The sequence below is a fragment of the Candidatus Binatia bacterium genome (assembly GCA_029248525.1).
In the GTDB taxonomy this organism is placed as follows: domain Bacteria; phylum Desulfobacterota; class Binatia; order UBA12015; family UBA12015; genus UBA12015.
This window is the reverse complement of the sequence record JAQWJE010000043.1, coordinates 115,344-173,014: the sequence shown is the minus strand read 5'-3', so window position 1 is coordinate 173,014 and position 57,671 is coordinate 115,344. Positions and strand designations below refer to the sequence as shown.

50 protein-coding genes, 1 tRNA gene and 1 riboswitch (1 of these 52 only partly in view) are annotated in these 57,671 nt (G+C 59.8%); of the genes, 24 read left to right on the top strand and 27 right to left on the bottom strand.

Features of this window, described 5'->3' with window-relative positions:
• Positions 1–366 precede the first annotated feature (366 nt).
• The 3 genes from P8K07_11030 to P8K07_11020 form a co-directional block, all read right to left on the bottom strand.
• A complete protein-coding gene (locus P8K07_11030; protein MDG1959051.1) occupies positions 367–1,941 on the bottom strand; it encodes a hypothetical protein in 1,575 nt (524 codons plus the stop codon).
• Between the two features lie 476 nt (positions 1,942–2,417).
• A tRNA-Arg gene (locus tag P8K07_11025) sits at positions 2,418–2,491 on the bottom strand.
• An 87-nt stretch (positions 2,492–2,578) separates the two neighbouring features.
• Positions 2,579–3,037 carry an SRPBCC family protein gene (locus tag P8K07_11020; GenBank protein MDG1959050.1) on the bottom strand — a complete coding sequence of 153 codons (459 nt, stop codon included), beginning with the start codon at positions 3,035–3,037 and terminating at the stop codon, positions 2,579–2,581.
• A 177-nt stretch (positions 3,038–3,214) separates the two neighbouring features.
• On the opposite strand from P8K07_11020, the gene P8K07_11015 reads away from it, so the two are divergent.
• The 8 genes from P8K07_11015 to P8K07_10980 all read left to right on the top strand — a co-directional run bounded on the left by P8K07_11015 (position 3,215) and on the right by P8K07_10980 (position 12,779).
• Positions 3,215–3,373: a hypothetical protein gene (locus P8K07_11015; protein ID MDG1959049.1), complete on the top strand. Its 159-nt coding sequence runs from the start codon at positions 3,215–3,217 to the stop codon at positions 3,371–3,373.
• Positions 3,374–3,487: 114 nt separating this feature from the next.
• Positions 3,488–4,939: an outer membrane protein transport protein gene (locus tag P8K07_11010; GenBank protein ID MDG1959048.1), complete on the top strand. Its 1,452-nt coding sequence runs from the start codon at positions 3,488–3,490 to the stop codon at positions 4,937–4,939.
• Positions 4,940–4,942: 3 nt separating this feature from the next.
• Positions 4,943–6,229, top strand: coding sequence for an alpha/beta fold hydrolase (locus P8K07_11005; protein MDG1959047.1), 1,287 nt, complete (start codon positions 4,943–4,945; stop codon positions 6,227–6,229).
• A 42-nt stretch (positions 6,230–6,271) separates the two neighbouring features.
• Positions 6,272–6,467, top strand: a riboswitch (cobalamin riboswitch).
• Between the two features lie 113 nt (positions 6,468–6,580).
• Positions 6,581–7,975 (top strand): hypothetical protein, encoded by a 1,395-nt coding sequence (locus tag P8K07_11000; GenBank protein MDG1959046.1) that lies wholly within the window; start codon positions 6,581–6,583, stop codon positions 7,973–7,975.
• Positions 7,976–8,228: 253 nt separating this feature from the next.
• Positions 8,229–9,416 (top strand): phosphotransferase, encoded by a 1,188-nt coding sequence (locus P8K07_10995; protein MDG1959045.1) that lies wholly within the window; start codon positions 8,229–8,231, stop codon positions 9,414–9,416.
• A 130-nt stretch (positions 9,417–9,546) separates the two neighbouring features.
• A complete protein-coding gene (locus P8K07_10990; GenBank protein MDG1959044.1) occupies positions 9,547–10,329 on the top strand; it encodes a sulfite exporter TauE/SafE family protein in 783 nt (260 codons plus the stop codon).
• A 15-nt stretch (positions 10,330–10,344) separates the two neighbouring features.
• Positions 10,345–11,664 carry a hypothetical protein gene (locus P8K07_10985; GenBank protein MDG1959043.1) on the top strand — a complete coding sequence of 440 codons (1,320 nt, stop codon included), beginning with the start codon at positions 10,345–10,347 and terminating at the stop codon, positions 11,662–11,664.
• A 38-nt stretch (positions 11,665–11,702) separates the two neighbouring features.
• A complete protein-coding gene (locus P8K07_10980) occupies positions 11,703–12,779 on the top strand; it encodes a zinc-binding dehydrogenase (protein MDG1959042.1) in 1,077 nt (358 codons plus the stop codon).
• 72 nt (positions 12,780–12,851) lie between these two features.
• On the opposite strand, the gene P8K07_10975 is transcribed toward P8K07_10980, so the two are convergent.
• Both P8K07_10975 and P8K07_10970 read right to left on the bottom strand, forming a co-directional pair.
• Positions 12,852–13,646, bottom strand: a complete 795-nt coding sequence (locus P8K07_10975; GenBank protein MDG1959041.1) for a hypothetical protein — start codon at positions 13,644–13,646, stop codon at positions 12,852–12,854.
• An 80-nt stretch (positions 13,647–13,726) separates the two neighbouring features.
• Positions 13,727–14,374 carry a TetR/AcrR family transcriptional regulator gene (locus P8K07_10970; protein ID MDG1959040.1) on the bottom strand — a complete coding sequence of 216 codons (648 nt, stop codon included), beginning with the start codon at positions 14,372–14,374 and terminating at the stop codon, positions 13,727–13,729.
• 110 nt (positions 14,375–14,484) lie between these two features.
• On the opposite strand from P8K07_10970, the gene P8K07_10965 reads away from it, so the two are divergent.
• A complete protein-coding gene (locus P8K07_10965) occupies positions 14,485–15,303 on the top strand; it encodes a fatty acid desaturase (protein MDG1959039.1) in 819 nt (272 codons plus the stop codon).
• A gap of 27 nt (positions 15,304–15,330) precedes the next feature.
• On the opposite strand, the gene P8K07_10960 is transcribed toward P8K07_10965, so the two are convergent.
• The 3 genes from P8K07_10960 to P8K07_10950 all read right to left on the bottom strand — a co-directional run bounded on the left by P8K07_10960 (position 15,331) and on the right by P8K07_10950 (position 18,592).
• Positions 15,331–16,767: a GntR family transcriptional regulator gene (locus P8K07_10960; protein ID MDG1959038.1), complete on the bottom strand. Its 1,437-nt coding sequence runs from the start codon at positions 16,765–16,767 to the stop codon at positions 15,331–15,333.
• 108 nt (positions 16,768–16,875) lie between these two features.
• Complete coding sequence (locus tag P8K07_10955) at positions 16,876–17,946, bottom strand: MBL fold metallo-hydrolase (protein MDG1959037.1); 1,071 nt, start codon at positions 17,944–17,946, stop codon at positions 16,876–16,878.
• Positions 17,947–17,989: 43 nt separating this feature from the next.
• Entirely contained in the window at positions 17,990–18,592 is a 603-nt protein-coding gene (locus tag P8K07_10950) for a TetR/AcrR family transcriptional regulator (protein MDG1959036.1), read from the bottom strand.
• 178 nt (positions 18,593–18,770) lie between these two features.
• On the opposite strand from P8K07_10950, the gene P8K07_10945 reads away from it, so the two are divergent.
• Entirely contained in the window at positions 18,771–20,426 is a 1,656-nt protein-coding gene (locus tag P8K07_10945; protein MDG1959035.1) for a sulfatase-like hydrolase/transferase, read from the top strand.
• Positions 20,427–20,481: 55 nt separating this feature from the next.
• Here P8K07_10945 and P8K07_10940 read toward each other — a convergent pair whose 3' ends face one another.
• Together P8K07_10940 and P8K07_10935 are read right to left on the bottom strand one after the other, a co-directional pair.
• Positions 20,482–22,638: a sulfatase gene (locus tag P8K07_10940; protein MDG1959034.1), complete on the bottom strand. Its 2,157-nt coding sequence runs from the start codon at positions 22,636–22,638 to the stop codon at positions 20,482–20,484.
• 163 nt (positions 22,639–22,801) lie between these two features.
• A complete protein-coding gene (locus P8K07_10935; GenBank protein MDG1959033.1) occupies positions 22,802–23,692 on the bottom strand; it encodes an aldo/keto reductase in 891 nt (296 codons plus the stop codon).
• A 74-nt stretch (positions 23,693–23,766) separates the two neighbouring features.
• Here P8K07_10935 and P8K07_10930 point away from each other — a divergent pair, with 74 nt between their 5' ends.
• On the top strand, positions 23,767–24,735 hold the full coding sequence (locus tag P8K07_10930; protein ID MDG1959032.1) for an NAD(P)H-quinone oxidoreductase: 969 nt from the start codon (positions 23,767–23,769) through the stop codon (positions 24,733–24,735).
• A 64-nt stretch (positions 24,736–24,799) separates the two neighbouring features.
• Here P8K07_10930 and P8K07_10925 read toward each other — a convergent pair whose 3' ends face one another.
• Entirely contained in the window at positions 24,800–25,387 is a 588-nt protein-coding gene (locus P8K07_10925; protein MDG1959031.1) for a methyltransferase domain-containing protein, read from the bottom strand.
• A gap of 121 nt (positions 25,388–25,508) precedes the next feature.
• On the opposite strand from P8K07_10925, the gene P8K07_10920 reads away from it, so the two are divergent.
• Positions 25,509–26,492, top strand: a complete 984-nt coding sequence (locus P8K07_10920; GenBank protein ID MDG1959030.1) for an NADPH:quinone oxidoreductase family protein — start codon at positions 25,509–25,511, stop codon at positions 26,490–26,492.
• A gap of 38 nt (positions 26,493–26,530) precedes the next feature.
• Here P8K07_10920 and P8K07_10915 read toward each other — a convergent pair whose 3' ends face one another.
• On the bottom strand, positions 26,531–27,352 hold the full coding sequence (locus P8K07_10915) for an aldolase/citrate lyase family protein (protein MDG1959029.1): 822 nt from the start codon (positions 27,350–27,352) through the stop codon (positions 26,531–26,533).
• 139 nt (positions 27,353–27,491) lie between these two features.
• Between P8K07_10915 and P8K07_10910 the strand changes: the two genes are divergently transcribed.
• The 4 genes from P8K07_10910 to P8K07_10895 all read left to right on the top strand — a co-directional run bounded on the left by P8K07_10910 (position 27,492) and on the right by P8K07_10895 (position 35,222).
• Positions 27,492–29,009 (top strand): DUF4856 domain-containing protein, encoded by a 1,518-nt coding sequence (locus tag P8K07_10910; GenBank protein MDG1959028.1) that lies wholly within the window; start codon positions 27,492–27,494, stop codon positions 29,007–29,009.
• A gap of 309 nt (positions 29,010–29,318) precedes the next feature.
• The gene (locus P8K07_10905) at positions 29,319–31,463 is read left to right on the top strand and encodes an imelysin family protein (GenBank protein MDG1959027.1); all 2,145 of its coding nucleotides are present in this window, start codon (positions 29,319–29,321) and stop codon (positions 31,461–31,463) included.
• A gap of 7 nt (positions 31,464–31,470) precedes the next feature.
• Entirely contained in the window at positions 31,471–32,868 is a 1,398-nt protein-coding gene (locus P8K07_10900) for an HTTM domain-containing protein (GenBank protein ID MDG1959026.1), read from the top strand.
• Positions 32,869–32,888: 20 nt separating this feature from the next.
• Positions 32,889–35,222, top strand: a complete 2,334-nt coding sequence (locus P8K07_10895) for a TonB-dependent receptor (GenBank protein MDG1959025.1) — start codon at positions 32,889–32,891, stop codon at positions 35,220–35,222.
• A 241-nt stretch (positions 35,223–35,463) separates the two neighbouring features.
• Here P8K07_10895 and P8K07_10890 read toward each other — a convergent pair whose 3' ends face one another.
• Entirely contained in the window at positions 35,464–36,633 is a 1,170-nt protein-coding gene (locus tag P8K07_10890; protein MDG1959024.1) for a phosphatidylinositol-specific phospholipase C1-like protein, read from the bottom strand.
• Positions 36,634–36,782: 149 nt separating this feature from the next.
• Positions 36,783–37,316 (bottom strand): hypothetical protein, encoded by a 534-nt coding sequence (locus tag P8K07_10885; GenBank protein MDG1959023.1) that lies wholly within the window; start codon positions 37,314–37,316, stop codon positions 36,783–36,785.
• A 350-nt stretch (positions 37,317–37,666) separates the two neighbouring features.
• Between P8K07_10885 and P8K07_10880 the strand changes: the two genes are divergently transcribed.
• A complete protein-coding gene (locus P8K07_10880; protein MDG1959022.1) occupies positions 37,667–37,978 on the top strand; it encodes a hypothetical protein in 312 nt (103 codons plus the stop codon).
• A 96-nt stretch (positions 37,979–38,074) separates the two neighbouring features.
• Here P8K07_10880 and P8K07_10875 read toward each other — a convergent pair whose 3' ends face one another.
• The 4 genes from P8K07_10875 to P8K07_10860 all read right to left on the bottom strand — a co-directional run bounded on the left by P8K07_10875 (position 38,075) and on the right by P8K07_10860 (position 41,079).
• A complete protein-coding gene (locus P8K07_10875) occupies positions 38,075–38,674 on the bottom strand; it encodes a pentapeptide repeat-containing protein (protein ID MDG1959021.1) in 600 nt (199 codons plus the stop codon).
• Positions 38,675–38,826: 152 nt separating this feature from the next.
• Positions 38,827–39,033: a cold shock domain-containing protein gene (locus tag P8K07_10870; protein MDG1959020.1), complete on the bottom strand. Its 207-nt coding sequence runs from the start codon at positions 39,031–39,033 to the stop codon at positions 38,827–38,829.
• A gap of 244 nt (positions 39,034–39,277) precedes the next feature.
• The gene (locus P8K07_10865) at positions 39,278–40,126 is read right to left on the bottom strand and encodes a sugar phosphate isomerase/epimerase (GenBank protein ID MDG1959019.1); all 849 of its coding nucleotides are present in this window, start codon (positions 40,124–40,126) and stop codon (positions 39,278–39,280) included.
• A gap of 8 nt (positions 40,127–40,134) precedes the next feature.
• Complete coding sequence (locus P8K07_10860; protein ID MDG1959018.1) at positions 40,135–41,079, bottom strand: hypothetical protein; 945 nt, start codon at positions 41,077–41,079, stop codon at positions 40,135–40,137.
• A gap of 149 nt (positions 41,080–41,228) precedes the next feature.
• Here P8K07_10860 and P8K07_10855 point away from each other — a divergent pair, with 149 nt between their 5' ends.
• The 6 genes from P8K07_10855 to P8K07_10830 all read left to right on the top strand — a co-directional run bounded on the left by P8K07_10855 (position 41,229) and on the right by P8K07_10830 (position 46,134).
• Positions 41,229–41,786 (top strand): MaoC family dehydratase N-terminal domain-containing protein, encoded by a 558-nt coding sequence (locus P8K07_10855; GenBank protein ID MDG1959017.1) that lies wholly within the window; start codon positions 41,229–41,231, stop codon positions 41,784–41,786.
• Positions 41,786–42,208 (top strand): MaoC/PaaZ C-terminal domain-containing protein, encoded by a 423-nt coding sequence (locus P8K07_10850; protein MDG1959016.1) that lies wholly within the window; start codon positions 41,786–41,788, stop codon positions 42,206–42,208. The genes P8K07_10855 and P8K07_10850 overlap by 1 nt, the downstream gene beginning before the upstream one ends.
• 117 nt (positions 42,209–42,325) lie before the next feature.
• Entirely contained in the window at positions 42,326–43,153 is an 828-nt protein-coding gene (locus tag P8K07_10845) for a DUF2470 domain-containing protein (protein ID MDG1959015.1), read from the top strand.
• Complete coding sequence (locus P8K07_10840) at positions 43,150–44,073, top strand: alpha/beta hydrolase (protein MDG1959014.1); 924 nt, start codon at positions 43,150–43,152, stop codon at positions 44,071–44,073. The genes P8K07_10845 and P8K07_10840 overlap by 4 nt, the downstream gene beginning before the upstream one ends.
• Positions 44,074–44,096: 23 nt before the next feature.
• On the top strand, positions 44,097–45,020 hold the full coding sequence (locus P8K07_10835) for a sterol desaturase family protein (protein ID MDG1959013.1): 924 nt from the start codon (positions 44,097–44,099) through the stop codon (positions 45,018–45,020).
• A gap of 40 nt (positions 45,021–45,060) precedes the next feature.
• The gene (locus P8K07_10830; GenBank protein MDG1959012.1) at positions 45,061–46,134 is read left to right on the top strand and encodes a dihydrodipicolinate reductase; all 1,074 of its coding nucleotides are present in this window, start codon (positions 45,061–45,063) and stop codon (positions 46,132–46,134) included.
• On the opposite strand, the gene P8K07_10825 is transcribed toward P8K07_10830, so the two are convergent.
• The 9 genes from P8K07_10825 to P8K07_10785 all read right to left on the bottom strand — a co-directional run bounded on the left by P8K07_10825 (position 46,129) and on the right by P8K07_10785 (position 57,007).
• Positions 46,129–47,565, bottom strand: coding sequence for a divalent metal cation transporter (locus P8K07_10825; GenBank protein MDG1959011.1), 1,437 nt, complete (start codon positions 47,563–47,565; stop codon positions 46,129–46,131). The genes P8K07_10830 and P8K07_10825 overlap by 6 nt on opposite strands.
• A complete protein-coding gene (locus P8K07_10820) occupies positions 47,558–48,637 on the bottom strand; it encodes a phosphotransferase family protein (GenBank protein ID MDG1959010.1) in 1,080 nt (359 codons plus the stop codon). Before P8K07_10820 ends, P8K07_10825 begins: the two co-directional genes overlap by 8 nt.
• Before the next feature lie 54 nt (positions 48,638–48,691).
• A complete protein-coding gene (locus tag P8K07_10815) occupies positions 48,692–49,822 on the bottom strand; it encodes a hypothetical protein (protein ID MDG1959009.1) in 1,131 nt (376 codons plus the stop codon).
• On the bottom strand, positions 49,822–51,015 hold the full coding sequence (locus P8K07_10810; protein ID MDG1959008.1) for a hypothetical protein: 1,194 nt from the start codon (positions 51,013–51,015) through the stop codon (positions 49,822–49,824). Before P8K07_10810 ends, P8K07_10815 begins: the two co-directional genes overlap by 1 nt.
• Positions 51,015–52,352, bottom strand: a complete 1,338-nt coding sequence (locus P8K07_10805; GenBank protein MDG1959007.1) for a DUF1552 domain-containing protein — start codon at positions 52,350–52,352, stop codon at positions 51,015–51,017. Before P8K07_10805 ends, P8K07_10810 begins: the two co-directional genes overlap by 1 nt.
• On the bottom strand, positions 52,349–54,424 hold the full coding sequence (locus P8K07_10800; GenBank protein MDG1959006.1) for a DUF1588 domain-containing protein: 2,076 nt from the start codon (positions 54,422–54,424) through the stop codon (positions 52,349–52,351). Before P8K07_10800 ends, P8K07_10805 begins: the two co-directional genes overlap by 4 nt.
• Positions 54,425–54,488: 64 nt before the next feature.
• A complete protein-coding gene (locus P8K07_10795) occupies positions 54,489–55,838 on the bottom strand; it encodes an ATP-binding protein (protein ID MDG1959005.1) in 1,350 nt (449 codons plus the stop codon).
• The gene (locus P8K07_10790) at positions 55,835–56,554 is read right to left on the bottom strand and encodes a response regulator transcription factor (protein MDG1959004.1); all 720 of its coding nucleotides are present in this window, start codon (positions 56,552–56,554) and stop codon (positions 55,835–55,837) included. Before P8K07_10790 ends, P8K07_10795 begins: the two co-directional genes overlap by 4 nt.
• The gene (locus P8K07_10785) at positions 56,555–57,007 is read right to left on the bottom strand and encodes a VOC family protein (GenBank protein MDG1959003.1); all 453 of its coding nucleotides are present in this window, start codon (positions 57,005–57,007) and stop codon (positions 56,555–56,557) included.
• Positions 57,008–57,176: 169 nt separating this feature from the next.
• On the opposite strand from P8K07_10785, the gene P8K07_10780 reads away from it, so the two are divergent.
• Positions 57,177–57,671, top strand: partial view of an MFS transporter gene (locus tag P8K07_10780; protein ID MDG1959002.1) — the 5' end (the start) only. 942 nt of this gene lie beyond the right edge of the window; only the first 495 of its 1,437 coding nucleotides appear in the window; it begins with the start codon at positions 57,177–57,179; its stop codon lies off the right edge, out of view.

Below are 57,671 nucleotides of genomic sequence, written 5' to 3'. Positions count from 1 at the left end.
ACAATTTTGGAGGGTAAGAAATCGTGCCGGTTTCCCCTCACCCCCGCGGCCCGATAGGGATCTCCGGCTCAAGATTTTAATCAACACTGCGATCCCAGGTGCAGATCCATCTGGACCTCCACCGTCCGCCTTGACGCAGAAACGCCGCGAACAGACCGCTTGGTGAGCAGGCCGGACGCGGCGTTTAAGGAAACAGATTTGTGTTCGTCTTCGTAACGTTCATCGCTCGGACATCGAGCACTTCTTCGGATCTGAACTCTCGAAGGGTCGATTGCTCCGAGCCGAGTCGCGAAAGCCAGCGTCGAGGCAAAGACCAGCACGACTGGTCCAAGGTAGGTGGCCCCGCTTACGCGGGGCCACAGGCGGTCAGGGTGCGACCGCCGTCCAGCTTCCACCTGGTCCACCGTAGGCCCCGATGTCATTGCGAGAACCATCCGTGTCGTTGAATGACCGAGCGGGGTTGCCCCCGTCGATGGCCGGGCTACGAGGCCCGGGAATGAAACCCGGGCGCGCCAAAAAGCGGGGATCGGCGATGATGCATTTTGCCGAGGAGCCTATGGAGCTATTGTTCCAGCACAGATTGTAGCTCTCCGACATCGGGGCGATGTTCCAGTTCCGCAGCGCCGAACCATGATTCGTGATGATATTGTTCTCCACTCGGATCCAACCCGACTCCGATCCTCGGTCAGGTCGATCAGAATCGGCCCCGGTACGGATACCTGTGGAACTGACGAGGTTGCCCTCGCCGTTATGGAAGCGGGCGCGGGTCTCCGTAACGACGTTGTTGGTAACCAGCGCCGTTGAGCGCCCGTCCCCAATATTTGCATAAATACCGAACCCTTCACCCGTGTCGTTGTGCGCCACCACATTGTTGGCGACCGTCGTGTGAATCACCCCTGTGTAGGCATCCCCATCGGCGCCAAGCCTTGCAAAGGGACTGACGTGGATCGCACCGCCTTTGCAGGCCCAGTTGTAAACGATGTGATTCTGGCGAATGGCGATCCGGGACACGGTTTCCTGATCGGATTCAGGGCGGCGGCCAGAAGCGTAGATAACGCCAACGAAGCAAATATCCGTCGCATGCGCGCCAGTCACTGTGAACCCCTCGAATACAGCCGAGTTGTTGATCTTGACCGGAATTCCCGATCTCAGGCCGGAAACGTCGATGATGGTGCGAGAGGCTCCCCCAAGCGATCGGAGTTCATGGTGCTTCTTGATTTCCACTTTTTCTTCATAGGAACCCGGACAGACGTAAACCCGTGCGCCGTCTGGTGCATCGGCGAGAGCCGATCCGATCGTCTGACGGCGTCGCGCGGCCTCGCTGCGCTCAGGGTCGACGACCCATACCTCCGGCCAGGTTTCGAGTTCAGGCTCGGCCGACAGGGAAAGCGAACGGACCGGAACCCGAAACACCTCGGCGGAATCTTGTCCGTCGACTTGGCTTCCACACCTTATCTCTTGCGTGAATTCCACCACGCCGAAGAAGTTATCCGGTTCTGCTGGCTCGGCATCGCTGTCCCCCAGCATCGACGAGTCGCCCCCATGCACCGCGGCAACGACATCAGATGTCGCCTCACTCAAGAAATCGCGCAGGTCAGTCAGGGAGGGAGCCGGGGTACTCGAACAGTCTTGAGCAACCAACCTCTCCTTCTTTCGCAGAACGCGATCACATTTCTCGTCTTTGATACCAGACCCCACTTTGGCGGCCTTCGACGCGGCCTTGAGGCGACAGGAACTGAAATTTGCCGCCTCGAGAAGACGGCGCGCAGCACAGGCGTCGCCCGAAGCACTCGCCTCCGGCGGAGACAATAGTGCAAACGCCAACGCCACGATCGGTAGCACCATCCACTTCTTGATCCTTTTGGGGAGATCCGCCCGAAATCCTACCGTGCCTCCCGATGCCCACGCCTCAGTGCTGAGTCCCTCTATTGAGTTGATCATTTGATTGTACCTTTCTGCCCAAGCGATCGCTGGGCTGCAGGGCGAACGGCGCGCTCAGCGCTCGTCGGCCAAAGTTCGGATTCTTCATAGGCTCTGCCACTGTGGTCAGTTGCCGGACGTAGCTTGCGCACAAAGCGTGCCACCGAATTGGCAGCGTCGAGCGATCTTCCCGGCTCATGAAAACCCCAAGGCGGAAAGGTTTTCTCAAGGGCGGGCGCCCGTGCGGCCTCGAACGCTGGCTCGCAAAAATGCAAAGTGAAGAACTCGGGCCGCAAACTTCCGTTAGCAGCTGGCAGCAGCGCTACAGCCCTATTTGCGTATCGGTTGCTGGCAAGGCCATGGAGGCGATGGATACCCCGCCAACGTGCAGCGATCCACTACAAAATCCACTACAAATCACCCATCCGAGCAGCCCACTGCTGCAGTAGCCTGACCCGCAACGAGAAAAGCCCCCGCCAAGGCGGAGGCTTTTCAAACGCGCCCGGAGAGACTCGAACTCCCGGCCCTCTGATCCGAAGTCAGATGCTCTATCCAGCTGAGCTACGGGCGCATCAGCCTATACCGTCGCGGACGGGTGGGTAGAAGTCAACGCAGCCCGCCCTTCGGCCACTCTGGCGTTACGGCGTCCGTCCTGGTTTCAGGCCGCCTTCTGGCTGACGTGTGTCTGCAAGGCGGCCAAAATTTCCTGATAGATCATGTTGTGGCCTTTTTCTCCGCCGAGGAGGAAACCGATGTGCATCAGCAGGCGATTCGAGCGCACCTTGCAATAGAACGAGACCCGCGTGCGGTTCTCGCTCAGCGGCTCGAATACCCATCGGCCGTTGCCGACCAGATCGCCGTCATCGTAGGTTTCCTCGATGGAACGGCCCGGATCGATCGCGGTGATGGTGCGGGTGAAGCGGGATTTGACTGGCGATCCCGGAGGCGAAAGCTCGTGGCTCAGGCGGCAGCCTTCCTGCACGGGACCGCCGCCGATCACATCGATTTTGTAGCGGGGGTACCAATCCCTCATTCGAGGGTAGTCCAGAATCACGGCGAAGAGTTCCTCTGCGGAGGCATCAATTTCCATCGAGTCGACTGTATCGAGGTTCGGCATGGGACGGTTTTACGTAAACGGAGCCCGAAGGGAAAGCCCCGCGCGCATCGATCCGGAGGGGTTCTGTGCTTGTTTTTTGGCACGGGGAGGTGCAGGTTGGGCCAATGCAAGGCCATCGTGACATGTTGCGGTGGCGCCACGCGGGCATTGTTTGGCCGCCAATGGGGAGAATGGAAAATGTCACTGGCAAGTCGCAAGAAGAGCATGACATGGATTGCGATCTTTTTGATGATCGCCGCGATGGCGATGTACGTGCTCAGTGATGACGAGAGCCTTCCCCCGCAGGAACTCGAGGAGCGCACGGGAGCGGTGGCCCTGGCTCTGGGTCGGGTGTAGGTCGTCGGACGCCGGCAGGGAGCGTCGCGCCGTGAGCCCGTCCATCGGGATGTTTCGACCACGACTCGTCAGCTCCGGTTTGGCCCGTGGCCGAATCTCGCGATAGCCCACGGAATGCACAAAACTCGATGGAGAGTCTATGTGGCTGTCTCGGCAGGGGTTCTGCTGGGGGGCTTGTCGGCAGGCGAATCGTCCGCGGGTGGTCTGGCCGTGAATGAGGCCAGCGCTCGGCTCACGGGCACGGGTTATGCGGGAACGGCGGCCTTGGCCGAAGATGCTTCCATGGCCTGGTACAACCCGGCGGGTTTGACGAGACTGGAAGGTGGCAGCGCTGTTTTCTCCGGGAGTGCCATTCAGTTGGATACGACCGTAGAGGTCCAGGAGGCGACCACGTGGGGGCAGGGCGGTATTACCGGCGCCTACGGGAGCATGGAAGCCAGTGGCGGCGGACTACTCGGCGTACCTAATTTTCATGTCGCGCAAAAAGTCCACGACAAGGTCGCACTTTACCTCGGGGTGGTGGCGCCTTGGGGGGATCAGACGAATTTCTCTGATGATTCCGCGGTCCGCTATCTCGGTACCCTTTCGCAGCTGCGAACCATCGATATCAACCCTGCAATCGCGATCGGTCCCTGGGAGGGTTTCTCGGTGGGTTTGGGTTTCAACGCACAGAACGCCCGAGGACGCTTTAACCAGCAATTTGCGCTGCCGACCCGGCCGGTCCTAGAACCAGGCGATATCAATGCGCAGATCAAGGTCGATGATTGGGGCTACGGCTGGAACGCGGGCGTTCTCTATGAATACGAAGATGTTTTCCGAATCGGTGTCGGTTACCGCTCCGCAATCAACCACGACCTTGGTGGCGAGGCCAAATTTCGCACACCCGCCTTGCCGGCCGGGCTGATCGGTGGTCTTCCCGAAATCCCTTCGTTGAGCCTCTCTGCGGACGCGGCGGTCAATCTGGCAATTCCGCAGAGTGTCACCGTCAGCGGTGTCTGGAACATAACGGACTGGGTCCAGGTTCTGGGCGATCTTCAGTGGACTGGCTGGTCGAGCTTTCAATCGCTCGACACCAGCCTCGACAACTACACAGTCCGTTTGCCTGGATCGACGGCGGATACGCCGGTGGCCGACCTGCCTCCGGCGCTTCGGCAAATCACGAGTTTGTTGCCAGCGGAAGACCTGATTTACGAGAACTTCCGCGACACCTGGCGAGCAACCGTGGGCTTTCAATTCTTTCCAAGCGACAAGCTCACGTTACGTCTGGGCGGGGGATTCGATCAATCGCCCGTCCACAATGCGAACCGAACTCTCAGGCTCCCCGATGCCAATCGCTGGATTCTGTCGACCGGATTCGGGGTAGAGTTGCTGCCCGGTATCTACGCAGATTTTGGCTACGCACATTATTTCGTTGGAGCGGGCCTGACGCGTATTGACGAAACCAATCAGACTCTGGATGCCAGTTCGCTGACGGCGACCGTCGAGAGTGCGGCGAACGTTTTTGCGCTGCAATTGACCTATAACTGGAAGACGGATCCGTGGTCGGATCTCGAGATTGGGGGCTGAGCAATGTTGCGTACGTCGGGTTCGGTTCGCGGGTTTGTTGCGCTTCTCTTTGTCGCATTACTGACGAGTGGTTGCGGTCAGGAAACGTTTTCAATTCTGGGCTCCTTCTATGATGCCCCGGATCCCTTGCCGGCTGCCGCCCATGGCGATCTGATTCGCAGCGAGTCGGTCGAGAATTCCAAGGACGTGCGGGCATGGCGCTTGCTCTTCCACTCGCAGGATTTCGAGGGCAGGAATATTCAAAGTTCGGGTGTGCTCTTTGTCCCACGGGGCCAGCCGCCCGAGGGGGGCTGGCCGCTGATCAGTCTGGCCCACGGAACATCGGGATTGCCGCGAAATTGTGCGCCTTCGCCACTGCCCTTCACGCCGCTGGCCTGGTCGGGTGGCGCATCGGTCTGGGACCGCGAAGCGAGCCCCTATGTCTATCCCGAGTCCGCAGGGCTGGAGGGCTATGCGGTGGTCATGGCTGACTATCAGGGGACAGGGACCACGGGCCCCTATTCGTATTTACTCGGCGAGCTCACGGGAAAAAATGTTCTGGATGCAGCATTGGCGGCGCATGGACTCCTCGGCGACGCACTCAGTTCGCAGACCTTTCTCTGGGGCCATTCCCAAGGTGGCCAGGCGGCCGGCTGGGCGGCCCAACAGGCGTCCAGCTATGCTCCGGAACTCTCGATCCTCGGAGCCATCCTGCTTGCGCCTGCAGCGGAACTCGGTCAACTGCTCGAGGCGGTTCTGGCGGAGGAGTATAATGTCAATCAGTCCTCAGCGGCGGCCCTCGTCCTGACGGCGGTTCCGGGCTTCGCTCTCAACTACGGCCTCGACACCAAAACGATTCTTTCGGCCGCAGGGGAGGCGACTCAGGAGGGCGTAAAGTCGGTATGCCTGGGAACCAACCTCGCTGTTTTCGAAACGGAAGCGGTGCTGCGCCAATACAAGGCTGCTGATTACCTGCGGTTGCCCGGAGGGGAAGTTCCCCCGCGGTGGTTGGAGGCGATCGAGGCCCAGAACCTTGGACAGGCAGGTGCCTCGCTGGGTGCGCCCACCTTTTTGATCAATGGCGCGACCGATACGGTAGTTCCACCCGAGGTGACCTGCAGCTACTTCGAGAACACGGTCTGCCCGACAGGGGATCGGGTGGAGTTCAAGATTTATCCCGATACGGGTCATCTCGATCTGCCGGTCACGGCCAACGCGGATATTCTGCAATGGATGCAGGACCGGCTCGAGGGACAGGAAGCGCCCACCAATTGCCGCAATCTGCCGGTTGGATGTCGCACGGCGCCATGAGGGGCGCCGTGATGATGTGAAAGGTTGTCTCCGGGACCGCTTGCGGGCTGTCGGCGCTCTGTTAACCAATCGACAGTCCTGGCGGTTTGTAAGGGAAGCTGGTTCAAGTCCAGCACGGCTCCCGCCACTGTAAGTCGGAACGAAAGTGCCAGATAGCGCCACTGTCCATCAGGATGGGAAGGCGGCACGATTAGGATGCTGACAAGTCAGGAAACCTGGCTGCCGGGGAAATCATATCGATAGATCCCGCGGGAGTTCGGGTTCTGGGTTGGGGCGATTTTTTTGTAGCCCACCTGACCAGGCCCTCGTGAGATCCGGACGCTGCGGGAAGCAGCTAAAAGGAACACCCGAATGCCTGGTTTGAAACTTTTTACTCTTGGAGCTCTATCGCTCGTTTTCTCTCTTTTCCCCACGGTTGCTGACGCCGTCACTCTCGAATCCCAGCGATACGTGATCGGCGAAACCGATATCTCCCCGGCGGTACCCACTGGCGATATCGCCTACGCCGGAAACGGATTTTTTGTCGCTATTGGTGATTTTGGCGCCGCTACCCAGCAGATTATTCGCGTTGCCGCCGACGGCACGCAAACCACGGTGGTCACGCAATTGAATTCTGTGGCCGGAATCGTTTTTGATGCCGCCAGTGGCTCGCTATTCTTCGTGGATAACGGCGGCGAGCAAGCCGGTTCGACGACCGGAGACACAGTCTACGAATTGCCGAATGCCCTGTCGGCGACGGCTACGGACGCAAGCACCCTGGAGATTGCGGCGGCAGGATCGATCGTGAATGCTTCGAGATTGGTTTTGGCCGATAGTGATACCTTGCTGGTTACGAATTCCGTCGGATCTCCGGGCACTGTCGAGCTGGTTGATATTGTAACCGGTTCCGTGACCACCGTGATCAATGACCTCGGTTATGCATCGGGCATCCAGATTGGACCTAATGGCAACCTCTTTGTCGGCGATGTCGATGCCACCAGCTTCGCGGGAAGTGTCCGCGAATATTCCATGGACCTTTCCGGGCCCACCTTCGCTTTCGTGGGATATCTGATCGAGGGCGCGGGCTCGGCGGACCATGCCTTTGATGGAACGGGTGCCTTGCTCCTGACGGGTGGATACGGTGGCGATTTCACCTCCATTGTGGATTCGATCGATTCCAATGGGACGTCGACCCCGCTGGCCAGCGGTTTTGGTTTTTCGGGCGGCATCGGGATTGATCCGATTTCGGGTCAGGTCGGTGTTGTCGAAGGATACTGCCAACCAGCCGACGAACCCTGCACCGCGGTCGCCAACCTCACGCCGCTGGCCGGAATGACCGGCCTTGGTCGTGGCCGCCGTGACTGTAACGCGTCACTCTTCGGCGGTGTCGAGACGAAGAATGCCCGCGGCCGTGGCAAGAACCTCTGGGAGTGCACCGAGGGTGATGTGTCCTGTGATCGGGACGGCGCAGCCGACGGCACCTGCACATTTGTTGTTGGTGGCTGTGTCGGGTTGGTGAATCCCGACAATACGGCTTGTCAGGCAGATCTGGATACCATCGAAATTCGTCGGCGCCCGAAGATGACCAGCGACGGTGGCTTCCCGGCATTGCAGGCAAATATGGATCTGATTCTGGGCGGCGGTCCCGCCTGCTCGCAAGCTGTCGAGGTGCAGGTTGCCAAAGCAAAACGCACCACTATTCGCCTCAAGGCGCGGAAAGCCGGCAAGGTCGTCGATCGCGACACCCTCTCCCTGCGCTGTCGTTAATCGCTCGGATGTTTCGGGGACAGGGCCTTCCGGCCCTGTCCCCGTGCTCGAGGGCCCATTCTGGCGCAATTGCCTGGTCGCAGCTTGACCCATTCGGTCCTCTTCGGGCAAGACAAGGGTTGGATGCCACAACGCGACCCAGACCTTTGCGGAATGATCCGGTTGTCAGCCTTGCGGAATTTCCCGAGCCAGTATCTTGCCTGAAACGCCGACAATACCGTGGGAAGGGTCTTTTCAGTTGGGGCAAAGGTCCGTGCGTTCGTTTACGCGGATGGGTCTGGATTCGATCGACGAGGCGCTTGGGCGCGCTTTGCCACGGACGCGAGAACAGATAGCCGAACCGGACAGTTTGAATCGATTGCTCAGTGACTGGGCGCCTGTCGGTGGCGAGCGATTGCCGGAGATTCAGGCTGTGCGTCTGCCTGGTGTCGATTTCGAGAGCAGCAATTGCATCAACTTTTTGCTCGAGGTGGAGTTCGCGGATACGACTGTCTCGCCGGGTCTCCCCCGGACGCTATACGTGAAACTGCCCTGCGCCGAATGGGCTACGCGCATCTTCGGAAACACGCTGGGCTTCTGGGAACTGGAGACTGTTTTTTGCGCCCAAGTCGCCCGTCATGTGCCCATCCGTACCCCGCGCGTTCATGCGGCGGCGCGCCGCGGCGGCCGCTTTGCTCTGGTTCTCGAAAACCTGAGTGAGGCGCCGGACGTCGAGCTCTTTTCGAACCGCGAAATGGCAGCGGGTACTACGCGAGAACGAGCCGCGCGGGTGCTGCGTACGTTCGCCGAATTACACGCGCATTTTTGGGGCTGGTCGCCCACGGCGCGAGAGCAAGTTCTTCCCGCCGCCTTGAATACCTACACGGGAGCCCGTTGGCGTTCCTTGACGCATGCGTTGAATCTCCTGTCGCTCGCCCCCGCACACAAGGCCGCACCCGAATTGATCACCGAACGTATCGTCGATACCTGCCGGTTGGCCCTCGGGCGTTGGGATGATGTTTTGCGAGCCTGGTATCGGGGTCCTCTGACTCTGGTGCACGGAGACAGTCACCTCGGCAATTGCTTCGAATACGACACGGGTGGAGAGCGCCGGGTCGGCATGATCGATTTCCAGGCAGTCCATTGGAGCAAGGGAATGCGTGATGTGCAGTACTTCCTGCTCAATTCGCTTGATCCCGAATTACTTGAATCAGAAGAAGAGGGATTGATTCGGGGGTATTGCGAGGAGCTGCAACGCCGCGGGGTCGAGCTATCTTTCCGCGAGGCGTGGGAGCAATATCGCGCCTTCACCTACCAGACATTGATGGTGGGGATCGTGCCCCTGGGGCTTGGCTCTCTTACCGAACGAGACGCCACAGTCCGCACGATCACCGCGCGCAGCGCACGCGCGGTGGAGCGTCTGGGGTTTCGTGATTGGGTCGAGCAATTGCCACAGCACTAGCCGCGGCGATCGGTGATGGCGTCCGGCGAGGCGAGCACCTGTCGCAAGACGAGGCATGCCCTAAAATCCTCCCGGATTTCAAAAAGAGGATCTACTGGCAGTCGTGGCGAAGGTATGAGATCGCTTTTGGGTGGAGTCTTTCCCGTGGACGGGCGACCTGTCGATTTGGCATGCGGCCCTGTTATTACTGGTCGCGATCGGAACCTCTGCCTTGTCCGCTGTCGTCGGAATGGCTGGCGGGATCACTCTTCTGGCGTTCATGCTCCTGTTCATGGATCCGTTGGCAGCGATACCGGTCCATGCCGTTGTGCAACTCGTTTCGAATGGTTCCCGCAGCCTGGTGCATCGTCGTCATATCCAGTGGTATCTGATTTGGCCTTATTTTATTCCTCTTTTGCCTCTCGGATGGTGGAGTCTCGAGCTCGCCCGAGATTTGCACCCGGCCAGCGCGCGAACTCTGATCGGTGGGTTCGTCTTGTTGGCGACATGGCGTCCGGGATGGCTGCTGCTCGGGATGCATCCGGACCGGATCTCTCCCAAGCTGCGATTTTTTGGTCTCGGCGGCGCGGTGGGCATCTTGAACGTGACTTTCGGTGCTACGGGTCCCCTGATCGCACCCTTCTTTCTGAACTTGGGGCTGACTCGTTTCGAGTTGATCGGCAGCAAGGCCGCGGCCCAAATGGGAAGCCATATCGCAAAGATAGCGATATTCGGGTTCGTCGGGTTTGCTTATGCGAGTTGGTCCGGCCTTCTCGCCATGCTCTGCGTGGCCGTGGTGGGTGGGACGTGGTTGGGAACGCGGATCCTTGCTCATGTGAATGAGGAATGGTTTGTGCGGATCTATCGGGCCGTGCTTACGGTGATCGCCTTGCGCCTCCTCCTTTCGACGCTCCCCGAGGCTTGGAGTCTTTGAAATTTGAAATTCGAGATGTTCAAAAATTTGCTCAAGAGTTTACGTTTCCCCGGCGTTTTGATGTTCTCCGTTTTCTGGCTGGCGTCTTGTGGCGGCGGGTCGGGGCCGTCCAATTCCCTGTCCCCGATTCTTTTTGTTCCTGGTTACGGGATGGGGGCGCTGCACGTTTCCGTGTCTGATGTTCGGGGGGAAGTCGCGAACTTTGATTTTCTGCTCCCGGCCATGAATCCGAATTCGATCTTCATTCCGCCGCTGGACAGCGCCCAGGAATACGCCCGGCAAAGTGGCCTGCGCGCGGAGGATCTGAACCGAGTCGCGGAGTGGCTCAAGCTCGACATCGCATCCGATGGTGTGGCTTCGAGTCAGCAGGGCGTTGGTGTCCGACCGATTTCAATCGGTCAGAACTTTTCTCGGGAGTGCCCACGTTATTTGGGGATGATGAAAATTCTGGCTTCCGCCGGGTGGGTTCCGAATCGGAATCTGAAATGTGTTCCCTACGATTACCGATTCCCTCCCGGCGAAACCGATTTTGCTATCGAACTCGAGCGCTTGATCGAGACGAGCGTGGCAGCTGCCAACGGCACAAAGGCGACGCTCGCTTGCCATAGTCAGGGGTGCCTTCTGGTTTACCATTTCCTGCGCACCCGGAGCCCGGAGTGGTTGCAGGAGCATGTGGGATTGTTCTTCAGCCTCGCAGGGCAGTTCTCGGGCTGCAGCGATTGTTTGCGTTGGGCATTCCAGAAAGGCTGGAGCTGGGACGCCAAGAACGATGTCGTGGCGCCCTCGGACAGAACGTGGGTGGGCGAACTCGCGCTTGGATTGCAAAGCAGTGTCTACGGGGACCAGGTGCTCTACCGCTGGGGAGGTGAGGAATACCGGGCATCTGACGCGCAGCGATTGTTGCGCGAGGCGGGGGCTCGGGACGTCGCTCGTGCGACCGATCGGTATGCATTGGAACGGCAGGCCTGGTTTCGGAAGGGCGCGGAGGAACATATTCCGCTTTCGGTGCCGACGCGTGTCGTTTTCGGGACCGATTTACCAACAACGGTCGGGTTCGATTTTCAGAGGGAGAGGCCCGTCGACCCGACCTGCGGGGACCCTTTATGCGCAGAGCCCTACTACCAGGATTATCCGGGCACGATTCAGGCCGCGGGTGATTCGGGCGATAGCGGTTGGATGAATCGGGCGCCTCAGGCCTGGCTTGCACACCCCCTATGCGAGATCCGAGAGTTCGAGTTCGTCGGTCATATGGATATTTTCGAGAACCCGGAGGTTCTTCGGCTGCTCGTAGCGAATGCTCGGGATATTCCTCTCGGTATCGATTCCTGTCGCTAGGGCTGGCGACGTGGCAGGCTTCGCGATAGCGGTGCCTCATGCGAATGGATCAGGATTTACCGACGGATATGCAGGCTTGGCGTGTCGCGCAATGGGGTGAGGAGCCCGTCGATACGCTCGCCCTCCAACGGATTGCGGTCCCCGCACCCGAAGCAGGTGAGGTTCTGGTCCGGGTACAGATAATTCCGCTGAATCTCAATGATCTGGAAAGGGTCACGGGCAAGAATATGATGGCCCGACCCGAACTGCCTGTGACTCCCGGTATGGAGGTTCTCGGGGTCGTTGTCGGTTGCGGTGAGGGCGCCGAGGAGTGGATGGGACGACGGGTCGTCGCGATGCCGAAGCAAGCCACCGGAGGATACGCTGAATTTGCAATCTGTCCGATTGTCTCCGCATTTGAGATGCCGGAGGATATCGGATTGCCCGATGCGGGTGCCCTCTATTTCCCCTACCACCTTGCCTGGCTTGGGTTGGTGGACCGGGCAGGACTTGCCTCCGGAGAAACCGTATTGATCCACGCCGGAGCCGGAGGGTCGGGCTCTGCCGCAATTCAGTTGGCGAAGAGTCTGGGTGCGACTGTATTTGCGACGGCGGGAAGTGACCTGAAAGTTGAGCTCTGCCGCGAGTTGGGTGCGGATGTCGCAATAAACTATAACACAGAAGATTTTCAGTCGGTCGTTCTCGAGGCCACCGAGATGTCCGGGGTGGATGTGGTTTTTGATAATGTGGGCGAGGCTGTCATGGAGAAATCCATGAATTCCATCGCTTATAACGGGCGTTATCTGATGATGGGTTTTGCTTCGGATAAAAGTCGTGCCGACGAGAAACTGATTGTGCCGCGGCGGCTGGCTACGGGGAATTTCAAGCTATGCGGCGTGCTGATGGCGTATGCGGATGCGGCGACAGGGCCCTTTCTGAAGCAGGCCATGGGATGGAACTTTTGTCCGGAGGCTCTTGGCACTCAAATCATGATCGAGATCGTCGAACTTCTGCGTGCGGGCAAGATCCAGCCAGTCGTTGGCGAAACCGTATCCTTCACTGAAATTCCCGGCGCGCTCTCGCGTTTGCGGGATCGAGAAACTACCGGCCGAACTCTGGTCACCCTCGCCGTCTAGGCGAGCCGCGGGCATGCGCGGCGGGTACATGAGGCCGATAGTCACGGGAGCGATTCGGGGCCGGCTATTCTTTTAGTCGAGCCCGGCGGTCGCGACGTGGTGGGCCCAGAGCGGAATCAGGGTGGCCCAGTAGCCCACCATCCACACCAGTCCGATCCAGCCGCCCCAGGAAGTCGCATCTGTTCGGCGCTGACGTTGGAAGAGAGCTTCTGAAAATCCCTGCCCAAGCGAGATGGGTGGTTGTTCGGGACTGCTGGCCGATGGCTGGAGCGTGTCGAAAGCATCCTTGCGCAGGGAGCGGATATGCAGGACTTGCCACGGCAGGTAGAAGGCTCCAAACAGAAGATTCAACTCCAGTAGCCCCACCGCGGGTTGTGGCAGGCCACCGCTGACCAAGAGCCAGCCGCTTGCGAAGGTATTGGCCACGAAAATCAAAAACCAACCGATCTCCTCGTAATAATAGAAGACGAGTTGTCGAGAGAGGATCGCCCACCAGACAAATATCTGCGAGACGGTCACCTGTGCGACCATGGCCCAGGAAAGCCAGTCGATCCATTCGATCCCCGATAGATTCAGCCGTTGCAGCAAGCTGGCGAACTGAAAAATGAAGGCGATTTCTGCGAAGGTGGCGAGAAATCGCGTGAGAAAGATCGAGGAAAAAAATGAGTCGTGCAGGACAATATTGTCTTTGTAGCGGACGGGGAAAATGCAGCGATAGGCCGAGACGGCAAAGAGAATCTGCGCGGGCAGGAGGAGGGTGGCGTTCGCGCTCCCCGCAGCAAGGATGGTGGTGTCGGCGAGGAGATAGAGATTGATCAGCGCTCCGAGTTTCAATGCGTGAAGCGGTTTGGCGAAATCACGGAGCATCGACGTGTTCTAACTTTTGCCGAGGCTCGCGGAAAGGGAGGGCCACCATGGATCACTCGAGCGCGTCGCCTCGCAGCCCTTCAATCCTCCGCGGCGCTCGGGAAGGGACTCTTTCGTGCAAGGCTGCGTCGAATCTCGGGAGCAATTGGTTGTGGCTTTTCCGGAAGGCTCTGAAGCCCTTTCCAGGAGAGTGCCGCAATATGGCTCGCGACCACTTCGATAGGAGGCTTTCTCACCTCCCGCCACCATTGCCCGACAAAGGTCACCATCCCGATCAGAGCGTGAGCATAGATGGGCGCTGATTTGGGATTGGCCCCGGAGTCTTTGAGTGCTTTCGCGAAAACGGCGGAGGTCTTTTCTGCGAGTTCGCTCAAGACCGAAGCCATCGATCCCTCCTGATTTCCCACCGGAGCGTCATGCGCCAGAACGGCAAATCCGTCCGGGTGATCCCGGACGTAGCTCAGAAAGCCCAGCGTCGAGCGCTCCACGCGCTCGCGAGGTGTTCCCGAGGAGATCGTGGCCGAGATCAGGGAGAGGACACGTTCCATCTCGCGATCGACAATGACCGCATACAGCCCCTCCTTTCCGCCGAAATGTTGGTAGAGGATCGGTTTTGAAATGCCGGCCTTGTCGGCGATTTCCTCAACGGAAGTCGCCTCAAAGCCACGCGCGGCAAAGACTTTTCGGCCAACTTCTACCAATTGAGCGCGCCGATCCGCGGCGGACATTTTTTTTCTTGGGCTCATCCTTGACAATTTAGTACGCTGACGTAAGTTACGCTAGCGTAACGTTACGGTTACGTAACAACGGCAGTCAAACGAAATAGAACGGAGTCCATATGTATTTTTTCAGCTGCATCGCTGTATTCCTGATCGCCTACCTCGCGAATATGACAATGATCTCGGTCTTTTATCACCGTGGTCTGACCCATAATGCCGTCCGGTTTGGGCCTGGAACACGACGGTGGATCGGACGCATGGGAGTCTGGACAACGGGGATCGATCCGAAAGCCTGGGTCTGCATGCACCGACAGCACCATGAATTTTCGGACTCGCCGTCGGATCCGCATAGCCCGACCCACGTTGGTTTTTGGGGCGTCCTGATCGCTCAATTGCACTCCTACGAGAAAGTTCTGAAGGGCCTCCTGCGTCATCGTCCGGAGGTAGAGAGTATCGTCGAGGATCTCGATTTTGACGTGAGTTGGCCGAATCGAACCGGACACTGGTATCTGCCGCACCTTGCGCATATGGCGGTTGCGGTTCTGATCGGATCTTTGACCGGCTATTGGGCCTTGGGCATCAGCTACTGGCTGGGAATGATGAGCCATCCGGTTCAGGGTTGGATTATCAATTCGTTCGGCCACGCGGTCGGCGGGCGGAACTTCGACACCCCCGACAACTCCCGTAACAACCACCTGGCTGCCTGGCTGGTTCTGGGCGAAGGTTTTCAGAACAACCATCATCGGTTTCCTGCCTCGGCCAAATTTTCCTTTCGGCGGGGCGAGGTCGATATGGGCTATTGGATCTGTCGGATTTTGGACAAGTTTGGCATTCTCGAGATTCAGCGTGCTGGTTTGATCCCTTCCGCCAGCGATTTCAACGCAGCGGGAAGCTCCAGAACCAATCCCCGGCCAACGCTCGGCACGGCCGGATCGTGAAGCAACGCCCCTTTCGGGACAGGGGGCTCAGTACCGTAGACGCTTGCGGCCGTGCATGAGTGTGAGCTGATTCCCCGACGCGCTCGACTCGGTATGACCAATCTGGGCAGCTTCAATGCCGAACTCCCGGACGCAGCTGATGACCTTCGAAACCTGAGAGGGGGGACAGTAGACCTCCATCCGATGGCCCATATTGTAGACGCGGTACATTTCCTTCCATCCGGTGCCACTGGCTCGTTGGATCGCGCGGAAAATGGGAGGGATCGGCATCAAGGCGTCTTTGATGTAATGGACGTTGCGACCGAAATGAAGGCATTTGGTCTGTCCTCCGCCCGAGCAATGAACAAGCCCGCGGATGGCACCTGGATAATCTCTCAGAAGTGCCGAGATGACCGGAGCGTAGCTTCGCGTCGGGCTCAGGAGCGCCTCGCCGATGGTCATGGAGGAATCTTGCAGGGGATCCTTGAGCCGGTAGGGCCCGCAATACACCAAATCCTTGTCGATCTGTTTGTCGAAGGTTTCGGGATAGTGTCTCCGGTAATAGGGGCTCAGCAAGTCATGCCGTGCGCTGGTCAGGCCGTTGCTGCCGATGCCGCTGTTCGGCACGGTTTCGTACGCGGCCTGTCCGTCGGAAGCCAGTCCGACGATGGCCAGTCCGGGTTTGATCCGGCCGCCGGTGACCACTTTCTTTTTTTGCAAGATGGCCGTGGCGCAGCTGTCGACGACAACGGTAGGGGTCAGGTCTCCGACATCGGCAGTTTCGCCGCCGCCGCTATGGATGTCGACCCCATGGCCACGCAATATTTTCAGGACCTCTTCGTTTCCGCTGATGAGCTCCGCCAGGACGTCCCCCGGGATTCTTTTGGCATTTCGATTGATGGTGCTCGAAATCAGAATGCGACCGGTCGCGCCTACACACAAAAGATCGTCCAGATTCATGACGATGCTGTCCTGCGCAATTCCGCGAAAGACGGAGGGGTCTCCGGTCTCGCGGTAGTGCAGGTAGGCCAGAATGGATTTCGTTCCACTTCCGTCGGCGTGGATCAGATTGCATAGATCCGGGTCGCCGGTCAGGTAATCTTCCGTGATTTTACAGAAGGATCCGGGGAAGACCCCCTTGTCGATTCCGGCGATGGCGCCATGGACTTCGGATTTTGTCGCGGAAACTCCCCGCGCGGCATACCGCACGCTATCGTCAGCTTTGGGGGCACGTCCCGTGCGGCGAGGTTTTGGGCAAACGGTATAGGCGCTTCGCTGTCCGGCCTGAGCCGCGCCTGTTGCTTCGAGACTTTTATACGCCTTGGCAACGGTGTTTACGGCCACGCCGGCTTTCGCGGCGACGCTCCGCAAGCTGGGGAGTTTTTCCCCAGGCGCCAGCTTGCCCGTTTGGATTGCGAAGCGGATCTGATCGGCGATTTGACGGTGTACAGGGGTTTTGGCGTCGAGATCAATAACGAGATTCATATCTGTATCATACCTGTAATACAGATAGCGAGGTTGGGCAAGGGCGGGGGGATCGCAGGGCATCAAAGGGCAATCCCGGGGCTGGCGCAAGTTGGGGGTTGGTCGTCGTCAGGGCTCTTCGATCTCGATGGCATCGGAGCCAGCCGGAAGGCGGATGCGCATGCCGTCTTCGCCGATCACGACATCGACCGACCCACCGTCGACGCCTCGCAGGAAGAGCCAGGAGCGGAGAAAGCCCGGCACGGCAGGGACCAGGTGCGTGAAGACGACAGCCTGCACTCCCGCAGCTTGCGCGGAGGCGACCGCCTCCTTGGGGCTCGCATGGTAGTCGAGAATATCACTCGATAGTGTCTGCATCCGCGTCAGGCCGGCCTCGCCGAGGGCTGCGGAGAACTGGCCGATGAATTCTTTGAGAAGAACCTCGTGGATGAGCAGGTCCGCTCCTTTCGCGTTGGCCTCGAGGTTGTTCGATTGATCGGTGTCGCCGCTAATCACAACAGACCTGTCCTTGTAGTCGAAGCGATAACCAACAGCAGGCTCGACGGGTTGGTGGTCAACCGCAAATGCGGTGATGGTGAGGTCACCCTCCTCAAGGACTATAGTGCCCGGCCCTCTGGTGTAGGGCACCGTATGCGTAATCCACTCGCCCGCCGCTCGTGGTAAATTTTCTTCGCCATGGTGCTCGATGCGGTATTCGTCATCGACCCGGTAGGCCTGCCGAAACCCGTTCGCGACCTGGTCGACTCCTTGGGGCCCGTAGATATGCAGAGGTCCGGTGCGGCCGGCGATCCAGCTTTGAGTCGCCCACTCGCCCAATTCCCCGATATGGTCCGAATGAAAGTGAGTAAGGAGAATCCCGCCGAGTTCTGCCCGGGGCATCCCGCCGAGTTGGGCGACCTCTTGCGAGCCCGGGCCGACATCGACAACATAGAGCTTGCCGCCGGCGATCACGATTGTACAAGCAGCCGCACTGCTTGCGTCCGGTAGCGGGGAGCCGGTGCCGCAGAGGAAAATATTGATGGCATCGTCTTCCAGTACTTGACTATTGCCCGTGTTGGCTTGCGTGGCGACGGCCGCCGATGCGAATTGCCGCACCAGCGCGTCGCACCCCATCGAGCTGCAGAGCAGGATCGAGAGGATGAATCGTTGCGCGATTGCGCGAGAGAGTTTTGAGTCCATCTGAAATTCCTTTCCGACCGGGAGTGAAAAAAATTCGCCGGAATTATTTTGGTGAGAGCAGCAGTCGAATCGCTTCTTCAAGCGTTCGCTTCGATTCCTCGAGGGAGAGGCCCTGAGCCTCCCGAAGCTCTGACCAGGCGTCATGGCCCAGCATCGTCACAAGGATCTGGATCCGTCGCTTCCGAATCGTTGCTGTCATTGCCTTGAATTCCGACGCGAAGGATTTCTTCAATTCCTGATCCCATATAGCAAGGAGGTCTCGATGGCGCTCCTGCAGGACGGGGGAGAAGGGCATGCTCAGTCGTCCCGAGTTCCATATGGGCCTCGAAGGTTCGAGGAAAGCTACGCAAAGTTCCACGAACCTGCGAACTCGCTTACTTAGCGGCCCTGTCGTGAGCGGCTGTGGCAGAAGCGGCAACATTTTCTCGAGATGAAGTCGCGTTGTTTCGGCCATCAATGCCTCCATATTTTCAAAATGGCGGAACACGGCACGAGCCGAAACCCCGGCACGAGCGGCGACGCTTTTGGCTGAGGGACGCAGCGCCCCTTCGTGGATACAGTCGAGCATGGCTTGGGCGACTGCGGCTCGAGTGCGATCGGAGCGCACTCGCCGACCATCGATGGCTTTTTCTGCTGCTATTGTCATTCTGAATGACACAACCACAAAATGGGGTTAGTGAAAACAATCAACATGGCCCCGAATAATAAACAGGGATCCTCCCGAGCTTGATGGCCATATCGGATCAGCGTATCCGATCGTGGAGGACGACCATTGGCCGTCTGGACGGTAGGTTTCGGTGTGAAATTCGGAGAGGGCAGGAGAGATGAGCAAGGGATTTCGGCGGGTATTCATCGGTATTGCGGTTTTAATGGTTCTTGGAGTGGCCGGTTATCTCAACCGAGCGGCCATTGCCTTGAAGTTCGTCAGTGTGGCCGCCGGAATGCGGCCAATCGGTGCCTTTCAGGAAGTCGCCTGGAGCACGGGATTGGATCCGGCGGGGCGGGTGGCCGAGGATCGGCCACCAAATATCGTTCTGATCCTTGCCGATGATCTCGGTTGGAACGATCTGACGTTTCAGGGTGGCGGTGTCGCCGGCGGGACGGTTCCGACACCCAATATTGATTCGATCGCGACCGACGGCGTAAACTTCGTCAACGGTTACGCTGCCAACGCGACTTGTGCGCCATCTCGAGCGGCCCTGATGTCGGGGCGATATGGCACCCGATTCGGATTCGAGTTCACACCCACTCCTCCCGGCATGATGGAGATGGTCCGTTTGGCAGGGGATGCATCAGGTCTGAGAGATCCGATTGTCTACCCGGGTGCGGAATCCGTTCCCTATGAAGATATGGGAATGCCTCCGTCGGAAATCACGATCGCGGAGCTTTTGCGGGAGCAGCAATATCACACAGCGCATATCGGCAAATGGCATCTTGGCCGCAACGGAGGGATGGGGGCGCACGATCAGGGTTTTGAGGAAAGCCTTTTGATGTCGAGCGGGCTTTACCTGCCTGAAGACCATCCCGAGGTGGTGAACTCCAAGCAGAATTTCGACCCGATCGATAAATTTCTCTGGGCGGCAATGAGGTACGCGGCCTCGTTCAACGGGGGCAGCGACTTCGCGCCGGACCGCTACCTGACTGATTATTACACCGAAGAGGCGGTCAAGGTGATTGAGGCAAACAAGGATCGTCCCTTCTTTCTCTATCTGGCACATTGGGCACCTCATACTCCTCTGCAGGCGACTCGCGAGGACTACGAGGCCTTGTCGCATATCGAGAACCATCGCCTTCGAGTGTATGCCGCGATGATCCGCAGTCTGGATCGGGGGGTGGGTCAGGTTCTCGAAGCATTGCGGGACAATGGCCTCGAGGACAACACAATTGTCATGTTTACGTCAGACAATGGGGGCGCGCATTATATCGGGATCCCCGAGGTCAATCAGCCCTTCCGGGGGTGGAAGATCTCACTGTTTGAAGGGGGGATTCACGTGCCGTTTTTCATCAAATGGCCGGGGCATCTTACGCCCGGAACGGTCGTGGAGGCACCGGTGCACCATTTCGATCTCTACAGCACCGCTGCGGCTGCCGCAGGTGCTCCTTTGCCAAGCGACCGGGTTGTTGATGGCGTGGATCTGGTCCCGTTTGCGACCGGCGAGAGGACCGGTGCGCCACATGAGTCCCTGTTCTGGCGCAGCGGGACTTCACAGACGGCGATCGTGAATGGCTGGAAGCTCAACGTCAGCGATCCCCCCGGAAGAGACTGGCTCTTCGATCTCTCGGTCGACCCGAATGAGCGCGACGACCTGTCGGCGACGAATCCCGAGAAATTGGCGCAATTAAAGGCGGCGCTGGCGGTTCATAATGCCAGCCAGATCGAGCCTGCGTGGCCGAGTCGGGCTTCGATGCCTATCAATATCGACAAGGACCTCACCCAGCCCGACGCGCCCGACGACGAATTTATCTATTGGTCGAATTAGTGCATCCGGCGGTCGTCTGCTGCGGGGTTCTGTCTGAAGGCCGGGGGGCCGAGAGTCAGTGGTCGGTGTATCCGAGAGCCCGCAACTTTGCGGCAGTCTCGGGGTCAACCGATTGCGTCTTCTGCGTGGCCGCCTGGGGCTTCATTTCTCGACTCCGCAAGCCCTTGTAGCGCTGCGCGAGGAGGCGGCCTTTTGCCTGAAGGTCCGGGCTTTTCAGATTTCGTTGCTCGGTGGCATCTACCCGCAAGTCGAAGATCTGCTGCGTCTCGGTTTGGGTTTGGGGTGTGATGAAGCGATGGGTATTGGTTCGGGCAACGATGCTTTGATGGCCGGGGCGTCGACTTTCGGCAAAGACGGCCTGGCGCGAGAGGCCTGGTTTCCCTTGCATCAGTCCCACCAACGAGACCCCGTGGAACGGGGGCGAGGGAGCAGCATTGACCGATGTATCAAACACCGCCCCGCCCTGAGTCGAGTCCAGGAGATCGAGGACTGTTGGCAGCACATCGACGAGTGAAACTACGCTGCGAACTTTTCGTCCCGGCTCGATCTTGCCGGGCGCTCGGATCAGCAGCGGGATTCGCATCACGGACTCAAAAGGTGTCTGGGAATGTCCGATGTGTCCATGGTCGCCGAACTCCTCGCCATGGTCCGAGGTGATGATGATGAGGGTGTTTTCCTCCAGTCCGAGACTCTTCAGCTTTTCGAGCAACTCACCAACGACTGCATCGGTGTAGAGGACCTCTCCGGCGTAGGCGTTCTTTTGGGCGATGGCCCGGCGGGCGTAACTTCCCTTCTTCGTGCCTTCGAAATTGCCCTTGAAAATATCGTACTCGGGAGGCGGCGCGTAGGGGCCATGGACCTGATAGGTGTGGAGGAAGAGGAAGAAACGTTCGTCGGTGTGTTTCTCCAGCCAATCGATCCCTGACTGGAAGGTCTTTTCGATCTGCCCCTGAGCCACGGACATGCCGAGATCGCGTACCTCTCGGTAAAAATCGAAGCCTCGCGAGAAACCCGACGAAGCCGCCAGCATTGCATTCTCGGTCACCGCGGCAGTGGCAAATCCCCGACCGGCAAGGATCTCCGCCATCATCGGGATATCGTCGGCGACCGAAACGCCTGGATGATTGGTGTTGTGGGTGATCGGATACAGCCCCGTCATCATGCTCATATGCGAGGCCGTCGTGGACGGGTATGTCGTCATCGCCTGTGCGAATTGTGCACCCTGCGCGCCGAACGCATCGAGGTTGGGTGTTAGTGCACGTCCGTTTACACTCGCGCCCAGTTGATCACCGCGCAGGGTGTCGAGCGAAATCAAAATGATATTCTTCGGCTGTGTTCGGGTCTGAGTGCGGTAGGTCAACATCGGGGCCCCAATCAGGGGCGCACTAAATCCTTCGGGCGCCGGGGGCCACGGCTGGGATTCGAAGATCAGCGATGTCGGCTGCCCGGCGTATGCTCGAAGCGAAACAAATTGCGGATGCCAGACCGCAGGTTGCGTAGCCTTGATAAGCTTTTCAAACAGGAGCGTGCGAGGGCTTCCTGCGACATGAGCGAAGACACGCACGCGAGCGGAGCGGGCTCCTGCGGCTAAAGCTTCGGGCAGGATCGCGAGATCGAAATTCAGAACCGTCGACTCGAGTGGCCAGAGAGGAAGTGTTCGCCAGCGAGACAGGGAAGAGGATAGCGGCCGCACCGTGAGGATGGCTTGATGGCTTTTTGCGCGGATGACCCCGGATTGGATCGGCTGCGTGATGACCTCTGTTTCGGGACCGATTGCGAACGGTGGGATGGAACCCCAGTTCTGGCTCTCGGCCAATTTGATCTGTGTTTCAATCAGGCCGTAGTCCGTGCTCAAGTTCCGGGGCCGTTTGGCCTGAATGCGCAGTGTCCCGGGGATGGCGCTTTTCATGAGTCCTGAGAAGAAACGCTGCGACTCGGCGCATCCGAGTGCGGGTCGCCGAACCTGGTCGACTTCGCATATGGCGGGAGGCGGTCCTTTCGCGAGCACCCCGGAGCTCCACAACCGTGCCTGAACGGCGGTCTCTTCTTCGATTGTCTTCGTCGGCAGATTCAGCGGAAGCCGGTCGCAGCCGATAGCGCCGACCACGACAACTGTCACGAGAACGATCGCTGTGAGGGCTCCTTGCCCGAACCTGTCCCCATGCGAGATTCTCGCGTCGGATGCAGGTTTATTTTGGAGCAATGCAGGCATTTCCGTCCTTCAACGCTCAAGGATAGCGGCGCTGTTGTCAATCTGTGGCGGCCGAATACGAACGGAGCTTGTTTCTTCTCTCGCATTCATTTCGAATGCGGTCAGTTTTTGAAGGTCTTTTTGCAAAGTGCAGCCCGCTTCCCGCTGCGGGATCGTCGCCTCGCTAAGGGACTTCGTGGCCGAGCGCGGCGGTATAGATTTCGAACCAGGTCTGGCGGTCCATCGCGATCTCGAAAGCCTCGCTGAATTTGGCAATCCGCTCGAGCTTGTTGGTGCCCATTACCGGAACGATATGCGCTGGATGAGCGAGCAACCATGCGATCGCTGCGCCCGAGGCGTCGTGCCCGGTTCGTTCCCCAATCTCCTTGAGCTTGTGGTGGAGGGGTTGATTTTCCGCATCGAAGAGCTTGCCACCGCCCAACGGGGACCATGCCATCGCCGGGATATCGTGCTCCTGCAGGCAGGCGAGATCGCCATTGGTGAATGCCTCGTGGCAAAGAACGCTCAACTCGATCTGGTCGGTAACCAGCGGCTGTTCCATGGCAGATTGCAGCAAGCTGAGGTCGTGTGGTCGAAAGTTCGACGCCCCGATGCTGCGGACCTTGCCCGATTCGACCAGCGCGTCGAGGGCGGCCCCGGTGTCGCGATGGTCCATGAATGGATCGGGGCGATGAATCAGCAGGGTGTCGATGTATTCGATGCCCATCAGTCGCAGGGAGTGCTCGACCGAGGCCTGAAGATGCTCGCTACTGGTGTCGTAGTATTTGCCGCGCGCATCCGCGTAGCGACCCATTGGCGCCACAATATCGCATTTGGTCACGATCTCGATCTGATCGCGCAGGTCCGTGCCCGCCAGTGCGGCACCCAGCAGTTCTTCGGCGGCATAGCCCCCATAGATGTCGGCCTGATCGATGGTCGTGATGCCTTGATCGAGACAGGCTTGAATCTTGTTGCGGATATGGCCCGGGCTGGTGTCGCTATCGTCGCCGACTCGCCACATGCCATAGACGATCCGGGAGAAACTCAGGGTCTCGGTGATATTGATGCGTTCCATGAATCTTCTGTAGGCAACTGTGTCCATGCTTGCCACATGGTAGTTCCGCATTCAGGGTCGACGGGAGGAAGTAGATGAAGGCGATCGAGGTACGCGAGGGAGCACTTTTCTGGTCAGATCATGCAGTCCCGCAGGTGGGGCCGAGCGAGGTATTGATCCATGTGCATGCAACGGCGGTCAATCGCGCCGATCTGATGCAGCGCATGGGTTTTTACCCACCCCCGGCGGGGGCGAGCCCGATTCTGGGGCTGGAATGTGCGGGCGAGGTGGTTTCGTTGGGATCTGGCGTTTCGGATTTCGCGGTCGGTGATCGCGTCTGCGCGCTTCTTTCCGGGGGAGGCTACGCCGAGCAGGTGGCGGTTCCCGCGGGGCAGGTTCTGCGAATCCCGCCGGAAATGAGCTTCGAGATGGCGGCCGCGATCCCCGAGGTCTTTGCGACGGCGTACCTGAATCTCTATCGCGAGGCGGCCCTGCGGCCCGGTGAACGCGTGCTGGTGCATGCAGGCGCCAGCGGCGTTGGGACCGCTTCTATCCAGCTATGTCGCGCTTTGGGGAATCCATGTTTCGTGACAGTCGGCAGCCCCGAGAAGGTGGAGCGCTGCCAGGCGCTGGGCGCAGAGGGTGGATGGGATCGACACGAAGGAAGTTTTCTTCCCGCCGTATCGGCATGGGCTGACCCTGACGGTGTAGATGTGATCCTTGACCCGGTTGGCGGTGCCTATCTGGAGGACAATCTGATGTGCCTCTCGCTGGAGGGAAGGCTGGTTCTGATTGGTTTGATGGGTGGCGGCGACGCGAAACTGTCGTTGGCGCAGTTGATGATGAAGCGTCTGCGCGTGATCGGCTCCACGCTGCGCGCCCAGCCGGTGGAAGCAAAAACGGTGTTAATGCAGGAGATGGGACAACGGCTTTGGCCTTTATTTGCCACCAATGAAATTCGTCCGATTGTCGAAGCCGTTTTGCCGATCACGGAAGCCTCGCAGGCGCATGCGCTGGTAGAGGCAAACCAGACCTTCGGTAAAGTCGTCCTCCGCGTGAATTGAGAGCGGGGTCGACAGGTGCTCTCGGGAAGAGGTGCGGCCTGTTTCGATACGCTGCCCGCGGAGATCACACTGTCTTCGGCGAGGGATGCGCCAAAACCCTCAGGGTATGCTTGCCGGCGGTGTCCCAGCCGGACGTCGCTGCGCGAATGGTAAATCCGGCAGCGCTCAGTTGTTGCCGCAGATCTTGCTCGACGACGCAGAAACGTGCGCTGGGGTGGGCATGCCTTTCCAGATTCTGTCGGGTGGGATGGATCAGGACCAGGAGTCCGTCAGGTTGAAGGATGGAGCGGAGTTCCTGCCAGCTGGTATCCGGCGGGAGATACCAACTGCAGAAGATGACGACGAAGGGGCCTGCAGGCAAAGGATCGCGGTCAAGGTCCACGACCTGCGTGGTCAGGGCGAGGCTCGCGGCGGTAGCGGCGGTTTGGGCCAGCGCGAGGCCCGTCGGGGCGACGTCGACGAGCGTGACGTCGAGGCCGTGACGCGCGAGTCGAAGCGCGTGTCGTCCGCTTCCTCCCGCGAGATCGAGCGCCCGTCCTGTTGAGGGAAGCTGGTCCAGAATTTCCTCGAGAGAGGGATCGGGGGCGCCGATCTCGTCGGTTGTGCGTTTCTGGTAGCGGCTTTCCCACTTTTCCCGGTCGGCATCACTCATCTTCACCTTGTAGCGACTGTGTCGGAGAGATGCTGCCCGAGGCTTTGTCGCGTTGCGATCCTGTCACTTGCTTGCCAACCATAGTCCCTGGTTTCTCAGAGACATCGGAGGAGGAAACACTTTGCGAGCGTTACGAGTGCATCAGACCGGAGACCCCGCCACTGTCCTGCAGTTGAAATCCGAAGTTGCCATTCCCGAGCCCGGCCGCGGGCAAGTACGGATTCGTGTGGACGCGGCCGCACTGAACTTCGCCGATGATCTGATCTGCCGGGGGAAATATCAGGAGAAACCCTCGCTGCCATTCACGCCGGGGCTCGAGGTCAGCGGAGAGGTGGTCGCGGTTGGGCCCGAGGTGACGATATCTCCCGGCACTCGAGTGATGGCGTTTGCGGCCTTGCCCCACGGCGGACTCGCCGAAGAAGCGCTCGCCAACGAGGTCATGACCTTTCCCGTGCCGGAAGGCTTCCCGGCGGACCAGGCGGCTGCGATGTTGGTCACCTACCAGACTTCCTACGTCGCGCTGCACCGTCGCGCGCAATTGCGCGCCGGCGAAGTGTTGCTGGTGCATGCAGGGGCAGGGGGGGTTGGTTCCTCGGCGATTCAATTGGGCAAGGCTGCGGGCGCGCGCGTGGTTGCGACCGCTGGCGGTGCCGAGAAGGTGTCGATCTGCCGGGACCTGGGCGCGGACAAGGTCATCGACTATCGCAACGAGGATTTTGTGGCCGAAGTGAACGGATGGACCGATGGGCGCGGGGCCGACGTGATCTATGACCCGGTGGGCGGGGATACCTTCGACCGCTCCCGAAAATGCATTGCCTGGGAGGGCCGCATTCTGGTGATCGGTTTTGCCAGCGGCCGCATTCCGGAGGCTCCGGCCAATCATGCCCTCGTCAAGAATTACTCGATCATGGGGGTTCATTACGCGCGCTACAGCCTGATGAACCCGGACTACTTGCGCGAGGTCCATGCCCATTTGATGGAATTGCATGCTCAGGGCAAGGTTCCGCCGTTGCTGCGCCAGGAGGTGTCGCTCGAGGATGTTCCCGCTGCGCTGGGAAGTCTGGTTTCCGGGGGAACTGTCGGGAAGGTTGTCGTGCGTCCCTGACCGGCGGTGAGCGGCGCTGACAGGTCCTTTCGGAGGGTTCAGTCCAGATCCTCAGGAACGGCTTCTCGGGCGGCTCGCATGCCGCGCACCAGCAGGCTCTGGTCGTTGGCGATATTGACGAACCGAAATCCGGACCGAACTCTTTGGGTCGCATCCTCGGGGCTGCGAGCATAGATGCCGGCCGGCTTGCCGGCGGCCTGTGCGGCTTGCAGGATCCTGGCGATAGTTTCGACCAGGACCGGGGCCTCGGGGTCGCCGTGCACGCCCAGAGCAGCCGAGAGGTCGGCCGGTCCTACAAATACGCCATCGAGTCCGTTGACGGTCAGAATTTCCTCGATGTTCTCGATTGCCTCGGTGGTTTCGATCTGGACCAGAACCAGAGTCTCCCGGTTTGCCTGCGCGAGATATTCCTCGAATTCCAGGCCGTACCCATGGGCCCTCTGGGAGGCGATGCCGCGTTGGCCATCCGGCGGATACCGGCACGCCGAGACGACTTCGCGGACTTCGCGAGCGCTGCGGATCTGGGGCACCAGGACGCCTTCAAACCCCATGTCGAGGACGCGCTTGAACAGGCTGGTATCTGTGGCGCCGGGAACGCGGATCAAGCGGGTGCAGGTCTCGTGTTGCGCGTGCGGGATAAGCGCGATGGCGCCTTCTGTATCGAGAATTCCGTGTTCGGCGTCCATCAGGATCCAGTCAAAACCCAGCGGACCCGCGACGCTGGCGGTCACCTCGCTGCCCAGAACCGCCCAGATGCCGAGTGCGGCCTGACCGGAGTCGAGCTTCTGTTTCAGGTGGTTTTTTCGCATGAATTGACGCCTTGGGTGCTCATCTTCCGCATAGCCTGCATCATATGCCATCTGCCCCGAGAATCGAGCCTTGACAGGGGGACGATCTGTTTGTACCAAACGAAAACGAATATCAATATCATTATCAAAACCGATCCAGGCGGAGGGGGGCTCCGTATTGCGATTGAAATTTGAATCATGGAGATCGTAGATGAAGCTCAAGATAGGCAGCAAAAATAGACTTGCCCCGCGAAACCTCGCGCTGGTGCTGGTCGCGGCTTTGGGGCTCGCCGCCTGCGGCGGAGACTCGAAATCGCCTAATCCGGAGGTCCCGGTGGAGCCGGATGTTCCCGTCGAGCCCGACGTTCCCGTCGAGCCGGATGTTCCCGTCGAGGTCCCGGAAACCTACAGCTTTGACAGCCGTTTCGAGGATGGCGAAAGTTCGGTTTCCTACAGCGGGCAAACCTTTCGTCAGGTTTTGATCAAGGAATTGGTAGCCTACATCTCCGGTCTTACCGAAGAGATTGACTCCGGCAACTTTGTCCCGGATTCCGGAGATGTCGTTGCCGAGCTGAACTACTTCTTCGAGTTTGATGGCGACACCTCCGGCGACGACCCGCTCACGATCTCGACGACCCCGGATCTGCTTCAGGCGACCTTTAACGACATCTCCAGCGGCAAGGATCTCGTTTCGAAAATCGCCGGCCGGGACTCGAAAGGGCAGCATAAGGATTGGTCGACCGAGTTTGCTGGTTGGTCCGGCGCGGGTGGCGATTCGCCCGAGAACTTCGTGCGAGCGCTCTTCGCCGAGTTGGATGCACTGGCGGTCGCCCGCGCTAACGGAGAAATCCCTCTTGGCCCGACGGGTGCTCCGATCGCCAACGTCTATGTCACGGCCGAAGGTCAGGATCTGAAGCAATTGATCGAGAAGTTCCTGCTGATGGCAGTCAACTACTCTCAGGGAACCGATGATTACCTCGATAACGACCTCGAGGATCACGGGATCAACAGTCAAAATACCGAGCCCGGGAAAGAGGGTGCGGTCTACACCTCGCTCGAGCACATCTGGGACGAGGGTTTCGGCTATTTTGGAGCCGCACGTGACTATGCCGACTATACGGACGACGAAGCCGCAGGCAAGGGCGGACGCGACGGCTGGGATACCGGACGCCACGACACCGATGGAGACGGTTACATCAACCTGAAGTCGGAGTACAACTTCCACGCTGCGGTCAATGCCGCCAAGCGCGATCGGGGCAGCTCGGATGAGGACCCGACCGACTTCAGCCAGCAGGCGATCGATGGGTTCCTGCTCGGCCGTGCCATCATCGATGCTGCCGACGGGGATCTTTCGCAAGACGATATGGAAGCCCTGATAGCAGCCCGAGATCAGGCGGTTCGTGCTTGGGACGACGCAATTGCCGCCACGGCCGCCCATTACATCAATGATGTTCTGGGTGACATGGGTAATTGGGGAACCGAGGACTACAGTTTCGGTGATCATGCCAAGCACTGGTCCGAGATGAAGGCTTTTGCGATCGGCTTGCAGTTCAACCCGCGAGGGCAGCTGAGCGACGAGGAATTCGTCGCGGTCATGGACCTGATGGGCGACGCTCCGGTCCTGCCGGGTGAACCCTTAGCGGGAGCCTATCTTGAGGGACTTGTCGAGGCGCGCGAAATTCTCGGTGCGGCTCATGGTTTCGCGGAGTCCAATGTCGAGAACTGGTAAGTCCGCTATTTGCGGACGGAATGCTCGCGGAGACAATCCCCTTGAGCCGCGCCCGTGCGTGGTTGGGCTCTGCGAGTAGACGATGACAAATTTTTGCTTGAGGAAAACCGCAGTCGAGGGGCTGCGGTTATTCCTTTCGGGCCTTTTCTCTCTTCTGTTTCGGGATACGATGGAGAGTGCATCTCTCGGAAATCGCTTGTGGTGGGTCGCTCATGAGCGGGCGAGAGGTGTTGCAGGGCCGCCAACGTGAAGGTCAGTGAAATAGGTAATTTCAAGAGCTGCTGGAGTGCAGCAAGGAGTTCGATCTCAATGTGGTTTCCCACGATAATTTCGCACACATTTGTCGCCTGTTTGGTGGTCAGCGGCTTGCTGTTTCCGGGCTTGGCATCGGCTCAGGACGCGGATACCGGCAATCTTGGAATTCCGGCCCCTGATTCGGTCCAAAGTGGGATCGGGATTGTCTCGGGATGGAAATGCTCGTCGAACGGGCTTACGGCTCGATTTGATGGCGGCGACCAATTGCCGATCGCCTACGGAACGCCGCGTGGCGACACCTTGGGTTTGTGCGCAGACCCCGAGCAGCAAAATACAGCCTTCGCCTTGCAATGGAACTACTCGAATCTGGAGGACGGCGAGCATGTGCTGGAGATTCTGGAGGGAAAGAAAGTTTGGCGTTCGGTCAATTTCTCTGTCCAAAGGCTGGAGGGCCAGAGATTCCTTCGCGGAGTCGAGCGATGTTTGGGGCTTGAGGGCTTTCCCGGTCCGGATGAGATGCAGCATGTGGAGTGGCAGCAATCCAGTCAGTCTTTTGTTCTGGTGAGCGGTTGCGATATGGCGAGCGCCAGCAATGCAGCCGGCAGTTTGGCAAGCGTGCGTCAGGTGGACTCCATCCCGGGATCATTGGAGAATCCGGGCCCTGGCGCAAAGATGAGCGGCATCGGGATTGTGTCTGGCTGGCGATGTGAAGGCAGCCGGATCACGGCGCAATTTGACGATCGGGATCCGATCGAGGTGGCATACGGAACGCCACGCGGGGATACCCGGGGACAGTGCGCGGATCCCGACCGCGTGAAGAACGCTTATGTATTGCAGTGGAACTTTGCGCTTCTGGGCGACGGGGAGCATACGCTGAGGCTGTTTGATGACGGGATGGAGTTCGCCTCGACGACCTTCAGCGTTCAGACGCTGGGGGCTCCGTTTGTGCGGGGGCTCGAGGGGGAATATCTGATCGAGAGCTTCCCCGAGGAAACCAGCAATACGGTGATCGAATGGCAACAAGGCAAGCAGGGCTTCGGGGTCATTCTCTCCGAGCCCGTTTCCCCGCCCCAGCCGACGCCGACCCCGGGACCCACCGGACCTTTCGATCGTAACGTCCTTCTGGGCCAATTCGCAGACGCCATGGTTCTGCCCGCTGTCCGAGATTTTGCGAGCCGTGCTCAGGGCCTGGCGAACGCAACTCGCACCTGGGCGGGGAGTTTGAGCGCGTCGAGTCGCCAGGCTGCTCAGGCTGCCTGGACGGACGCGATGGAAAGTTTTCAGTTCCTCGAGCCGATGCAGTTCGGGCCTGCAGGTTCTGTCACTGCGTTTGCTGGCGGTCTGGGCATTCGAGACGAGATCTACTCTTGGCCGACCGTCAACTATTGCGCAGTCGATCAGGTGACCGTGGACGGTGATTTCGACGCCGGAGATTTCTTCCAATCCAGTCTCGTAAACGTTTACGGTCTGGATGCATTGGAGCTTCTGCTCTTCCGCACGGAAGCAGAAAATGCGTGCTCTTCGCGCATTGATATCAATCGCAACGGAACGTGGGATGATCTGGTGGGGGCCGGACAGCTGGTGCGGCGACAGGCCGACTACGCTGTTGTGCTAGCCGACGGAATTTTGTCTCAGGCTCAACGGCTGCAGGACGCCTGGGAGCCGTCAGGCGGAAACTTCGCTGCCGATCTTCGCAACGCCGGCCAGGGAAGTTCCGTTTACGGTTCTGCAAAGGAGGCGATCGACGAAGTTTTTGCAGCATTCTTTCTCGTGGATACGAAGATCAAGGATCTGAAGCTCGCAATTCCTGCGGGGATCAGTCCTGATTGCCCCTCCGAGGTTTGCCCCGAAGATGTCGAGCTGCCGTATTCCTTGCGCTCGAAAGTTGCTCTTGTTGCCAACCTGAACGGCCTGTCGGCCGTGTTCTCGGGTACGGGCGCCAACAATGGGGGATTTGTCTGGTACCTTCAGGATGTGGGTGCCAGTGCGTTGGCGATTCGCATGTCGACCCAGTTGGACAAGGCCCAGGAGGCTTTGGCGGCGATTGAAGGCAGCCTGTCTTCGGCCTTGATGGAGGATCCGGCAACTGTGATTCTGGGCTACACGGAGATTCAGTTGTTTACGACAGATATGAAGAGCGAATTCGTATCCGTCCTCAATCTTGCGGTCCCGCAGGAGGGGGCCGGAGACAACGACTGACAATTCGATGGGTGGTTACGAACAGGGAACTCCGGCGGGTCAGCCTCCTGCCGGGAGCATTCTTAGTCGCCCGGTGGATGCGGCAAGCCTCGCCGCGTTCAGAATCGGATTCGGCATTCTCCTTGCCGCAGGAGCGCTGCGTTTCATGGCCGAAGGCTGGGTCGACGTGCTTTTTGTCGAACCTACTTTTTTCTTCAGGTACTACGGCTTCGAATGGGTTCCGGTCCCTGGTCCGGTGCTGTGCCACGTTCTCTATGGGGCCTTGTGTTTTCTGGGGATCGCTTTCGCCGCGGGTATCTACTTCCGTTACGTCGCCTTGCTCTTGTTCGTCGGGTTCTCCTGGGTCGAGCTTGTCGATGTCAGCAACTATTTGAACCATTATTATCTGGTCTCGCTGCTGCTGCTCCTTTCGATTTTTCTTCCGATCGGATCGACATGGTCGTTGGATGCCCGGTTCCGTCAGGGACTCTCCCGAGGGACTGTGCCCGCCTGGGTTCTCTACCTGTTCCGTTTTCAAGTGGCGGTCGTCTATTTCTTTGCGGGGCTCGCGAAGCTCGGCGCTGATTGGTTGCTTTACGCACAACCCTTGGGGATCTGGCTGGCGGCGCGAGATGAAATGCCGGTGATTGGCGGGTTGTTTGGCTTGCCTTGGGTGCCGTATCTGGCCAGTTGGGCGGGTTTCGCGTTCGATACAAGCATTGTCCCGCTTTTGCTGTGGCAGAGGACTCGGGCGATCGCTTTTCTAACGGTGGTGGCCTTTCATTTCGGGACGCACCTTCTCTTCGATATTGGTTTGTTCCCCTTTCTCATGCCCCTGCTGGCGACTCTGTTTTTTTCTCCCGATTGGCCGCGGCGCGTTTTGGCTCGCTTCGGAAAGAGAGGTTCTGGAGCTCCTGTTCCGAGCCGGCCTTACGAGGTGCCGTCGCTTGCCAGGCGGCGCATGGTAGCGGCGGCCGTTGGCGCCTACGTTGCATTGCAGCTGATCTTGCCGCTACGCTCATTTGTCTATGGCGGGGACGTGCTCTGGCACGAGCAGGGAATGCGTTGGTCGTGGAGAGTCATGGTGCGAGAAAAGAATGGATCCATCGTTTACCGCGTCCGGAATCCGGAAACCGGCCGCGAATGGCAGGTCGGCCCGATGCGTTATTTGACTTGGCGGCAAGCCAACGAGATGACCGGCCAACCAGATTTGATACTCAAGCTCGCTCATCATATCGCTGAAGACTTCCGGGAGGGGGGCCCGGTCGAAGTCCGGGTCGATGCGCTCGTTTCTCTCAACGGCCGGCCGGCAGCTCGGCTCATTGATCCGAACACGGATCTTGCACGGGTTTCCGACGGGATGGCGCCGGCCTCCTGGATCCTGCCTCGCGGGGCCACTCCGCCATTTTCGATCGCTGGTTCCTAATGCTTCTCAGGCCGTTTGAAATGAATGAATTCCACTATCGTCTCGTTGCGCTGATTCTGATCGTGTTGGCCCTCATGTCCGGTACGGCGCAGGCCGACCCTTCGGTTGCTGCCGATCCCGTATTTTCGGATACGGCCGAGACCGCAACACAAGCAGCGCCGCCGTCGGCCTCTTCTGCGGCAGCGCCGGTTGATACAAGCTCTGCAGTGACAGAACCTCCTGAGGTGCGGCAGTCGCCGCGACGAATCGAAGAGGTCCGTATTGTCGGCAAGAAGATGGATGCCGCAAGGATCGCCGGGTCAGCAACCGTCATCGAGCAGGAAGCGCTTGAGCGCTTCGAATACGACGATGCGCATAGCATCTTCCGCATGGTTCCCGGTGTCTATCTGCGCGAGGAAGACGGATATGGCCTGCGTCCGAACATCGGTATCCGGGGAGTAAACGCCGAGAGAAGCTCGAAGATCACCTTGATGGAAGACGCTGTGCTCTTTGGCCCGGCACCTTATTCTGCCCCCGCAGCGTACTACTTTCCGATGATGACCCGGATGGTCGCCGTGGAAGTTTTCAAGGGGCCGGCAGCGGTTCGGTTCGGGCCGCAAACCATCGGAGGGGCCGTCAATTTCGTGAGTCGCCCTATCCCGATCGAGCCGACGATAGCCCTCGACGGCGGGGCCGGAAGCTATGGCTACGGAAAGTTCCATGGGTGGGCTGGCGGAACTTGGGAAAATTTGGGCTTGCTGGTTGAAGGCGTCCATCTCGAGAGCAGCGGTTTCAAGGAACTCGATGGTGGGGGCAATACGGGCTTTGACCGAAACGAGGTCACGATCAAGGGGGAGGCCGGCTTCGAGCTCGGCACGGATCTTTTCTTGATGAATTCGATCAAGCTGGGCTATTCGGACGAGGGATCCAACGAGACCTATCTGGGGATTTCGGATGCGGACTTTGCCGAGAACCCCTACCGCCGCTATGCGGCCAGCCGGCTCGCTCGGATGGAGTGGCATCGCCAGCAATATCAATTCTCCCAAGTTCTGAGCTGGAAAGACCGGCTGGATCTTCGCTTGACGGGCTATCGACATGACTTCAAACGCAAATGGCGCAAGCTCAACAGTTTTGCCAGAGGAGCGCCTTCGCTGCGGGATATCTTCGCGAATCCGACGGGAATCAACGCGGTTTTTTTGGCGGTATTGAAGGGCGATCAGGATACGAGCAATCGGTTGGAAAGACTCCTGATCGGAACGAATGATCGGGAATTTGTTTCTCAGGGCATCCAGTTGGAAGGGGATCTGGATTTCGAGACCGGACCACTCGTGCACACGCTCAACGGCGGCGTGCGACTGCATTATGACCAGATTCGCCGAGATCATACCGAAGAGCCGTATGAAATGTTTGACGGACAGCCCGAACCTCTCGGCGGGCCGCCGATCCAGATCGTGGATAGCGTCGGCAAGGCGAGGGCATGGGCGCTCTACCTCGAAGACGAGATGGAGTGGCAGAGCTTGCTCGTCACGGCCGGCGTTCGCGTGGAACTCATCGAGACCTGGTTCAAGGAAACAGCGGGGGAGGGGCCTGCTGCCTTGAGGAATAATCAGCAAGTCGTGATTCCCGGAATTGGTGCTGTCTACTTCCTGACAGACTATTGGAGCGTTCTGGCAGGGGTGCACAGGGGTTTCAGTCCCGTGGCGCCCGGGCAGTCGCAGACGGCAAAGCCGGAGGAGAGCGTCAACTACGAATTTGGCGCTCGTTTTGTCGCCGAGCAGGCGAATGCGCAGGTGGTCGGGTTTTGGAATGATTACGGCAATTTGCTGGCGAGTTGCCGACAGGTGACGGGCTGCGATCCCAGCGAAGTCGATGATCAGTTCAACGGGGGAGATGTCGATGTGTTCGGCGTGGAGGTAGACCTCGCATACGACTTTGAAACGCCATGGAGTTTCGAGGTACCGGTTTCTCTCGTTTACACATACACGCACTCCGATTTTCAATCGACGTTCTCTTCCGCAAGCCAGATCTTCGGAGATGTGGAAGCTGGCGATGAGCTTCCCTACGTCCCTCCTCATTTGATCACAGCCAACGTCGGTTTGTTGTCCGACAACTGGGATTTCACCGTTTCCTTGCGGTACGTTGATCGGATGCGGGATGTGGCTGGGCAGGGGCCGATTCCGGCAAATGAGAGGATCGATTCCGCGTTTATTACAGACCTTGCCATCGGTTGGTCCCCGGTGGAGTGGGCGCGGTTCTATGTGACGGCGGCCAATATCTTTGGCGAAGAGTACATGGTTTCGCGGCGTCCCTATGGCGCTCGTCCGGGTCTGCCACGAGCGATCCAGGGCGGTATCAAGATCTTTCTGGGGGGATGAGCCGGTTTTTGTTGGGGGTCGAACGCGGCTGCCCGCAACCGTCAGATGCAGGCTCTTAGTAAAGGTTTTTCTTCGGCGGCATATTCGCCGGGGAGGGGGGGCACATTATCCGACCACAGCCCGGAGCGGATAAATGCTTTCGGGCAGTGCATGAAGGTTTCGGCAACTTCGATCTCCAGTCGGTCCCCGGTGCTTCGGGCCCTGCGCGACTCTGGCGCGGTTCAGATTATGCCCGCTTTATTCAGGATTTTGGTGATTTTTCCAGATCCTGATCGGTACAGCTCGGGCTGGCATTGATGGGATTGCAGCGCGCGATGGCCCCCCCGGGGAGGCTGACGCGGTAGTCTGTCCCGAGTTCGGGATTCGCCACCGGGTAGTCGGTGCTGACGAACTGCGCGCCGCTGTTGATCGCCGCATCACGTTGGGTGGTGTCTCCGGTGCGGGCCTGCAGGGTGTCGGCATCTGCGCGGGTCCGAATCATCAGATTACGCCCCACATATTCCTGAATTCGGTCGAAGGATCCGACAGGATCATTCAGTTTCACGAATGCCGCGGCCTCTTCGGGGGGAGAGGCACTGACAAAGAGAACCCGTCCCCGAAGCGAGGGATGGCCCTCCTGATAGATGTCTTTCAACGGAGCCCCGTTGTCGAGAGCAAACCAGACCTTGCCGCGGCTCTCGGCCAGCGTCGGCCAGCCCCGTTCTTCCACCGCCTCCCAAAGGGTTTCGGAGGAACCACGCACGTCATCGGGCAGGAGGAGTTGATCGCGCGGAAACACCTCCAGAATTTCCTGATCGACCGCATCGAGTTGTGCGGCATCAAAGCGGATCGGAACGACCGTCTCGAACGGCGCTTCGATGGGTTCATCCTTTGCTTCCACCAGAACCAGGATCGGATAGTGCTCGGGGTTCTGGCTCGACCAGGTCCGGACCTGCTGCAGGCAGGCCTTGAAGGTGAAGCATGTCGACTCGAAGTCGACGTCCTGGACGTGCAGAACCTTGAATCCGGGTTCATCGAGTTCCGGAAGGTTTGACGCGCCGTCGCCAGTCAGGAATTCCATGGCGGCCCGGTTCGCGTAGAGGCCCCCTTCAGGATCCGCGAAGATGTCGATTTCGATCTGGCGAATTTTCTGGTCGGCAAATTGTTCGGGAAGGGGGAGGTGCGTGTATTCCCAGGCTTCGGCCAGCGGCGGCGCCAATGCAAGAATGCCCTGAAAGAGGTCGGGCTTTGGTTGGAGATGGTAGCTATTGTGCGAACCCAGGACCTGAGCTTCATGCATCCGCAGGACGTCATCGAGGGGGTAGTTGGTGCCGGGCTTGTGGTCTTCCGAGTTGCCGCAGGCGGCAATGACGGATGTGGCGGCGAAAAGCACGATGCATCGCACGAGAAGCAGGATTTTGTGATTGGCCATGCTGTATCGAATCATTTCTTTGGCCCTTGTGCGAGAGCGTGGGCGAAGGGATGCCTTTCATCCACCAGCGAAGCTTTTTCCTCTCTGGCAGATGCGAGAATCGATCCCGTCTGGGTCACGCAGCTTGCGAGCAGTGGGTAGCTGCGAATTCAGAGCGCGAGTGCCAGAAAGACCAGCGTTCCGACAATCGTCGTGAACAGCGTGCTGCGACGCAATCCGGGGGCCGAGATCCCCAGCCCCAGACCACTCAGAATCACCAGGAGCAATCCGAGGGAAAATATCTTCTGGAACGTCTTGAAGTTGCCCGGGCCGTGTCCCATATGCAGTTCGATCATGGACTTCTGTAAATCCGGACGGGCGCTCGAGACTTCGACTTGGTTGTCGTCCAATTTGATCACGAAATGATCGCGACTTGTGGGCCTTGTATAGAGGGTCGTTCCCTTTACCTTGACGTACTCGAAGGCGTAGTCGCTTACCCCGGCTTTTGTGAGAAGTGACTCCACCTGAGATTTGAGATCGGCTGATCCGACATCGAGACTGGCGGCTCCCTGGTAGATCGATTTTTGATCCACCTCGCCTTTAATTCCCACGAGGTAGAGGCCTCCGGATAGGGCGACCAGAACGATGGCTGGAGCAAAGAAGGCGGACAAATACATGTGCAGGTTGATCAATGTCTTTCGCATCGTGAAATCCTTTGGAAGAGTTTGTGCGGGTATTGTATGCGCCTGGGGCTGATCACCCCAAGCTCGATTCGGATACCATGGCAGGTTTCCGGTTTCGAATCGGCACGAGGCTGCGTCTCGTCCTTGCTCAAGCAACAAGCTTTTGAAGGGGTTATTTTCAGGGCAGATCTCATGGTTGCGCGAAAAGTGATGGCCGATGCTGCAGCAACTGACACGGGCGTGGTCCGTGAGGGATCTTTTTCGAACGACGAGCGACGGGTTTTTTCCGGGCGATGGTTCAAGGTGGCGTGGTTCCGGACACACTCCGGATGGAAAGACAGCGATCCGAGTTCGGATCGAAAGGAGTTTCGATGAAGAATCTGACGAAGAAAACGGGTCTGCTGGCTCTGAGCGCAATCATGTTCGTCCCCTCGTTCGCTCTGGCGGAGCGTCCGTCGCGCGAAGAGATGCAGGCAGAGCGCGAAAGCTTTTTTCTTGCAGCTGACGAGGATGAAAGTGGCGGCCTGACGGCAGCCGAGCTCGAGATATTTACATCACTTTCGCAGGCTAGCCGCGCCGAACGTGCCTTTGCGAGAGCGGATCGCGACGATGACGGTGAGTTGTCCCTGGAGGAAGTCTCCAAGATGAAGCGCAAGAAGCATCGCGGCAACCGACCTCGCTAGGCTGCCGAGAAAGGTGCAAGCAAACGGGCGGGTGGTCCTGTCCCGGTGGCCGATCTGGCGGCTTCCCTCCTGGGTCGCCGGGTTAGCCGCGCTTGCTCAGCGTGGCACGATCACGCCCAGATCGGCGACCAGAGCGAGCGCAGCTTCCTGAGAGAAGCGCGTCTTGCTCAGACGATTTTCCGTCGGGTTGATCTGGTAGTTACTGGCGGTGGAGAGATCGGCTTCCCGCAGGTCGGTGTCGAGGAAGCGTGTTCCGAGAAGATCACTCCCGGTAAATACAGCCTGGCGCAGATCGACCTGAAGAAATGTCGACTCATGTATGCGGCAATCTCGCAGGACCATTCCGCATAGCTTTCTTTTGGCGAAAGTTGCGTGCGAGAGATTGCACTCCTCGAATGTCGCCGTGAAAATCATGCCCCGGACGTCGGTCCAGTCCACGCCCATAAGTTTCGTGCGCCGAAACCGCGCCTCATGGAATGCGGCCCCGGCAACGGTTGCCATGGTGAGGTCGCAAGATTCAAAGATGCAATCCTCGAAGGTGCAATCTCGAAGCGAAATCTCCGCGAGTCGAAGGTGCTGGAACCGGCAATCTCGAAAGTACTTGCCGCGGATGTCGCAAGCCGCCAGTGCGTTGTCGTCGAAGATGGTGTCCTCGATCTCGTCGCTTTCGAGAAGTTCAGAGAGTGTCTTTGCCATGAAGAACTCGCAAAGGGGGAAGGCGATGAGCCTTGGGTTTGCCTGCGGCCACGAGGGCGCTGGCAGTCAATGCTGTCCTGTCCGGGAACCGGCTGAAATCACAGTTCCCGAACAGAGCGAGCATTCATTCGGGGTCTAGCCCCGGTGCCGAGTCAGACGACTCGAACGTTTTCCGCGGCCGGGCCCTTTTGGCCCTGCACAACATCAAATTCCACTTTTTCGCCTTCATTCAGGGACTTGAAGCCTTCTCCCTGAATGGCGCTGTGGTGGCAGAAGACATCCTTCTCGCCGTCATCACGGGCGATAAATCCGAAGCCCTTTTCCGCATTAAACCACTTAACTGTTCCTGCCGTAGCCACTGTTCTTACTCCTGATCTTTTTCCTACTCGGGACACCATCCAGAGGCGCCCACTCAATGTTCTATTCATAGCAGACAAAAACCGCTTTGGAGAAGGGGGCGAGGCGAGATTCCTGACTTTGCTGAAAACTCAATGATTAGAGGAGTTTTTCACCGATCCGGGGCCATTTGGGCGATGGTCAGCCCGCTCTGTTCGGTCCAAAATCGGGTTTGAACGACTTTCGGAGTGCAACTTCAGGGTCCGGTCAGGCGCCTCCGGCGTGCTGTCGCATGAAAGCGAGGCCGTCTGCCGCGAGCTTTTCTTCGCTTTCAAAGAGCGGTCTCCAGATTTTGGTGGCCGCCGCCAGGCCGGGGAGCGCCTGGCCGAAGGCCTCGATGGTCAGCCATCCGTCGTAACCGATTGCGGCAAGCGCAGCGAAGGTCTCCTGCCAACGGACTTGCCCCTGTCCGGGCGTTCCGCGGTCGTTTTCCGAGATGTGGACGTGCGTAATCGCACTGGCCGCATCCTGAATCGCACGGGTGACATTCTTCTCCTCGAGGTTCGCATGGAAGGTGTCGTAGTGAACGCCCACGTTGGGGCGATCCACCTCACGAACGAACCGAGCCGTGTCTGCCGTGCAGTTGAGCAGGTAGATTTCGAAGCGGTTCAGAAACTCGAGCGAAAGGTGGATGTTGGCGTTCTGCGCGTAGTCAGCAGCCTGGCGCATATAATCGACGCTATGGCTCCACTCGTCGGTGGTGGGAGGCGCACCGCTGAATTTACCGATGGCCGCGTAAAATGGGCCCCCGACAAGCGCCGCACCTGCGGCGTCGGCACAATCGACAGCGTGCTTCATCGCCTGCAATGCGGTTTGCCGAACGGCGGGATCGGGGCTGATTGGATCGTCGTCCTCGTTTCGAATCACGGTGGCGGTTCGCTCCAGCCCAAGGTCGCGCAAGCGCTCCCCCAGTTTGCGATAGTCCTCGGGGTTTCCCGAAAACATCGGAAGCTCGACCCCATCGTAGCCCATCTTCTTGAGTCGCTCATAAAGCGGCAGGAACTCGGGCGCATAGGGGGTGTCGGTCCAGAGCAGGAGATTGATTCCAAATTGCACGGCGTACCTCAGGGTCGGTGGGTGATGAAGAATTCCCGGATCAATTCGCTGGCCGAGATATCGTTGGTTGTATAGCCCAGCCCTGCGTCGAAAGCGCCCGGCCAGGTATGTCCGCCGCCTTCGACCAGGTACCATTCGGTCGCGGCCGCGCAGCCCTCCCAGTAATAGCGAAGGACCTCGTTGCTGATGCGCTCCTCGACAGGGCCTTCGCGGCAACCGTTGTGGTTCGCCCAGGCGGCCATGGCTTCGGAAACGGGGGGATCGTTCCACGGTGGGCCCGATCCATTGATGGGCACCACGAAGTCGGCATCTCCGTGGAAGTAGATCAGCGGGCGCGGCGGTGCTGCCCCGCACTCGGCTTGGTTATAATACATATAGGTGACGGGGGCGAAGCCGGAGAACGGCGTCTCTTCGAGGCATTGGAGGGCCGAGACCATATCCCCGCCGGCCGACATGCCAGTGGCCTGGAAGTCGACCGTGCAGTACTCGGATTCTACTGTTTCGACCAGGTCCAGCACGTAATCGACGTCGAAGTCGCGGACGCGCAGATTCGCCTCCCACGCGCTGTCCCAATAGTTGGCCAGCCCGTTGTTGCGATCGGGAAAGACCTTGTTGGCATCCGGAACCACCAGGATGATGCGGTCGCGGTCGGCTTGCTCGGTGAGGTCACCGTAGACGAGCTGGGCCTCGGCGCTCGAGCCCGAGCCATGGAAGTTGAAGATGACATCCGTCGGCTCCCCTGGCTCGTAGTCGCGGGGCAGGCGCAGCAGCCATCTGCGTCCGACGCCATCGGGGCCCGTATAGCTTCGCTCCATATAGGGCCCGTTGAACTCGCCGCCAGGCCCGCTGAGCGGGCCGCCGGAACCGCAAGGCGCGGGCGTATTGCCCGAGGAAGACCCGCACGCTCCCAGAAAGATTGCGCCAAGCACGATCAAGGAAACATTCGTCCGCATCCCCGGAAACTACTGCATCTGACCAAACCGGGGCAAGCGATGTCGTGCGGGAAGTGCCGTCCCGATCGTTTTCTGCGATATTACTCGGCACCGGTGTCCGGAGACGGGCATGTCCTGAAAACTCCGCACAGCATCCGAGGTAGGAGACCATGAGCGAAGAAGAAAAAGACCCCGTATGGGACCAATTGGCTGACTGGATCGGGAAGCCTCTGACCAAGGGTGGCCCGACCCTTTCCCCGGAAGACGTGAATCTCCCCATGATTCGCCATTGGATCGATGCCATGGATGATCGCAACCCGGTGTATGAGGACCCGGCTGCCGCAGCCGAAGTCGGATTGGATTCCGTGGTGGCCCCACCGGCCATGCTGCAGGCGTGGACCATGCCGCGTCCGATCCTCGAAGGAATTGCCGAGCGTGGCGGTGTCCCGACGGAAATCGACCCCGACAACCCGATCAATATTCTCGACGAGGCGGGTTTTGCGGCGACTTTGGCGACGAACTCCGAGTTGGAGTTTGATCGCTATCTCAAGCCGGGTGAGAGGCTTACCTCCGAGTCGGTTCTGGAGTCGGTTTCGAAAAGAAAACAGACCGGTATCGGTACGGGATACTTCGTGTCCTGGGTGAATACCTTTCGCGACCAGAACGGCGAGGTCGTCGGCCGGCAACTCTTCCGCATTTTGAAATTCAATCCGGGAGGGACTCTCTGATGAAACCAACGATTTCGTTTTCCTCGCTGAAAGTTGGCGACGCTGTGACGCCTCTGGATATTTCGCTGACAGCGACCATGATCGTCGCCGGGGCGGTGGCTTCTCGCGACTTCATGCCTGTCCACCATGACAAGGAGTTTGCAATCTCGCAGGGTGCGCCGGATATCTTCATGAATATCCTGACGACCAATGGTTATATCGCCCGCTTTCTCTCGGACTGGGCCGGTCCGGGGGCGAGGGTCGCCAATATCCGGATTCGTCTCGGCGTACCGGCGATCCCCGGTCATCACCTCGAGTTTCGCGGCGAGATCCTGAAACTGGAAACGCAGGATGACCAGGGGCAGGTGGAGGTCTCGATCAAGGTGACCAACGAAATGGGCGACCATGCGACGGGAACGGCCATGGTGGTCCTGCCGACCTGAGGGTTGGGATTAGCGCTTCGAAACCGAACTCCGTGACGATTGCTTCTTGCCGTCTGCAGGGCCGCTTGGCTAGGATCCAAGGTAAGCCCCCAAGCAACAGAGACCGGAGTTTTCGAGATGAGTAACGACGCACACGCACGCCCCTCGGGTGAAGCCGATATTCTCTATGATCCGGACGTCCCTACGCCGACCCACGGCGAGCGAGCACGGACACTGGTGTCGAATATCAAGACCGGGACGCTGTGTACGCTGGCGCAGGAACCGGCCGGGTTTCCCTACGGGTCCTTTGTGACGTTTTCGCTCGATTCGGGAGATCCAATCTTTTTCATCTCGACGATGGCCGAGCACACGAAAAATCTTCTGCTGGACGGTCGGGCCTCTCTTCTTGTGGCCGAAAGTGGTGGCGCGGATCCGCTTGCGGGGGGCCGCGTGACTCTTCTGGGCGAAGCGCGCCAATTGGTGGCGGATGAGGATCGAGCCAAGGCGCGTGCCTCGTATCTCGCGATCCACCCGAATGCGTCCTATTATATCGATTTTGGAGATTTCAGTTTCTGGAAATTGGAAGTGGCGTCGCTCCGGTATATTGGCGGCTACGGACGGATGTCGTGGGTGAGTCTCGAGGATTGGCGGGACGCAACGCCGGATCCGACGGCAGCTTTCGCCGACGGCGTCATTGAGCATATGAACGAGGATCATGCCGAAGCGATGGTGGCCTATTGTCATGCGTTTTCGCGGGCAACTGATGCCAGCGCGGCGACCATGACCGGATTGGACCGATATGGCTTCGAAATGTCGGCCGAAACTGGGCAGGGGCCGCGTCCGATCCGACTTCCTTTTGCCGAGGAGATCCGCTCGGCCGATGGCGCTCGTCAGGAAATGATCCGTCTGTTGAAACTTGCTCGTCATGAGCTGGCTGCAGGCGAGGGCGAGCGCGAGGGGTCATGATTTCGCCGTCCATGGTTTCGCCTCGCGAGGCCGGCCTATCGCATTTATCGACTCTGCGTGATCGCCGCGGTCTCTTCCTGGCCGTGTTATTATGCTCCTGGCTTATGGCCTTGAGCGGTTGTCTTTCCAAGCGCGAGCCCGCCGATGCGCATCTGGATCCGACCTATATTCGGCGCGACGTGCCCTATGGTCCGCTCGCGGAGCAGATCGCCGATATCTATCTGGCCAAAACGAAGGCTCCGGCTCCGGCAGTGGTCCTCGTGCACGGCGGTAGTTGGGCCCGGGGGAATCGTCAACGCATCCAGAGAGTTGCGGTGCGTGCCGTCGAGCGAGGCTATGTTGCCATCAATATCGAGTATCGACTCGGCCCAAACCATCCCTACCCCCAGCCCGAGCAAGATGTGCTGGCCGCGATTTGCTGGGTTCGGTCGAACGCAGCTTCTCTCGGTGTCGACCCGCAGAGGATTGCGGTTTGGGGTTATTCGGCCGGAGCCCAGATGGGCCTGGTCGCGGCCGCCGAGCCGAGCCTTGCGGCCTCGCTTTCTGACTGCACGCCCTCGGAGGCGGTCGTTCAGGCGTGCGTTGCGGGCGCTCCCCCGACCGACCTGCGTCGCTTCGGCGATGCCGGACCCGTTGAGGACCATCTCGGAGGGTCTCAGGAGGAAGTGCCGGCAGCCTATGAGGCGGCGTCGCCGGTTTTGCTGGTCAGCGCCAGCATGCCGCCTGTCTTTCTATATCACGGCGAATCCGACTGGATTGTCGACGTGGACCACTCGCGCCAGTTGCGTGATCGCCTGATCGAACTGAAAGTTCCGGTGGAGCTTGTGGAGACCGAGCACGGTCATTTTTCGCAAAATCTTTACGGGGATGCTGCCTTGACCCGCGGATTCGACTTTTTGGACCACTGGATGAAAGAATAGGCGTCTCGAAACACCCCGAATCCATGTATCCATCCGAGCTGCAGAAAACTCTGGAACAACTGACCGCAGTCCTGCTGCCGGCGATGTTTCTCTATCTGCTGCTGGAGGTCGGTTTCCTTCGCTTTCGGCGCCGTGCCCTTGTGGTCGGCGAAGCTGGTGCCTGCGGCATCGGACTAGTGGTCGCGGCCGTTGTGACCGGGCTTCTGAGCCTTTTCGGACTCGCCGCCGGCGTCATGGTGCTTGCGACATTCGGGGCTTCGCTGAGTCCCGTCGAGGGGACCCTCGCCTGGCCCTGGTGGATCTATGGTTGGGTGGTTTACGAATTCTTCTATTGGGTGCAGCATTGGGCCGCGCACAAGATTCGCCTGCTCTGGTGTTTGCATGCGCCGCACCATGCGCCGGGCTCGATTCATATGCTCGTCGGGGCCAATCATCATTTTCTTGAATCGGTTTTCTATTTCCCGATTTTCCTTGGCTTTCTGCCCGCGCTTTTCGGGGTTCCGCCCCTGGTGTGTGTGGCGCTGAATCTGCTCGATGTCCTTTGGGGGAGTTTTCTCCACATCAGCGACCGGGTGGTGGTGCAGGGGCGCTATGGTTGGCTGGAGCGCTTCCTCCAGACGCCGGCTCATCACCGGGTCCATCACGGGAAGAACCTGCTCTACATGGATACCAATTATAACTCGATCACCGTTCTTTGGGATCGTATTTTCGGCACCCTTCAGCCACTGAAGGATGAAGAACCGGTTGCTTACGGCATCACGCAAGAAGTGAATACCGCCAGCTACGCAGACCTTCATTTTGGGGAATTCTCCCGCCTCTGGTCGGATGTCGGTCGGGCCGATTCCTGGCGCCATAAACTCGGCTATATCTTTCAGCCTCCGGGGTGGAAACCGGGCGACAGAAGCGGCACTGTAGCCGCAGCAAAGGCGGCCGGTCTGGAACGTTGAACGACCAGAGCCCACCGCCTCAAGAGAAAAGGAAAGCATTATGAGTCATCGAGTTGTCCAATGGGGTACCGGGAACGTCGGGTACCACAGTCTTCGTCATCTGATTCGTCACCCGGATATGGAATTGGTGGGCGTGCACGCGCATAACCCGGCCAAGATCGGCAAGGATGCGGCCGAGTTGGCGGGCCTGTCCGATCTCACCGGGATTCACGCGACCGACGATGTAGAGGCCTTGCTCGCTCTGAAGCCGGATTGTGTCGTCTACACCGTCAAGGGTGAGACGAGGCCGCATGAGGTCATTCCCGAGCTCTCGAGGATTCTCTCTGCGGGGATCAATGTGGCCTCCACCTCGATGATTTTCTTCGTCTATCCGCCGTATGCTGACCCCACGATGCGCCAACCGATTGAGGAAGCCTGTGCTGCCGGGCAATCCACGATCTACGTGAGCGGTATGGACCCCGGTTTCTCCGGTGATGTGCTTCCCCTCGCGGCGTTGCAGTTGGCGGGCCGGATCGATGAGATTCGCTGCCAGGAGCTCTGCGACTATTCGACCTATGAAGATCCGGAATTTACCGGCGTGAGCTTCGGTTTCGGCCGTCCGGCGGACTACACGCCGCCAATGGAGATCCCTGGCGTCCTCTCTTCGGGTTGGGGTGGCATGGTCCATATGATCGCAGACCGTTTGGGGATCAAGATCGACGAAATTCGCGAGAGTTTTGAGCGTGCGTATACCGACGAAGCTTTCGATACGCCGATGATGCACGTGCCGGCCGGCACCTGTGAGGCCGTCCATTTTACGCTCGAGGGAATGGCGGGTGGGCGCCCGGTCGTTGTCACCGAGCATGTGAACCGGATGCGTGTGGATGGCGCCGGCCATTGGCCGAAGCCTCCCGAAGGGCGCGCGGGTGTGCATCGTTGCATCATCAAGGGCAACCCCGATGTGCAACTCGAATGCTTCGTCCACGGCGAGGATGGCGACCATAACTCGGGCGGCGTGCAGGCAACCGCCATGCGCGTGATCAATGCCATTCCCGAGATCTGCGAGCATTCTGGCGGGATGATCAGCACGCTGGATTTGCCAACCACCCCTTCGCTCGACGTGGCGGGCCTATAGCCCGACCGAAGCGATCCAACTGGCGCCATGGTTGGTCAGGTACCACGCGAAAAATCCGATCAGGAAAAGCGTGGTGCCGGCCATGGCGACCAGCCAGACGGTGGCCAGAGTCCCTGTCGGCCGGTCCTCGCCGAGGTAAGCCCGGCTGCGCTGGAGTTTGAGAAAACCCAACCAGACAAAAGGCAGCAATAGGCCACAGGCAATATTGGTCGGGATAGCCACCCACACCGCGATATCGCTCCAATAGAGGCAGCCGAGGATTCCCGGCGTCGGGATGAGTGTCGCGAGTTTGTAGCGGGTGCCTCCGAATTCCCAGCCGAAAACCTCGGCACAAACGAAACCGGCCACCAGCATATGCAGGGTCATGCTGCTCAGGGCCATGCCGAGAATGCCGAGGCCGAATACCAAACGCCCGCTTTGCGGTCCGATTACCGAGCCGAGGGTTTGGGCTGCCTGTACGGGGGAAAGTCGGGTGCCGTCGTAGGCGGCGTCGAGATGGATCGTATTGGCGGCCGCGATGGTGATCAGGCTTGCCGCCAGCACATAAGGCAGAAAAGTGCCGGCAAACAGGTCCATACGGGCAAGGCCCCGGTACTCGCGCGTCCAGCCCCGGGCGAGAAGGCTGTATGGATAGAGAAAGACCATATTGATGCCGACAGCCGCCGCAAAAGTACTGGCGATCAGGGTCACGGCCGCGACCCCGTTTCGATCGGCCGGAATCTCGAAGCTCAGGAATCCTCGCAGAAGGGCTCCGGGGTCTTCGATCCCGGTACGCACAACCACCAGCGCAAACGAAAGGATCACCCCCCAGACGATATATTTGAGGATGCGCTCATAGATGCGGACCAGTCGGTAGGAGCTCCCGTAAAGAAAGCTCAGGGCGATCGCCCAGACCAGGATGATCGTTCCCGCGGCGATGGGCGGGAGACCGGGGAAACCCACAGCTTCGGTCATGTCGACGACCACCGCGGAGGCGAGCGCGTAGTGCGAGAAATGCCAGATGACCGAGGAGAGCAGGGCACCGAGTGCCCAGAAAATAGCAAAGGGTTTGCCCGCATAGACGCGCATGGCCTCGAGCGGTCGCATCCCGGTGGAGAGCGTCTGGTGGGCGACGGCTGCAAGCATGATCACGCCCAGAAGCATGCCGACGGGGGCGGCCCAGAGAAGCGAGTATCCGAAAACAGCGCCCGAGAAGAGGGCTGCGGTCGCTGTGCCCCCGCCTAGCGTCATCGCGCTTTGCAGATAGCCGGGGCCGATCAGTGACGCATAGGTGCGCAGTCGGGTGGGCAGGCCTTGCGTCGCGACCGCGGCCAACTGCGCGCGTTCCCGAGATAGTTGCTCGGGGTCGGGCGGGTGTGCGATTCGTAAACCGGTGCGAAACGAGTCGAGTTCGTGGCCCCCGGATGCTTCGGGAGGCTTGCTCTCAGGCATCAGTGATCTCGAAGACATCCAGAAGCTGCTGCAGCGTATCGGCAGCTGGATTCTCGATCCAGATATTATGGTCGGCAGGCATATCGCCCCGTTCGACAAGCCGGTTCATTACACGGACCACGATAGCGGCGTAGCGCGCGCCTGCGAAGATTTCGAACCATTGGGTGTCGGGGGTAGCGATTCCTGCGGCTCGGGCGTAGATCTCGCGCTGCTCCTCGCGTGAAGGTTCGCCCTCGAGTCGCTCGATGCCGACCGCTTCGTGTTGGCTTCGATCAAACATCAGCCACCAACCTAGATCGATACCGACTGGCGCAACGGCAATATTCTCGAAGTCCGTGATGCACAGGGGTCGGTCGTCACCAAAGATGATATTCCCCGGACGCGAATCGCCCCAGCTGAGTCCGGCCGTGAGGTCCGCCGGTGCATGATGTGCGAGCCAGCGGAAGGCGAGTGCGAGAGTCGGGTGCACTCGGCCTTGCAGTTCGCGGTTGGCGTAATCTTCCCAGATTTGAAGTTGGCGCAGCAAAGAGCCTTCCTCGCCGGGGCCGAGCAACCATTCGAAGCCGGCCTTTTGCCAGTCGATAGTATGGAATTGCGCAACCAGCGAGAGTCCTTCGGTAATGATCTCGCGGCGGCGGGCAGGCGAGGCCTCGGCGAAAAATCCAGCCTCGGTATAGGGCGGGTTTTCGATCATTACATGCCCGCCGATGAACTCCATCGCGAAGAAAGGCGTACCCAGAATTTGCGGATCAGCTTCGTAGCCGATCAATGGCGCCAGGGGGACCGCGCCGGTGCGGTGCAGCGCTTCCATGGCGCGGTATTGGACATCGATCTCGACATCGAGGTCGGGGGCCTGCTTTGGATAAATCGCGGGCTCGGGACTCTCCATGCGCAGGACCACTTTGGTCTCGCGCGACTGTCCGTGTTCGAGGTAGTGCGCTGGAACAAAAACGGTCTTGGCCGAAAACCCGGACTGGGGCATCTCGAACGCCCCGAGCTTCAATTCGCCAAATTCCGGTTTGCGGCGAGCCAGCCAGCCTTCGAATGCTTCTCGTAATTCGTCTTCGTGCACGCCGATCCTTAGCGCATCCCCTTGGGCGCGGACAAGCAGGTGGTAGGGGGCAATTCAGGCTTCCGGCATGATGACAAATGCGGGAATGGCCTCGAAGAGGTTGGCTCCCGAGAGGCTGGTGCATTTCCCGGTTTCCGGATCCGGGTGGCCGTCGGCCATCCGGTCGAGTGCATAGTCCATGCCCGCGCACATATAGCCTCGGGTGGAGGCAGCAATGCGGCCGCTATGAAAGTTCTCCCCGATCATGTGGTTGTTCATCACATCATGCAGGTTGTCGGTGTCCCAATAGAAGCCGATGACGCCGCGCAGGCTGCCGTCGTCGAGGAGTTCGGCTCGAATCCGGGCGTCCTTGTAGTAAAATTCATTGTCGATGACCTGCTGTTTGAATCGCAGGTAGAGGTCGGTCGGCTCACTGGTGATGATGCCGTCCACGATACGGGCCCGTGTGGGCGTGTTGCGATATCGGGCTTCTTCATGCGCCCGCATGCTTAGCTGCGGGATCACCTTGTTGTTGGCATCGAGCGAGACGGTATCTGCGCTGGAGAGGATGCGAATCTCGATCTCATCATCGTTGCGACGATCATCGACGCCGGTGATTTCCACCAGCATCGGGATGCCCTCGCGGATGAAGTTTCCGCTGGCATACATGCGGTCGGCCAGCCCGCCGGGTTGGTGGGCTGCGACGCAGCCGTAGGCCCGCCAGTATTGGTTGTCGATGCCGGTAGCCCCGTCGGGGCCAGTGAAATCAGCATGCGGGCAAGCGGCTGTGCCGGCGTTCGTATTGGTGTTCTCGCCATCAAGGTCCAGTCCGGCGACGATCGCCGGGCCCTCAAACGTGCGGAAGCCGGGATCCGGAACCGCTTTGCGTGCCTTGCAGGCATCGGCCGGAAGCATTTCCGCTTCGGCCTTTGCGTAACCACCGAGCTCTTTGGCCCGCGCACGAAAAGCTTTTTCGTCGATGCCCAGGTGCTCGAACTCGGTGATATTCAAGCCGTCGGGACAACCGCCGGTGACGTCGTCGGGGATTGCTTCGCGCCAGCCCGAGATCACAAATCCGAGAGTTTCGGAGGGTGCGGCCGCCATGGGGGGCTCTGCTTGTGGGGCCGAAGCCCCGCCGCCTTGTTCGCACGCCGGGAGAAGGGTTGCCGCGAAGATGGCTGCGAGCAACAATCCGGAGCGGTTCATCAGCTTTGCTCCTGATCGGCAGCGCGCCGGGTCTGTTGGGCCGGGGCTGTCGTCTCCTGCTCCTCCTCCGCCGGGATGACGAAGGCGGGCACGGCAGCAAAATGGATCATCGTCGACATGCTCGTGCATTTTCCGGTCTCGGGGTCCGGATGTCCATCCATGACCCGATCGAGTTCATAATGCATGCCCGCACAAGCGTAGCCGCGGGTATGGGCTCCGATGCGACCGCTATGGCGGCCGCCGATATTATGGTTGTTCATCGCATCAAAGAAGTTTGCCCCGTCCCAGTAGAAACCCAGAATGCCACGGATCTCGCCCGATGGCAGAACCTCGGCGCGGATCTGCGCGTCCCGGTAATGGAAATCCACGTCGATGACCTGCTGCTTGACGCGCAGCCACAGGTCGGTCGGTTCCGTGTAGAGAATGCCGTTCTCGATCCGTCCGCGGGTGGGCGTGTTGTGGTAGCGGTCGTTGGGGTGCTCCTGCATGCTGAGCTGCGGGACCACCTGTCCGTTGGAGTCCACCGAGACGGAGTCTCCGCTGGACATCAGACGGACCTCGACTTCGGGGTCATTACGACGATCATCCACGCCGGTGATTTCGATCAGCATCGGGATGCCTTCCTTGATGAAATTCCCGCTGGCCCACATGCGATCCATCTGTCCGTCGGGTTGGTAGCCCAACGTGCATCCCATCAGTCGCCAATGCTGGTTGTCGATCCCGGTCTCCCCGTTCGGGCCGACGAAGTCGTTGTGCGCGCATCCCTCGCCGCTGTCCTTGCTCGAGTTTTTTCCGTCGAGGTCCAGACCATCGATCGTGGTGGGTCCGCCGAAGCTGCGATAGCCCGGGTCAGGTTGTGAGGTTCGATCCTTGCAGGCGTCCCCGCCGTAAAGCTCGGCCGACGCCTCGTCCATACCGATCTCCTTGGCGCGTTTATAGTAGTCTCGAATGTCGACCTTGTAGTGATCGGCTTCTGTGATGTTCAGCCCTTCCGGACACCCGCCCTCGACGTTGCGCGGAATCTCGTCGCGCCAGGCCGAGATGACAAAGCCGAGGGTTTCATTCGCCGGAGCCTTGGCGGATGTCGTTGCGGATACTGCGTCGCCGTCGCCTTTGTCGTTTGTGGTGGAGGTTTCGCAGGACATTAGAAGCAGGCCGGCGAGGCCGAGAGCGATCGGGGCTATTTTTTTCATCAGACCAGGATCTCCGTAATGGGTTTGGCGGTTTCGTTCTGGCGGACGCCGAAGCGACTCGTCCGCAAACCCATGGCCTGCTGCATCGTGAGCGCGACGCGGGACGACGAGTCGCCGATGGTGCGGACATGCGTGCCGGGTTTGACTTTGCCGCCGGCGCGCCCCGCGATCATGAAGGGCAGGCCGGTTACGCTATGCGTATTCGCGTCGGAGGTCTCGGAGTGCGCCATCACGAGGCAGTGGTCAAGAAGGGTGCCATCGCCCTCGGGTACGGCTCGCAGCGTCTCGACAAAGGTGGCCCAGGCACCCATCGTTTTCAGGATGAAGTCGGTGGCATTGCGCTGGTAGCCGAGTTCGGCGTCCCGTGGTTCCTCGTGGGTGAGCGTATGGTGCGTGTCGGAACTTCCCGGCGCATGCAGGCTTGAGGCGCGATCGGAGAACACCATATTGAACACTCGCGTCTGGTCGCAGGCCAATGCCATCGCCAGAATTTCGGCCATCAGTTTGTGGTTCTCGACCACGTTATCGACGTTGAGCCCCGCGGGCGCATTCTCGGGGCTGTCGACTGGGGCGCAGGCGGCCAGAGGGGGCGGTTTTTGCAGTTGCAGCTCCAATTGTTTTTCCAGCTGCCGCAAGGCAGTGAAGTACTCGTCCAGTCGTGCGCGATCGGTGGCCCCCAGCGCCGCGTCGAGCTGCTGGCGATCTGCGAGAACGGCGGAGAGAGCGCTTTTGCGCAACATCACTCGCGGGTCCGGCGCGAAATCCGCGGCGTTGGGGTCGAGGAACCCCGAACCGAAGACGCGTTGGTAGAGCGAGAGGGGGGAAATTTCACTGGGGTTCTGTACACTTGGGTTCCGCTGGCTGTAGCTATGCTTGGCAACACCGGTAGCGGCCAGTTCCAGCGAACGGAAGCGCGTCGATTGGCCTATTTCGTCGGCGATCAGAACGTCCACCGTAGGCAGGTCCGACTCCCCGTGCTTGGTCGGGGCCTCGCCGGTCAGGCTGCCCATGATCCCGGTGTAGTGGACCTGATTCGTTTCGCCCGCCAGCAGCACACTCGAGCCGCTGATGATGCTCAACTCGTCGCGGATGCCGGCCACCGGTTGGAGTTCGGGAGAAAGCTCATAGCCCGAACCAATCTGCCTGGGGTCCCAGCGCTCGGGGTTCATCCCGCATCCCCAGAACCAGGTGCCAAAACGTTTCGGCATCGGGGCGCCGGAAGCCAGCGCGCTGCCGTTGTCGTTCAGGAAAATATCGAGGAGTGGCAGTCCGAGAGCGAATGCCGACGCTCCCATGGTTCCGCGCAGGAATCGCCTTCGTGTGAATTCATTTTTCATGCATCACCTCCGGGCAAGGGGCCCGATGTCGCTTGCTGGATATTGGCAAGCGGGTTTGCGGATGGAGCGGTTATAAAGCCGTCGCTCAGGACGATGGCGCGCAGCAGAGGGCGGATTCGGTAGCCCTCCTCGGTGAAGTCCCGAGACAGACGCACAAGCAGCGCCTCCTCGGTCTCCACTTGCTCGCGGCCGACCGCGTAGCGATAGAGATTTTCGACCAGACAAGGGCCGAGCTTGGGATGTTGGGCGAAAGCTGTGGCGAGACCGATATGGTCTTCGAAACTGACCCCGTCGAGGTCGCCCGAGGCATCGATAACGGCGTCGTTTTCGCGGGTGCGATAACGCCCGATCCCATCAAAGGATTCGAGGCCAAGGCCGATCGGATCGGTCATTTGATGGCAGCTCCGGCAGCTTCCGTTCGCGGCATGAATGGCGAGTCGTTCTCGTGCAGTGCGCAACTCTTCGTTCTGATCATCATTGAAGAGCGCGAATTCGACATCGGCAGGTGCCGGCGGCACGGTTTGGCAGAGCAGGGCTTCGCGGATGAACTGACCGCGCAGTGTCGGGGAACTGCGCCCCGGGTGCGAGTGCAGGATATGGAAAGAAGCGTTGGAGAGCAGGCCGGTGCGGATATGGCCGGGCGGGAATTCGGTGTCTTCCCAGCCCCGAGCGCTACGCACGGGAACCGCATAGATCGGGCCCAGGCTGCGTGTGAGATAGGAGCGTCGCGTGGTGAAAAGGCCGGGGTAGGGCAGATCTCGAGTCAGCAGGTGGTCTGCGATAATGCGGAGCGTTTGCTCGCGCGCATCGTCGGCAATCTGCTGGTTCCAAAATGTATAGCGAACAGGGTCCTTCGGGGTGCTCAGTAAATCCTCGAAACGGAGAAGGTCGGCGAAAAATGCTCGCACGCCGTCCTGACTGCGCTCGGAGGCCAGCATGCGGTCGACCTGTCGTGCTCGTTCGGCCGGGTCTGCGAGAGCCCCGCTTGCGGCTGCTTTCCGGAGCTGCGCATCTGGCGGTGCATCCCAGAGCAGGAAACTGGCACGGGTCGCCCAGGTGTCGTCGGTGAGGCGCTCTTGCGCGGGATCGCTCGGATCGACTTCCGTGCGCTCGATCCGAAACAGAAAATCGGGGGCGACCAGAAGGCTGGCCAGCGCCAGCTCCAGTCCGGCGTTGAAGTCCGCCATCTCGGTGGCGGTTTGGGTGGCGGCATCGACGCGGACCTGAACTTCTTCCTCGGAGAGAGGTCGCCGGAAGAGTTGTTCCCCGACCTGCCGGATCATGGCTTCCGTGCAGGTCGCATCCGCCGCGGTCTCGCTTGCGGGAACACACGGCATAATTCGTTCTCGTTTTTCTTCGGTCAGGATCTGCTCGGCGATACTGGTCGCCAATGCTTCGTTCTGCTCGAAGCCGGCGGGGCTGACGGTCAGCCGCCCGCTGCCCACGGCCAACAGGCCGGCGTGGCGGACCTCGGGGTCGAAGCGGCCCATGACTTCGATATCCTCGCCGAAGACCTCGTGGACCGATCGGGCCAATTGTTCGGCGGTCAATCGTCGCATCGCGACCGGACCCCCGACTACCTTTGCGTCGGGGTCCGCCCGGACAAAGTTGGCGAATTCGGGGTGGCGAATGCGGCCGCCCGCTTCGGCGATGACAAACGCCGATCCCAGCGAGACCAGGGTCGTGAGGGCAACGAGGCCGCTGGCAAGCGTGGTGGTTTGGGGCCGAAGGGCGGCCAGTCCGAACGCGATCGCTGCGAGCGCGGCGTTGACGATCAGGAGATAGGCCCATTTGCCGGCGAGGTCTGCGTGGCGATCGAGTAGTTCGCGCGCGGGGCCCCCGAGCGTATCGTAGACCATGGGGTAGGCTTCTTCCCCGGCCGGCATCACGATCAGCGTGGCGCCGGCGGTCCCGGCGACCAGGGCCAGACCCATCAGGCAGAGGTTCCGTTGGCGCAAAACAACCCCTGCGAACAGGACGATCGCCGCCACCAGCAAGCCGGTCACCGGAATATGGTTCAGGACCACGTGACGGTAGGCGGGGTCTTCAATCAGGTGATGCAGAAAATCCATAGAGAGAGCAGGAATATTTGCCTGTTCAGGCCCATCTGACAAGGCCCGCCAAGCCTAAGATTTCTTAACCATCGCCGAGGGCCGCCGGGAGGTCGATTTTGACCTCCAAACCACCGGTTTCGGCGTTTTCGGCATGGATCTGGCCGCCGTGGCGGGCCACGATATGCTGGACGATCGCCAGGCCCAGACCGGTGCCCCCGGTTTGCCGGGTGCGGGACTCGTCGACCCGGTAAAAAGGCGCGAAAAGTCGTGGCAGGGCGTCGGCCGGGACGCCGCTGCCATGGTCGCGGACCACGATCTCGATGCGGTCGCCGCGCTGGAGGACACGGATCCGAACCGCGCTGTCGGGCGCGGTATAATGCAATGCGTTACGGACGAGGTTTTCCAGAGCGCTGCGCAGCAGGGAAGCCTCCCCTCGCGCCCGGATCGAACCCTCGGCGCTGACATCGACATGGCGCTTGTCGATCTGACTCTCGAACTCGGCATCGAGAGCCACCTCGCGGGCCAGAGCTGCCATGTCGACAGCCTGCTCGGCTTCGAGCGAGGCCCCTTCGCGCAAGCGAGTGAGGCGCAGGAGTTCGCCGATCAACTCGTCGATGCGTTCGCGTTCGCGATCGATCCGATCGAGCATCGGACGGGCCGTCTCGGCTGCGCCTCGTTCGAGTTCGACCGCGACGGCAAGGCGGGCCAGGGGCGATCGAAGCTCGTGGGAGATATCGCCGAGCAGGCGTCGTTCGCTCTCGACCAGTTCCTGAATTTGATCCGCCATCTGGTCGAAGGCATGGCCGGCATCGGCCAGTTCGTCGCGCCGGTTGCCCAGAGCATCGCCAAGGCGTGCCTCGAGATTTCCTGCGGCGAGTTGGGCTGTGGCCTCTCGCAGCTTTTCCACCGGGCTGCTGATATAGCGCGCCAGAGCGAGGCAGAGCAGCAGGCCGGTGAGGAGCGGCACGGCCCAGCGCAGAAGCAGAATTTGCAGGCTGGCGTCGGGGCGTCGCGGCGGGATCTGGCTGACGATCGCCAGATCGGGGGAGATGAGTGAGGCAAAGAGAAGCGAGCCGGAGGGGCCCTCCTGTGCCAGAGCGGTTTCTCGCTCCATGCTGGCGAGGGCGAGTGCGCGCATTTCGGGCGGGAGGTTTTCGGTCGACTCGAGAAGGGGCGATCCATTGCGAAGATAGACGGCGAGGTTGAAGCCGTGCTCGGCCACCCACTTCAGAGGCTCGCGCATCGCGTGCAGGCGGTCGACTTCAACGATCTGCCCGTCGGCAAATCGCGCGGACTGTGGCGCGAGCCCGAAGGCCGTGAAGGGATCATCAGCGCCCGGCAGGGTGAGCTGCCAAACGCCCATGCTGATCCCGAAGGTCAGGAGGCCGGCGGCCGAGAACCAAACGAAAATTTTCAGAAAGAGTCGATTCATGTGTGGCTCCCCGCGGGGGCGATCAAATATCCCTCGCCACGGACCGTCACGATGCGTGCGCCTTCGACGCCACCTTCCTGCAGCCGTTTCCGAAGATGACTGACATGGACGTCGAGGCTGCGGTCGCGTGGGTCGTAGTCGCGCCCCAGTGCGGCTTGCACCAGATTCTCGCGATCGATCGGGTGGCCGGGGGACGCCATCAGGCAGGCTAAAATCTCGAATTCGGCACCGGTACAGCTCAGCAATTTCCCATGGGCCCGGACCTCACGGCGACCTGTATGCAGGCGGAGATCGCCGACTTTTCGCTCCGGGGAAGGCGCGTCCTCGGACCTCTGGGTGCGTCGCAGAATGGCCCGGATCCGAGCGATGAGCTCGCGCGGGTGAAACGGTTTGGGCAGATAGTCGTCCGCACCTTGCTCGAGGCCGGTGAAGCGGTCCTCCTCACTTCCGCGTGCGGTCAGCATCAGAACCGGCAGGGAAGAGTCCTTGCGCAGGGCGCGCAGAACTTCGAATCCGTTCAGTAGCGGGAGCTGGACATCGAGGATGAGAATATCGTGGGATTCTTCGCGCGCCCGTGCCAGCCCTGACGAGCCGTCGGGGCTGGTGTCAACCTGCATGCCATTTTGCTCGAGGAGAGTGGCGACCAGTTCGCAGAGCTCCGCGTCGTCATCCACCAGGAGGATACGCGGTCGATCGGCTGGGGCCGGGCGGTTCATTCAGCCAAAATGCCAGTCGCGCGCGGGCGCGCTGCCGTCGGCGTATTCGATCACCTGCACATCGAACCAGATCGGCAGAAGGTAGCGCACGTAGAAGGCATGGACGGTGGTCGGCCCGATGACCAGATCATCGTACTCCTTGATTTCGATTTCGGGCATGGTGGCTTGTCGTTCGCGGCACGCGGCCAGAATCTCGTCCACCTTGTCTCGGTCGTCGCACAGAAAGCCCAAATGGTCATAGCCCGGCGATTGCAGGTGGTTTTCCTGTTCCGTGATCAGGAGAAACTGGCTGGTCTCGGGATCGGTGCGCAGCAGGAGCCCCTGTTGCTCGAAGATCGGGACATCGAAACATTCGAAATCGAAGATCTCGTTGTAGAAAGTGGAAATCGCCTCGCGATCTCGGGTGAGATGGCCCGGCGGCAGAGTCAATTCCATATGGTTGAACCGCAGCATACCTCTCTGGATTTCAGGAACGGCGGCAAAAGTCGATGCTCGCGTTTTCGTTTGGAGGGCAGGCGCGGTGCGCCACCGGCGAAACGAGATTCGAAACGGAGTCGCCGTGCGGCAACGTTCGGCCGCGAGCTGCTTGCAGGTTCCGGGGGGATGTGAGCTAGGCAGGGGCATGGATTCAAAGGGATCTTCCGCGGGCAATCATGGAAAGGTCCCGGCCTTTCTGAAATTCGCCTACGGATCGGGGGCGATGGCCGAGGGTGTGAAGAACTCGGTCTTCAACACCTTTCTTCTGTTCTACTATACGGGTGTGTTGGGGTTGCCGGGCTCGCTTGCGGGTACCGCACTCTTTCTGGCGATGTGCTTCGATGCGGTCTCGGATCCTCTGGTGGGCTATTTATCCGATCATACGCGCAGCCGCTGGGGCCGTCGTCACCCCTGGATGTATGCCGCGATTCTGCCGATGGGGTTATCGGTCTACGGCCTGCTCTCGCCGCCCGCCGGGCTGGGCGAGACGGAGCTCTTTTTCTGGATGACGGGGTTGTCGATCGCCGTCCGGCAATCGCTCACCCTCCATATGATTCCGCGCAACGCCCTTCTGCCCGAGATGACCTATGATTATGACGAACGGACCGGATTGATCTCGATCAGTTTCCTGCTCGGTTGG

Bases quoted from the DNA above. Each gene is read 5' to 3' on its own strand.
- P8K07_10850 (MDG1959016.1), top strand. From the start codon at position 41,786: ATGAAACCAACGATTTCGTTTTCCTCGCTGAAAGTTGGCGACGCTGTG.
- P8K07_10905 (MDG1959027.1), top strand. From the start codon at position 29,319: ATGTGGTTTCCCACGATAATTTCGCACACATTTGTCGCCTGTTTGGTG.
- P8K07_10785 (MDG1959003.1), bottom strand. From the start codon at position 57,007: ATGCTGCGGTTCAACCATATGGAATTGACTCTGCCGCCGGGCCATCTC.
- P8K07_10805 (MDG1959007.1), bottom strand. From the start codon at position 52,352: ATGAAAAATGAATTCACACGAAGGCGATTCCTGCGCGGAACCATGGGA.
- P8K07_11020 (MDG1959050.1), bottom strand. From the start codon at position 3,037: ATGCCGAACCTCGATACAGTCGACTCGATGGAAATTGATGCCTCCGCA.
- P8K07_10885 (MDG1959023.1), bottom strand. From the start codon at position 37,316: ATGCGAAAGACATTGATCAACCTGCACATGTATTTGTCCGCCTTCTTT.
- P8K07_10910 (MDG1959028.1), top strand. From the start codon at position 27,492: ATGAAGCTCAAGATAGGCAGCAAAAATAGACTTGCCCCGCGAAACCTC.
- P8K07_10915 (MDG1959029.1), bottom strand. From the start codon at position 27,352: ATGGCATATGATGCAGGCTATGCGGAAGATGAGCACCCAAGGCGTCAA.
- P8K07_10945 (MDG1959035.1), top strand. From the start codon at position 18,771: ATGAGCAAGGGATTTCGGCGGGTATTCATCGGTATTGCGGTTTTAATG.
- P8K07_10940 (MDG1959034.1), bottom strand. From the start codon at position 22,638: ATGCCTGCATTGCTCCAAAATAAACCTGCATCCGACGCGAGAATCTCG.
- P8K07_11005 (MDG1959047.1), top strand. From the start codon at position 4,943: ATGTTGCGTACGTCGGGTTCGGTTCGCGGGTTTGTTGCGCTTCTCTTT.
- P8K07_10790 (MDG1959004.1), bottom strand. From the start codon at position 56,554: ATGAACCGCCCGGCCCCAGCCGATCGACCGCGTATCCTCCTGGTGGAT.
- P8K07_10980 (MDG1959042.1), top strand. From the start codon at position 11,703: ATGCGAATGGATCAGGATTTACCGACGGATATGCAGGCTTGGCGTGTC.
- P8K07_10835 (MDG1959013.1), top strand. From the start codon at position 44,097: ATGTATCCATCCGAGCTGCAGAAAACTCTGGAACAACTGACCGCAGTC.
- P8K07_10955 (MDG1959037.1), bottom strand. From the start codon at position 17,946: ATGGACTCAAAACTCTCTCGCGCAATCGCGCAACGATTCATCCTCTCG.
- P8K07_11000 (MDG1959046.1), top strand. From the start codon at position 6,581: ATGCCTGGTTTGAAACTTTTTACTCTTGGAGCTCTATCGCTCGTTTTC.
- P8K07_10925 (MDG1959031.1), bottom strand. From the start codon at position 25,387: ATGAGTGATGCCGACCGGGAAAAGTGGGAAAGCCGCTACCAGAAACGC.
- P8K07_11010 (MDG1959048.1), top strand. From the start codon at position 3,488: ATGCACAAAACTCGATGGAGAGTCTATGTGGCTGTCTCGGCAGGGGTT.
- P8K07_10815 (MDG1959009.1), bottom strand. From the start codon at position 49,822: ATGAACCGCTCCGGATTGTTGCTCGCAGCCATCTTCGCGGCAACCCTT.
- P8K07_10985 (MDG1959043.1), top strand. From the start codon at position 10,345: ATGTTCAAAAATTTGCTCAAGAGTTTACGTTTCCCCGGCGTTTTGATG.
- P8K07_11015 (MDG1959049.1), top strand. From the start codon at position 3,215: ATGTCACTGGCAAGTCGCAAGAAGAGCATGACATGGATTGCGATCTTT.
- P8K07_10855 (MDG1959017.1), top strand. From the start codon at position 41,229: ATGAGCGAAGAAGAAAAAGACCCCGTATGGGACCAATTGGCTGACTGG.
- P8K07_10975 (MDG1959041.1), bottom strand. From the start codon at position 13,646: ATGCTCCGTGATTTCGCCAAACCGCTTCACGCATTGAAACTCGGAGCG.
- P8K07_10810 (MDG1959008.1), bottom strand. From the start codon at position 51,015: ATGAAAAAAATAGCCCCGATCGCTCTCGGCCTCGCCGGCCTGCTTCTA.
- P8K07_10795 (MDG1959005.1), bottom strand. From the start codon at position 55,838: ATGAATCGACTCTTTCTGAAAATTTTCGTTTGGTTCTCGGCCGCCGGC.
- P8K07_10860 (MDG1959018.1), bottom strand. From the start codon at position 41,079: ATGCGGACGAATGTTTCCTTGATCGTGCTTGGCGCAATCTTTCTGGGA.
- P8K07_10840 (MDG1959014.1), top strand. From the start codon at position 43,150: ATGATTTCGCCGTCCATGGTTTCGCCTCGCGAGGCCGGCCTATCGCAT.
- P8K07_10960 (MDG1959038.1), bottom strand. From the start codon at position 16,767: ATGAATCTCGTTATTGATCTCGACGCCAAAACCCCTGTACACCGTCAA.
- P8K07_10930 (MDG1959032.1), top strand. From the start codon at position 23,767: ATGAAGGCGATCGAGGTACGCGAGGGAGCACTTTTCTGGTCAGATCAT.
- P8K07_10935 (MDG1959033.1), bottom strand. From the start codon at position 23,692: ATGGAACGCATCAATATCACCGAGACCCTGAGTTTCTCCCGGATCGTC.
- P8K07_10890 (MDG1959024.1), bottom strand. From the start codon at position 36,633: ATGGCCAATCACAAAATCCTGCTTCTCGTGCGATGCATCGTGCTTTTC.
- P8K07_10830 (MDG1959012.1), top strand. From the start codon at position 45,061: ATGAGTCATCGAGTTGTCCAATGGGGTACCGGGAACGTCGGGTACCAC.
- P8K07_10970 (MDG1959040.1), bottom strand. From the start codon at position 14,374: ATGTCCGCCGCGGATCGGCGCGCTCAATTGGTAGAAGTTGGCCGAAAA.
- P8K07_10900 (MDG1959026.1), top strand. From the start codon at position 31,471: ATGGGTGGTTACGAACAGGGAACTCCGGCGGGTCAGCCTCCTGCCGGG.
- P8K07_10800 (MDG1959006.1), bottom strand. From the start codon at position 54,424: ATGGATTTTCTGCATCACCTGATTGAAGACCCCGCCTACCGTCACGTG.
- P8K07_10895 (MDG1959025.1), top strand. From the start codon at position 32,889: ATGAATGAATTCCACTATCGTCTCGTTGCGCTGATTCTGATCGTGTTG.
- P8K07_10950 (MDG1959036.1), bottom strand. From the start codon at position 18,592: ATGACAATAGCAGCAGAAAAAGCCATCGATGGTCGGCGAGTGCGCTCC.
- P8K07_10965 (MDG1959039.1), top strand. From the start codon at position 14,485: ATGTATTTTTTCAGCTGCATCGCTGTATTCCTGATCGCCTACCTCGCG.
- P8K07_10875 (MDG1959021.1), bottom strand. From the start codon at position 38,674: ATGGCAAAGACACTCTCTGAACTTCTCGAAAGCGACGAGATCGAGGAC.
- P8K07_10880 (MDG1959022.1), top strand. From the start codon at position 37,667: ATGAAGAATCTGACGAAGAAAACGGGTCTGCTGGCTCTGAGCGCAATC.
- P8K07_11030 (MDG1959051.1), bottom strand. From the start codon at position 1,941: ATGATCAACTCAATAGAGGGACTCAGCACTGAGGCGTGGGCATCGGGA.
- P8K07_10845 (MDG1959015.1), top strand. From the start codon at position 42,326: ATGAGTAACGACGCACACGCACGCCCCTCGGGTGAAGCCGATATTCTC.
- P8K07_10825 (MDG1959011.1), bottom strand. From the start codon at position 47,565: ATGCCTGAGAGCAAGCCTCCCGAAGCATCCGGGGGCCACGAACTCGAC.